Annotated in this window: 56 protein-coding genes (2 of these 56 cut by a window edge); 14 read left to right on the top strand and 42 right to left on the bottom strand. The window is 32.2% G+C overall.

Going from position 1 to position 57,671, the window contains the following annotated elements; translation table 11 throughout:
* Positions 1–25 carry the beginning of a DUF1573 domain-containing protein gene (locus V6624_RS03280; protein WP_111287481.1) on the bottom strand. The gene continues 356 nt to the left of window position 1, outside the view, so only the first 25 of its 381 coding nucleotides appear in the window; the start codon lies at positions 23–25; the stop codon falls past the left edge of the window.
* Between the two features lie 287 nt (positions 26–312).
* Here V6624_RS03280 and V6624_RS03275 point away from each other — a divergent pair, with 287 nt between their 5' ends.
* Positions 313–2,946, top strand: a complete 2,634-nt coding sequence (locus V6624_RS03275; protein WP_111287479.1) for a valine--tRNA ligase — start codon at positions 313–315, stop codon at positions 2,944–2,946.
* 69 nt (positions 2,947–3,015) lie between these two features.
* Here V6624_RS03275 and V6624_RS03270 read toward each other — a convergent pair whose 3' ends face one another.
* The 5 genes from V6624_RS03270 to V6624_RS03250 form a co-directional block, all read right to left on the bottom strand.
* Positions 3,016–3,711 carry a hypothetical protein gene (locus V6624_RS03270; protein ID WP_239455682.1) on the bottom strand — a complete coding sequence of 232 codons (696 nt, stop codon included), beginning with the start codon at positions 3,709–3,711 and terminating at the stop codon, positions 3,016–3,018.
* Between the two features lie 93 nt (positions 3,712–3,804).
* Complete coding sequence (locus V6624_RS03265; protein WP_111287477.1) at positions 3,805–6,033, bottom strand: TonB-dependent siderophore receptor; 2,229 nt, start codon at positions 6,031–6,033, stop codon at positions 3,805–3,807.
* A 247-nt stretch (positions 6,034–6,280) separates the two neighbouring features.
* The gene (locus tag V6624_RS03260; protein WP_111287475.1) at positions 6,281–7,006 is read right to left on the bottom strand and encodes a DUF4198 domain-containing protein; all 726 of its coding nucleotides are present in this window, start codon (positions 7,004–7,006) and stop codon (positions 6,281–6,283) included.
* A 146-nt stretch (positions 7,007–7,152) separates the two neighbouring features.
* Positions 7,153–9,582, bottom strand: a complete 2,430-nt coding sequence (locus V6624_RS03255) for a TonB-dependent receptor (RefSeq protein ID WP_111287473.1) — start codon at positions 9,580–9,582, stop codon at positions 7,153–7,155.
* A 185-nt stretch (positions 9,583–9,767) separates the two neighbouring features.
* Positions 9,768–12,086, bottom strand: coding sequence for a TonB-dependent receptor (locus V6624_RS03250; RefSeq protein WP_111287471.1), 2,319 nt, complete (start codon positions 12,084–12,086; stop codon positions 9,768–9,770).
* Positions 12,087–12,303: 217 nt separating this feature from the next.
* On the opposite strand from V6624_RS03250, the gene V6624_RS03245 reads away from it, so the two are divergent.
* Positions 12,304–13,464, top strand: a complete 1,161-nt coding sequence (locus V6624_RS03245) for an MFS transporter (RefSeq protein WP_111287469.1) — start codon at positions 12,304–12,306, stop codon at positions 13,462–13,464.
* Between the two features lie 92 nt (positions 13,465–13,556).
* On the opposite strand, the gene V6624_RS03240 is transcribed toward V6624_RS03245, so the two are convergent.
* The 7 genes from V6624_RS03240 to V6624_RS03210 form a co-directional block, all read right to left on the bottom strand.
* Positions 13,557–14,009 carry a hypothetical protein gene (locus V6624_RS03240; protein ID WP_162614967.1) on the bottom strand — a complete coding sequence of 151 codons (453 nt, stop codon included), beginning with the start codon at positions 14,007–14,009 and terminating at the stop codon, positions 13,557–13,559.
* Positions 14,010–14,034: 25 nt separating this feature from the next.
* On the bottom strand, positions 14,035–14,511 hold the full coding sequence (locus tag V6624_RS03235; protein ID WP_111287465.1) for a DUF6265 family protein: 477 nt from the start codon (positions 14,509–14,511) through the stop codon (positions 14,035–14,037).
* A 245-nt stretch (positions 14,512–14,756) separates the two neighbouring features.
* Positions 14,757–17,066 (bottom strand): type IA DNA topoisomerase, encoded by a 2,310-nt coding sequence (locus V6624_RS03230; RefSeq protein ID WP_111287463.1) that lies wholly within the window; start codon positions 17,064–17,066, stop codon positions 14,757–14,759.
* 222 nt (positions 17,067–17,288) lie between these two features.
* Positions 17,289–17,435: a hypothetical protein gene (locus V6624_RS03225; protein ID WP_338840832.1), complete on the bottom strand. Its 147-nt coding sequence runs from the start codon at positions 17,433–17,435 to the stop codon at positions 17,289–17,291.
* Between the two features lie 3 nt (positions 17,436–17,438).
* The gene (locus tag V6624_RS03220; RefSeq protein ID WP_338840830.1) at positions 17,439–17,906 is read right to left on the bottom strand and encodes a DUF6934 family protein; all 468 of its coding nucleotides are present in this window, start codon (positions 17,904–17,906) and stop codon (positions 17,439–17,441) included.
* Between the two features lie 209 nt (positions 17,907–18,115).
* On the bottom strand, positions 18,116–18,247 hold the full coding sequence (locus tag V6624_RS03215; protein ID WP_338840828.1) for a hypothetical protein: 132 nt from the start codon (positions 18,245–18,247) through the stop codon (positions 18,116–18,118).
* Between the two features lie 92 nt (positions 18,248–18,339).
* On the bottom strand, positions 18,340–19,272 hold the full coding sequence (locus V6624_RS03210) for a hypothetical protein (protein ID WP_338840827.1): 933 nt from the start codon (positions 19,270–19,272) through the stop codon (positions 18,340–18,342).
* 214 nt (positions 19,273–19,486) lie between these two features.
* Here V6624_RS03210 and V6624_RS03205 point away from each other — a divergent pair, with 214 nt between their 5' ends.
* A complete protein-coding gene (locus tag V6624_RS03205; RefSeq protein ID WP_338840826.1) occupies positions 19,487–20,941 on the top strand; it encodes a tail fiber domain-containing protein in 1,455 nt (484 codons plus the stop codon).
* 225 nt (positions 20,942–21,166) lie between these two features.
* Here the strand turns inward: V6624_RS03205 and V6624_RS03200 are convergent, their stop codons facing one another.
* A complete protein-coding gene (locus tag V6624_RS03200) occupies positions 21,167–21,529 on the bottom strand; it encodes a hypothetical protein (protein ID WP_111283343.1) in 363 nt (120 codons plus the stop codon).
* An 84-nt stretch (positions 21,530–21,613) separates the two neighbouring features.
* On the opposite strand from V6624_RS03200, the gene V6624_RS03195 reads away from it, so the two are divergent.
* The 5 genes from V6624_RS03195 to V6624_RS03175 all read left to right on the top strand — a co-directional run bounded on the left by V6624_RS03195 (position 21,614) and on the right by V6624_RS03175 (position 26,262).
* Positions 21,614–21,829, top strand: a complete 216-nt coding sequence (locus tag V6624_RS03195; RefSeq protein WP_111283341.1) for a hypothetical protein — start codon at positions 21,614–21,616, stop codon at positions 21,827–21,829.
* Positions 21,830–21,856: 27 nt separating this feature from the next.
* Positions 21,857–23,392 (top strand): tail fiber domain-containing protein, encoded by a 1,536-nt coding sequence (locus tag V6624_RS03190; protein ID WP_338840825.1) that lies wholly within the window; start codon positions 21,857–21,859, stop codon positions 23,390–23,392.
* A gap of 372 nt (positions 23,393–23,764) precedes the next feature.
* Positions 23,765–24,142: a GreA/GreB family elongation factor gene (locus V6624_RS03185; RefSeq protein WP_111283345.1), complete on the top strand. Its 378-nt coding sequence runs from the start codon at positions 23,765–23,767 to the stop codon at positions 24,140–24,142.
* A gap of 172 nt (positions 24,143–24,314) precedes the next feature.
* The gene (locus V6624_RS03180) at positions 24,315–25,286 is read left to right on the top strand and encodes a hypothetical protein (RefSeq protein ID WP_111283337.1); all 972 of its coding nucleotides are present in this window, start codon (positions 24,315–24,317) and stop codon (positions 25,284–25,286) included.
* A gap of 184 nt (positions 25,287–25,470) precedes the next feature.
* The gene (locus V6624_RS03175; protein ID WP_111283335.1) at positions 25,471–26,262 is read left to right on the top strand and encodes a DUF5995 family protein; all 792 of its coding nucleotides are present in this window, start codon (positions 25,471–25,473) and stop codon (positions 26,260–26,262) included.
* Between the two features lie 15 nt (positions 26,263–26,277).
* On the opposite strand, the gene V6624_RS03170 is transcribed toward V6624_RS03175, so the two are convergent.
* From V6624_RS03170 to V6624_RS03150, 5 genes are all read right to left on the bottom strand, one after another.
* Positions 26,278–26,550: a hypothetical protein gene (locus V6624_RS03170; RefSeq protein WP_111283333.1), complete on the bottom strand. Its 273-nt coding sequence runs from the start codon at positions 26,548–26,550 to the stop codon at positions 26,278–26,280.
* Between the two features lies 1 nt (position 26,551).
* Positions 26,552–27,046 carry an SRPBCC family protein gene (locus tag V6624_RS03165; RefSeq protein ID WP_111283331.1) on the bottom strand — a complete coding sequence of 165 codons (495 nt, stop codon included), beginning with the start codon at positions 27,044–27,046 and terminating at the stop codon, positions 26,552–26,554.
* Between the two features lie 582 nt (positions 27,047–27,628).
* Positions 27,629–28,009, bottom strand: coding sequence for a hypothetical protein (locus V6624_RS03160; RefSeq protein ID WP_111283328.1), 381 nt, complete (start codon positions 28,007–28,009; stop codon positions 27,629–27,631).
* 141 nt (positions 28,010–28,150) lie between these two features.
* Positions 28,151–28,585 carry a hypothetical protein gene (locus V6624_RS03155; RefSeq protein WP_162614899.1) on the bottom strand — a complete coding sequence of 145 codons (435 nt, stop codon included), beginning with the start codon at positions 28,583–28,585 and terminating at the stop codon, positions 28,151–28,153.
* A gap of 139 nt (positions 28,586–28,724) precedes the next feature.
* Positions 28,725–28,961, bottom strand: coding sequence for a helix-turn-helix domain-containing protein (locus V6624_RS03150; protein ID WP_111283324.1), 237 nt, complete (start codon positions 28,959–28,961; stop codon positions 28,725–28,727).
* A 112-nt stretch (positions 28,962–29,073) separates the two neighbouring features.
* Here V6624_RS03150 and V6624_RS03145 point away from each other — a divergent pair, with 112 nt between their 5' ends.
* Positions 29,074–29,391: a hypothetical protein gene (locus V6624_RS03145; protein ID WP_111283322.1), complete on the top strand. Its 318-nt coding sequence runs from the start codon at positions 29,074–29,076 to the stop codon at positions 29,389–29,391.
* Positions 29,392–29,498: 107 nt separating this feature from the next.
* On the opposite strand, the gene V6624_RS03140 is transcribed toward V6624_RS03145, so the two are convergent.
* From V6624_RS03140 to V6624_RS03120, 5 genes are all read right to left on the bottom strand, one after another.
* Complete coding sequence (locus V6624_RS03140; RefSeq protein WP_162614898.1) at positions 29,499–30,113, bottom strand: hypothetical protein; 615 nt, start codon at positions 30,111–30,113, stop codon at positions 29,499–29,501.
* A 78-nt stretch (positions 30,114–30,191) separates the two neighbouring features.
* Positions 30,192–30,779, bottom strand: coding sequence for a hypothetical protein (locus V6624_RS03135; protein ID WP_111283318.1), 588 nt, complete (start codon positions 30,777–30,779; stop codon positions 30,192–30,194).
* A gap of 148 nt (positions 30,780–30,927) precedes the next feature.
* Positions 30,928–32,061, bottom strand: a complete 1,134-nt coding sequence (locus tag V6624_RS03130; protein ID WP_111283316.1) for a PD-(D/E)XK nuclease family protein — start codon at positions 32,059–32,061, stop codon at positions 30,928–30,930.
* 109 nt (positions 32,062–32,170) lie between these two features.
* Positions 32,171–32,923 (bottom strand): hypothetical protein, encoded by a 753-nt coding sequence (locus V6624_RS03125; RefSeq protein WP_111283314.1) that lies wholly within the window; start codon positions 32,921–32,923, stop codon positions 32,171–32,173.
* A 15-nt stretch (positions 32,924–32,938) separates the two neighbouring features.
* Positions 32,939–33,487 (bottom strand): hypothetical protein, encoded by a 549-nt coding sequence (locus V6624_RS03120; RefSeq protein ID WP_338840823.1) that lies wholly within the window; start codon positions 33,485–33,487, stop codon positions 32,939–32,941.
* A gap of 314 nt (positions 33,488–33,801) precedes the next feature.
* On the opposite strand from V6624_RS03120, the gene prfA reads away from it, so the two are divergent.
* Positions 33,802–34,878: a peptide chain release factor 1 gene (prfA, locus tag V6624_RS03115; RefSeq protein ID WP_111283310.1), complete on the top strand. Its 1,077-nt coding sequence runs from the start codon at positions 33,802–33,804 to the stop codon at positions 34,876–34,878.
* A 624-nt stretch (positions 34,879–35,502) separates the two neighbouring features.
* Here prfA and V6624_RS03110 read toward each other — a convergent pair.
* The 11 genes from V6624_RS03110 to V6624_RS03060 all read right to left on the bottom strand — a co-directional run bounded on the left by V6624_RS03110 (position 35,503) and on the right by V6624_RS03060 (position 42,074).
* Positions 35,503–35,880, bottom strand: a complete 378-nt coding sequence (locus tag V6624_RS03110; RefSeq protein ID WP_111283308.1) for a hypothetical protein — start codon at positions 35,878–35,880, stop codon at positions 35,503–35,505.
* Between the two features lie 32 nt (positions 35,881–35,912).
* Positions 35,913–36,272, bottom strand: coding sequence for a hypothetical protein (locus V6624_RS03105; RefSeq protein ID WP_111283306.1), 360 nt, complete (start codon positions 36,270–36,272; stop codon positions 35,913–35,915).
* Positions 36,273–36,318: 46 nt separating this feature from the next.
* Positions 36,319–36,603, bottom strand: a complete 285-nt coding sequence (locus V6624_RS03100; protein WP_111283304.1) for a YtxH domain-containing protein — start codon at positions 36,601–36,603, stop codon at positions 36,319–36,321.
* A 58-nt stretch (positions 36,604–36,661) separates the two neighbouring features.
* Positions 36,662–36,814 (bottom strand): lmo0937 family membrane protein, encoded by a 153-nt coding sequence (locus V6624_RS03095; protein ID WP_109192514.1) that lies wholly within the window; start codon positions 36,812–36,814, stop codon positions 36,662–36,664.
* A 36-nt stretch (positions 36,815–36,850) separates the two neighbouring features.
* On the bottom strand, positions 36,851–37,492 hold the full coding sequence (locus tag V6624_RS03090; protein ID WP_111283302.1) for a porin family protein: 642 nt from the start codon (positions 37,490–37,492) through the stop codon (positions 36,851–36,853).
* Between the two features lie 36 nt (positions 37,493–37,528).
* Complete coding sequence (locus tag V6624_RS03085; RefSeq protein ID WP_239455554.1) at positions 37,529–37,990, bottom strand: DUF4142 domain-containing protein; 462 nt, start codon at positions 37,988–37,990, stop codon at positions 37,529–37,531.
* A gap of 242 nt (positions 37,991–38,232) precedes the next feature.
* Positions 38,233–40,017, bottom strand: coding sequence for a CHASE3 domain-containing protein (locus V6624_RS03080; protein ID WP_111283297.1), 1,785 nt, complete (start codon positions 40,015–40,017; stop codon positions 38,233–38,235).
* Between the two features lie 10 nt (positions 40,018–40,027).
* Positions 40,028–40,477 (bottom strand): response regulator, encoded by a 450-nt coding sequence (locus tag V6624_RS03075; protein WP_111283295.1) that lies wholly within the window; start codon positions 40,475–40,477, stop codon positions 40,028–40,030.
* 21 nt (positions 40,478–40,498) lie between these two features.
* Positions 40,499–41,050, bottom strand: a complete 552-nt coding sequence (locus V6624_RS03070) for a helix-turn-helix domain-containing protein (RefSeq protein WP_111283293.1) — start codon at positions 41,048–41,050, stop codon at positions 40,499–40,501.
* A gap of 159 nt (positions 41,051–41,209) precedes the next feature.
* A complete protein-coding gene (locus V6624_RS03065) occupies positions 41,210–41,395 on the bottom strand; it encodes a CsbD family protein (protein ID WP_008462351.1) in 186 nt (61 codons plus the stop codon).
* A 205-nt stretch (positions 41,396–41,600) separates the two neighbouring features.
* On the bottom strand, positions 41,601–42,074 hold the full coding sequence (locus tag V6624_RS03060) for a Dps family protein (protein ID WP_111283291.1): 474 nt from the start codon (positions 42,072–42,074) through the stop codon (positions 41,601–41,603).
* Positions 42,075–42,229: 155 nt separating this feature from the next.
* Here V6624_RS03060 and V6624_RS03055 point away from each other — a divergent pair, with 155 nt between their 5' ends.
* The 3 genes from V6624_RS03055 to V6624_RS03045 all read left to right on the top strand — a co-directional run bounded on the left by V6624_RS03055 (position 42,230) and on the right by V6624_RS03045 (position 46,501).
* Positions 42,230–44,413 (top strand): DUF5723 family protein, encoded by a 2,184-nt coding sequence (locus V6624_RS03055; protein ID WP_338840818.1) that lies wholly within the window; start codon positions 42,230–42,232, stop codon positions 44,411–44,413.
* Positions 44,414–44,524: 111 nt separating this feature from the next.
* On the top strand, positions 44,525–45,346 hold the full coding sequence (gene pyrF, locus V6624_RS03050) for an orotidine-5'-phosphate decarboxylase (RefSeq protein ID WP_338840817.1): 822 nt from the start codon (positions 44,525–44,527) through the stop codon (positions 45,344–45,346).
* A 354-nt stretch (positions 45,347–45,700) separates the two neighbouring features.
* Positions 45,701–46,501: a helical backbone metal receptor gene (locus V6624_RS03045; RefSeq protein WP_338840816.1), complete on the top strand. Its 801-nt coding sequence runs from the start codon at positions 45,701–45,703 to the stop codon at positions 46,499–46,501.
* 1,026 nt (positions 46,502–47,527) lie between these two features.
* On the opposite strand, the gene purU is transcribed toward V6624_RS03045, so the two are convergent.
* The 7 genes from purU to V6624_RS03010 all read right to left on the bottom strand — a co-directional run bounded on the left by purU (position 47,528) and on the right by V6624_RS03010 (position 54,200).
* Positions 47,528–48,382, bottom strand: a complete 855-nt coding sequence (gene purU / locus V6624_RS03040; RefSeq protein ID WP_111283283.1) for a formyltetrahydrofolate deformylase — start codon at positions 48,380–48,382, stop codon at positions 47,528–47,530.
* A 117-nt stretch (positions 48,383–48,499) separates the two neighbouring features.
* On the bottom strand, positions 48,500–49,219 hold the full coding sequence (locus V6624_RS03035; RefSeq protein ID WP_111283281.1) for a DUF4197 domain-containing protein: 720 nt from the start codon (positions 49,217–49,219) through the stop codon (positions 48,500–48,502).
* A gap of 171 nt (positions 49,220–49,390) precedes the next feature.
* Entirely contained in the window at positions 49,391–49,813 is a 423-nt protein-coding gene (locus V6624_RS03030; RefSeq protein ID WP_111283279.1) for a cytochrome c oxidase assembly factor Coa1 family protein, read from the bottom strand.
* Between the two features lie 129 nt (positions 49,814–49,942).
* On the bottom strand, positions 49,943–50,821 hold the full coding sequence (locus V6624_RS03025; protein WP_162614896.1) for a hypothetical protein: 879 nt from the start codon (positions 50,819–50,821) through the stop codon (positions 49,943–49,945).
* A 155-nt stretch (positions 50,822–50,976) separates the two neighbouring features.
* A complete protein-coding gene (locus V6624_RS03020) occupies positions 50,977–51,846 on the bottom strand; it encodes a hypothetical protein (RefSeq protein ID WP_111283275.1) in 870 nt (289 codons plus the stop codon).
* Between the two features lie 257 nt (positions 51,847–52,103).
* The gene (locus V6624_RS03015) at positions 52,104–52,445 is read right to left on the bottom strand and encodes a hypothetical protein (protein ID WP_111283273.1); all 342 of its coding nucleotides are present in this window, start codon (positions 52,443–52,445) and stop codon (positions 52,104–52,106) included.
* Positions 52,446–52,637: 192 nt separating this feature from the next.
* On the bottom strand, positions 52,638–54,200 hold the full coding sequence (locus V6624_RS03010) for a L,D-transpeptidase family protein (protein ID WP_338840815.1): 1,563 nt from the start codon (positions 54,198–54,200) through the stop codon (positions 52,638–52,640).
* 294 nt (positions 54,201–54,494) lie between these two features.
* On the opposite strand from V6624_RS03010, the gene V6624_RS03005 reads away from it, so the two are divergent.
* Positions 54,495–57,671, top strand: partial view of a methylmalonyl-CoA mutase family protein gene (locus tag V6624_RS03005; protein WP_338840814.1) — the 5' portion only. Its footprint extends 264 nt past the window's final position; 3,177 of the gene's 3,441 nt are visible here — the first part of the coding sequence; its start codon is at positions 54,495–54,497; the stop codon falls past the right edge of the window.

Raw genomic sequence — 57,671 nt, 5'->3', positions numbered from 1 at the left:
CAATAAAAGAGGCTGCATTTTTCATATGAATCTTTTTTTAATTGTAAGTAAATATACATTCTTTTAATTAACACACAAATTATTATTTCTCTTTTTATAGTCTACTTAATTATTTACTTTTGCTGTCAGTTATAAATACAAAAATTGAACCATTTTTTTGTTTAACTGTTTAATCGTTTATTTGTTTAATCGTTGAGATTGATTTATAAATGATTTTTTTAAACAGAAAATGAGAAAACAATTCAATTCGAAATTCGATGATCAAAACCGATTAAACGGTTAAACAAATTAACGATTAAACAACCCTAGTAAATGACAATTCCAGCACAATTTGACGCTAAGACGATTGAGAGTAAATGGTATGATTACTGGATGAAAAACAATTATTTTCATTCAGAACCAGATCATAGAACACCGTACACCATTGTAATCCCGCCGCCAAACGTCACTGGAGTCCTTCACATGGGACATATGTTGAATAACACGATTCAGGATGTTTTAATTCGTAGAGCACGTCTTAAAGGATTCAACGCTTGTTGGGTTCCAGGAACAGATCACGCTTCTATTGCAACTGAAGCAAAAGTTGTAGCGAAGTTAAAAGCAGAGGGAATCAATAAAAACGATTTGACCCGCGAAGAATTCCTAAAACATGCTTGGGAATGGACAGATAAATATGGTGGAACAATCTTAGAGCAACTTAAGAAATTAGGAGCTTCTTGCGATTGGGAACGCACTAAATTTACTATGGATCCAGATATGTCTGCTTCTGTAATTAAATCGTTTGTAGATTTATACAACAAAGGATTGATCTACAGAGGATACCGTATGGTAAACTGGGATCCAGAAGCTAAAACGACTTTATCTGACGAAGAAGTTATTTATGAAGAACAACAAGGAAAATTATTTTTCTTAAAATATAAAATCGAGGGAACTGAGGAATTTTTGACCATTGCCACAACTCGTCCAGAAACTATTTTTGGAGATACTGCAATCTGTATTAATCCGAACGATGAGCGTTTTACACATTTAAAAGGTAAAAAAGCGATTGTTCCAATCTGTGGTAGAGTAATTCCAATTATCGAAGACGAATATGTAGATGTTGAATTCGGAACAGGATGTTTGAAAGTAACGCCTGCACACGATATGAACGATAAAACTCTTGGAGAAAAACACAACCTTAAAATCGTTGATATTTTTAATGAAGATGCAACTTTAAACAGCTTCGGATTACATTATCAAGGAAAAGATCGTTTTGTAGTTCGTACAGAAATTGCAAAAGAACTAGAAGAAATTGGCGCTTTAGCAAAAACAGAAATTCACTTAAATAAAGTTGGAACTTCTGAAAGAACAAAAGCGGTAATCGAACCAAGATTATCTGACCAATGGTTCTTGAAAATGGAAGAATTGGTAAAACCAGCAATTAAGTCAGTTTTAGAAACAGGAGATATTAAATTACATCCAAAACGTTTTGAAAACATTTATGCGCATTGGTTAAACAACATTCGCGATTGGAATATTTCTCGTCAATTATGGTGGGGACAACAAATTCCAGCATATTATTATGGAGACGGAAAAGAAGATTTCGTAGTTGCAGAAAATATCGAAGATGCATTAGCGTTAGCAAAAGAAAAAACCAACAATCAACAACTAACAACCGACAACTTAAAACAAGATGTTGATGCATTAGATACTTGGTTCTCATCTTGGTTATGGCCAATGTCAGTTTTTGGCGGAATTATGGATCCAGAAAGTCCAGATTTTAAATATTACTATCCAACAAATGATTTGGTTACAGGTCCAGATATTTTATTCTTTTGGGTTGCCAGAATGATTATTGCAGGTTATGAATATGCGGGCGAAAAACCATTTACAAATGTATATTTGACTGGTTTAGTTCGTGATAAACAACGCCGTAAAATGTCTAAATCATTAGGAAATTCTCCTGATCCTTTAGATTTAATTGATGCTTTTGGTGCTGATGGTGTTCGTGTAGGATTGCTTTTAAGCGCTTCTGCAGGAAACGATATTATGTTTGATGAAGAATTGTGTAATCAAGGAAAAGCGTTCTCTAATAAGATTTGGAATGCCTTTAAACTGATTAAAGGTTGGGAAGTTTCAGAAACTATCGCACAGCCAGAATCATCAAAAGTAGCGATAGAATGGTACGAAGCGAAATTACAGCAGACTTTAGTTGAAATTGAAGATAATTTTGAGAAATACAGAATTTCAGATGCTCTTATGGCAATTTATAAATTGGTTTGGGATGATTTCTGTTCTTGGTTCCTTGAAATGATCAAACCGGCTTACCAACAACCAATTGATAAAGCAACGTTTGATAAAGCGATCGAAATGCTAGAAAACAACTTGAAGTTATTGCATCCGTTTATGCCTTTCTTGACAGAGGAAATTTGGCAATTAATTGCTAAAAGAACTCCGGAAGAAGCTTTAATCGTTTCAACTTGGCCAGAATTGAAGCCTTTTGATGCAAAATTGATTTCAGATTTTGAAAACTCAATTGAAGTAATTTCTGGAATTAGAACGATTCGTAAAGACAAAAATATTCCGTTTAAAGATGCAATCGAATTAAAAGGAATCAACAGCGAAAATGTTTCAGCTTATTTTGATTCAATCATTACGAAATTAGGAAACGTTTCTGCTTTCGAATATGTTTCTGAGAAAGTAGACGGCGCATTGTCTTTCCGTGTAAAATCAAATGAATACTTCATTCCAATTACAGGAAATATCGATGTTGAAGCTGAAATTGCAAAACTGACAGAAGAATTAAATTATACAAAAGGATTCTTAAAATCTGTTGAAGCAAAGCTTTCTAACGAGAAATTCGTAAACGGAGCTCCTGAAAAAGTTTTAAATATAGAGAAACAAAAACAAGCAGATGCTCTAGCAAAAATTGCTACAATCGAGCAGAGTTTGGCTGGTTTGAAATAAGAAATCAAACTTAGTTTATAAATAATATTAAACCTTAAACCCGACAGTTTTTTGAAAGCTGTCGGGTTTTTATATTTCGTAAAAATTATCTTTTATATAGAAAACGGTATCTATAAATTGAAGAATGCCATTTTCGGTCAATACATTTTCGTCGTGAAGATCTTCAAGAATAATTCCTAAGTCAGGATTACAGTAGTCATTATTTTTGGTATTTAAAAATCCGTTTACAAGCATAAAATTTTTTACAACTTCTAGATCTGTTGGCTCAGTTGCTTTAACAAAAGGTTGTTCAACAACTGCATATATGATATCTTCGGTTTTGAAAAAGCCTAATAAATTGTATGCTGTGTCTGGGAAAAAGAAATTGTTTAATAATAGATTATTGAAATAATCTATCCAAGAGTTATAATAAATAGAATCATTAAGTTTGATTACATGTTTCCCGTCTTTTAAATAGACCTTTTGTTCTGCTCCTTCAGAAACATAATTATCAAGATTGATATCTAAAATCCAAAGACTGTTTAATTCTATAAACTTTTCTAAGGTCTCTTTTTCTTGTTTTTTGAAATGCTTGAATTCTTTAGCCATTGTGCCTGCGCTTTGGCTTCTTCTAAGGTAACTGGCTGCTGCTTGGATAATTGTTCCATGCTTAACTTTGCTCTTTCCTGAAATGATAAGTTGTAATTCATATTTCATAATGTTGAATACAAAAATAGCATATTTTTTCAAAAACCAAAATAAAAGTAAGTTTTGTATTACTTTCATTTATCTTGTTTAAAATAAAAATCCCAAGATTTTTCTATTTCCACAGAAACAGAAAATCTTGGGATAAATCAAAAAAACTTCTAATTCAATATTTTAGAACTTGTAACGCACGCTTGTCATGAACTGACGAGGAGCGATTGGGTTCACACTGTAATTTTCGTGAACGGTATAATTTAATTCGTTCGTAATGTTTGATAATTTGCAAAGAATAGAGAACTTATTCCAAGTATATCCAGCCGAAGCATCGATTGTAACATAACCATCAATCGGAATTTCTCTGTGGTAGATACCGTCAGGATATTTTACAAGATCAGTGCTATATTGATCATTCCATCCGCCTAAACGATCACCAATGTAATTTCCTATTGCTCCAACAGATAATCCTTTTAATATACCTTCTGGTACTGTGTAAAAGAAACTTAAGTTTGCTGTATTTGCTGGAGTTCTTACAAGACGGTCACCTTCTATAAAACTTCCGTTTAAACCAGAAGTTTTTGTATAACGCATATCGTTGTAGCTGTATCCTGCAATAATGCTAAGTCCTTCAATAGGTCTTGCTGTAACGTCAACTTCTACCCCTTTGCTTTTAGTTTCACCACTTAAAACTTTTACGTTTGTATCTGAATTAGGACTTCCGTCAGCTTTAAATTCAGCAGTTTGAGCCAGATTACTGTTTGTAATTTGATAAACAGTAACATTTGTGCTTAATAATCCTTTTAAGAAATCAGTTTTAATACCAGCTTCATATTGATCAATAATAGATGGTTCAATTGGTTTTAAATCTGCTGTAGTTCCTGTGTTTGGAGTAAACGAAGTAGAGTAGCTACCAAATATAGAAACGTCTTTTCTTGGTTGGTATATCAATCCAAATTTTGGTGAAAATGCATTGTCTAATTTTTTAGCACCTACTGTAGGAACTGCATTTTCAGGCTTAACTGTTTGTACATTATTAGCATAAGTTTCTTTGTAAGTTGTAACTTCTGCTTCTTGCCATGACCAACGTACACCTGCTAATACTTTTAACTTCTCTGTAATAGAGATTAAATCTTGAAAATAGGCACCAAAACGATTCGTCTCAGTTTTTGCAATTTGAGTGGCTCTCGCATCAGGAATATCATTTCTTTGCGTTGACGGATCAAAGTTGAAAAGATTAATTGTATCATAATTTGCTGGAGTAAAAGCAAAAGTATAAGCTGTTGCAAACGAGTTTTCCCAGTCTGCACCTGTAAAAATTTGATGTTTTACAGATCCTGTATTAAAGTTTCCTTGAAGACTTAATTGATCTCCTAGTATTTGTTCTGAGTTGTCGTTTTGAACTAAAGGTCTTGTCCAGTCTCCATTCTCTTTTACTGTAGATAATTGTGCGGTAGATTTTGAAGCTCTGTCATAGTTCTGAAAAGAACTATTGAAATTAAGTTTCCAGTTTTTATCGAAATCATGATTTAATAATACAGATGCACTAGAAGATTTAGTTGTACCATTAGACCAAAGCGATCCGTAGAAAGCATTTCGAGGTAAATCAAGAATTTGAGTTCCTACGATTCCAGTTCCGAAATCTGGTGTCCAATCTGCACTTAAATAATCTCCTTGTAATGTAATTTGAGTTTTTGGATTAATTACAAAAAGTAAAGACGGATTTACATATACACGTTTGTTTTTTACAACATCTCTAAAACTTTCTGAGTTTTCGTAAGAACCGTTAATTCTAAATGCGATTGATTTATTAAGTCCTCCATAAAAATCAAATGATGGTTTATAATAAGCATAACTTCCAATCTGCATTGAGATTTCGCCTCCGCTTTTGAATTGAGGAGTTTTAGTAACTAAATTAAGAACTCCTCCTGGAGCCACATTTCCAAATAATAAAGCCGAACCTCCTTTTAAGAATTCTACTTTATCTAAACCAGAAACATCTGGAATTGATCCTGCGTTGTAACGAAATCCGTTTTTGAACATATTATTTGAAGACATGTCATAACCTCTTGAGTAAAAAGATTCTGTAGCTCCACCACGAGCAGAACTTACATAAACACCATTAGCATTTTTAAGAACTTCACTTAATCTAATAGCTTGCTGCTGTTCGATAACTTCAGAACCAATAACTTGTATACTTTGAGGATTATCCATTGGTTTTAATCCAGAGCGAACTGCTGTAACTGGTTTTGGTTCTTTATTTTTAGTAACAACTACTTCATTTAAAATTTCTCCTTTTTTATTCTTAACTGTATCGGTTACTGAAGAAGTAGATTCGGTGTTTGAAAAATCTTGACCATAAGAGGCAAAACTTAATAATCCTAATGCAAATAGTAAATTATATTTCATGTTGTTTATTTAGATTCAATAAAAATAGATCGCCGCAAATATACAATTGCATGAATGTGTTAAGGAAATTTATGGGGCGTTTTCTTACTTAAACCTTTCTTATTGTTTTCTTAAGATTTGCTTAAGAATTTTCTAATATTATTTTAATTTAGTATAAATAGCAACAAAAAAAACCTTGCCATTAGCAAGGTTTTTTAAATTGAAATTAAATCTAAGAATGAAGTTTTTACGAAAATTATTTTACTAATTATTTTACTGTAATTTGGTAAGTAGCCATTTTCCAGATTTCATCGTATTTTTTTCCGTTATGTTCGCCAGATGATTTATCTGTGTGAGCATATTCTACCATATAGTTTCCAGACCAGATTGGTGTAAAAGAGAATTCTCCTTTATCGTTTGTCCATAATTCTTTTTCCCATCCGTTTGGTGCAATTACTTTAATTTTTGTTTCTTTTGCAATAGCTCCGTCATAAGAGGCAACACCAGTAATTTTAGTATCTTTTTTTGCAGCATCTGCATTTTCTGAGAAAACAGCAATTTTGTTTGTATTAGAAGCAATATTGTTTCCAGCAGCTTTATTTCCAACTACAACATTTGCACTAGAGTTATAATCTAATTTCATTGTTCCGTAAACATCTCCAACTGTATGGTGCATCACAATAGTGTAAACTCCGTCTTCGTCTGGTGTAAAGAACGCTTGATATTTATTTTCTAAAGCTTTTGAAGTCAGTTTTGTTTCTTTTTTTGAAGGAGAAATTACAACCAAAGTAAAATCTTTTAAATCAGAAAACCATTTATCAGCTTTTGTAATATCGTTATCAGAGAATTCTCCAAAATAAACAGAGATTTCCTGAGCTTTTCCTTTTGTTCCTGTTGCTTTGGTTTCGATCCATAGTGCATGGGCAAAAAGCTGAGGTGCAGCAAAAAGCATTAGAAATAAAAAGCTTAATGTTTTTAAAATATTTGATTTCATAAGATCAAGTTTAAATTATTAGAATGATATTTTTTACAAACATAACGCTTATTTAGAATAATTAAAAATAAAACAACTAAAAAAAGCCTCGAATCTTTCTATATTTTGAAAGGCTCCGAGGCTTCTTATGAGATTTTGGTTAAATCTTAGAATTTGTAAGCAAAAGTAGCTACAACATTTCTAGGCTTTTGCGGATTTACGGTTGACCATCCTCCATTAAAATAATCTTTGTTGGTAATATTATTTACATTTAAACTTAAACGATATTTAGTGGAGTTATAGAAAACAGAACCATTGATTACAGTATATTCTGGAAGAATAAATTTACCGGTTACGTCACTATCTAGAATGGCATTATCGCTGGCATAATTTCCTCCAAAACCAATTCCAAAATTCTCTAAAGCACCTTCATTAAACTTATAAGTTGCCCAAAGATTTACTAGATTTTTTGGACCCGCCCAAAATGGTCTTTTTCCTTGATCTAGCCAAACATTACCTTCATCACCTTTTGTAATTTTACTATCATTGTAACTGTATCCCGCAATAATGCTTAGACCTTTTAGAGGTGCGGCATTCAAATCAAATTCAAATCCTTTGCTTCTTGCTTCACCGCCTTGAGCACTGTACATTGGGTTGCTGGTAACTAAATTAGCAACATTAATATCGTAGTAACTCATTGTCGCGGTTAGTTTATCTGAAAATAAGTTTCCTTTTACTCCAAATTCTAACTGATTAGCATGTTCTGGTTCAAAAGTCTGTGATCCAATGAAATTGCCATCGTTGTCGTAAATTGCTGATGGAGCGATATTTCTGAATCCATTCATATAATTTGCAAAAACGGACAATTGATCTTCAATTGGCTGATAAACGACTCCAAATTTTGGAGAAAATGCAGTCTGTGTATAATTGTCATCGTCAGTTTTTATGTTTCCTTCAGTGTCAAAATAGTCAACACGTAGGCTTGCCATTACTAATAATTTATTGTTAATGTTCAATACATCAGAAGCATAAGCACTATAAGTTGCATCTTTTGAGTTATAATTTGTTGCAGGTACTGTAGATAATAGTTGGTCTACTGAAGTTTGTGTTAAGAAGTATGGATTATCAGCATCTAATTGTCTTACTTCTCCCTGAGCGGTAACATTGTAAAGATGACCATATCCTGATCCGCCAAACATAACATTTCTATCAAAATAATCTAAACCAACAACAAGACGATTTCTCATATTCCCAATTTTAAAATCTCCAATAAAATTTTGTTGAATATCTGTGGTTGCTGTTTGCGATTGTTCTTTTGTGATCCATAAAGCAAAATCACGATTTCCGTCTTCATTGTCGTATATATAAGAGTAATAGCCTCTCGATTTTGAAGAGCTTCTTGAGAATACCGTTTGTGAAGTCCATTGATCTGAAATTTTATAATTCATCTGACCTTGTAAACTGTATCTCGGATTTTTTATGGGTAAATCATTACTGTAAAAAGATAAATCTGTATTGTAATTTAAATCGGCAAGATTAGCAAATTGTAAAGGAGTGTCTCTTCCTAAAAACAACATCGATGGCGTAGTTTTCTCTTCGGCCATAAATTCAGTATTAATTAAGAAAGATAATTTTTCGTTTACTTTATAGGAAAGGGCAGGAGCTACAAATATTGAAGTTCTAAATCCTGCATCCTGAAAACTGTTTTCAGTCTGATAAGCCGCATTAATTCTGAAAGCTACATTATCAGTATCATCCAATGGCGTGTTGATATCTGCGGTAACTCTATTTAGTCCAAAACTACCAGCAAGATAAGATACTTCGCCTCCAAAACCACTATATGGCTTTTTTGTAACAGTATTAATCAATCCTCCGTAACTAACAAGACTACTTCCAAACAATGTTCCAGATGGACCTTTAATTACTTCAACTCTTTCAATATTTGCTGGGTCTAAACTTCCACTTGTTAATCCTGGCAATCCGTTTACAAGATTTGCCTGCACTTCAAAACCGCGTAAAGAATAATAAGATCCTCCGTCGCCTCCACGTCCTGTAGATTCCCATAATTTTTGAATTCCAGGTACATTTTTTAAAGCATCTTCATAATTTGTAATGGCTTGCTCTTTCATTAACTCTGATGAGACAATGTTATATACCTGCGGATTTTCTATATTTTTAAGAGGCATTTTAGAAACGTAAGTACTTTGTTTCGGGAAAGCTTTTCCTCTATTGTTGGTAATGATAACTTCTTTTAATTGTTTGTTTGAAACGGTCAATTGCAAATTAAGCGAAGTAGTTTCGGTAGCCGCAACTTTCACTTGTTGTTCTAGAGTTTCGTAACCAGTTAATGAAACTTCTAAAGTATACGTATTAGGTTTAACACGGTTAAATTCGAAAACTCCCTCTTCATTACTAATTGTTCCGTATTTTGAATTTTTAAGAATAATATTTACGCCTACAGCAAATTCACCATCAGAGGTTGTTATAATTCCTTTTATTTTTCCGAAGTTTTGCTGCGCAAAGAGATTGCTGCAAAATAAAAATAGCATACAGAATATGGTACTTATCTGTTTGATGCTACGATTTGAATAGTTCATGGTAATTTTTTTTTGGATTAATTTTGGTTATTTTATTTAGAACAAATAAAAACAAGGCAAAAATATAAATTATAATTTCTTGAACAACGAAAGAGCGAATGTTTATGTAAACTATAAATGCTTGATTTTTATCTTTTAAAAGATAAAGCCATTCGTTTTCGAATGGCTTTATCTGGAATAGAAAATTAAATTCTTATTGTTAAGTTAACTAAGAAGTTTGCGGGAGTTTGAGCCATTCCGTAAGAATCCCAATATTTTGTGTTTGTCAGGTTGTTAAATTTAACCCCAAGTCTCCATACTGGTCTGTCATAAAATACAGTGGCACTATAAATCGAATAAGAAGGAGCATAAAAGCTTTCGTCTTCAAATTTATATTGTTTGTCTACATAATTTCCTCCAAAGCCAAAGCCTAAATTTTTTAATGTGTTTTGAAATTTGTAGGAAACCCAAAAATTCAACACATTTTCTGGTGCACCGCTGGCTTTATTGCCTTCAATGGAAGCGTCGGACGATTTAACGATACGGTTATCATTGTAAGCATAACCAGCCGTCAAGTTTAAACCGTTTATCGGATTGGCAATAAATTCAAAATCAATTCCTTTACTTACTTGTTTTCCATCCTGAATATTATATCCGTCAGGATTTGTTCTTGTAGCATTATCAATTGTAATGTTGTAGTAGCTAAGTGTTGTGCTTAATTTTTTATTGAATGCTTCTACTTTTACACCACCTTCATATTGATTAGCATAAATTGGCTTTAAAATTAATATTGACCCGTCTGGCTGATTTACTGGCCCAGAATTTTGAAAACCATTCATGTAATTTCCAAATAAAGAAACCTGTTCTTTAACCAGTTCATAAACCAAACCTAATTTTGGAGACAAAGCAGTTTGGTTGTAGCCCTCTGTATCTTCGATTTTTTTCTGAACAAAATTATCCAGACGAAGACTTAACATTGCCGATAAGCGATCTGTAAAACTAACTACATCTGAAGCGTAGACACTGAAAGTCTGTTCATTTGGAACACCAAATTGCATTTCCTTCAATTTTGGGTCTACATCGCTTTTTCGAATTGGTTCGAAATCTGTTGTTACATCAATTTCATCTAATACTTGTGTTGTAGCATATTTAAATGTTCCTTTTGTAAATCTGTAATTAATACCAGCTAAGAGTTTATGTTTGATGCTTCCTGTTGAAAATTCACCATTAATATTTTCTTGAAAATTGGTGAAGTTATTATGAATTGGGCCAAAACGAGATACCATTCTTTGAACTTCTGTTGGCGATTTCCATGCAGTGTAGTATTGATAACTATGATCGACACGTTCGTCTACTAGTGAGAACAATGTTGTAGATTTCCAGTTGCCAGAAATTTTATATTCTGCCTGAGCAAATATTTTAGGAGAAGTCGTTTTAGCATCAAGATCATCTGCAAATAAGCTTGTTTTGTAATCTACTTTTAGATCTGTTGGGTTGGTAAGTCCAGCCGCGTAAGAACGTCCGTAAGTTGGACGGGTATTATTGGTGTTGAAAATCTCTGTGTCTAAACTCAGCGTTAATCTATCGGTTGCTTTATAAATAATGCTCGGCGCAAATAAGACTGTTTTATTAAAGCCATAATTTAAGAAGCTGTTTTCTGTATTTGCCGAAGCGTTCATTCTAAACAAAACTTTTTTGTTTTGAGTCAAAGGCATATTAAAATCTACCGCAACACGCTGCAGTCCAAAGCTTCCTCCTGTATAAGATATCTCTGTTTTGCTAGTTTCAAAAGGCTTTTTTGTGACCAAGTTTACAACTCCTCCAAACGAAGAAACAGAAGAACCAAACAAAGTTCCAGAAGGGCCTTTTAGCACCTCAATTCGCTCGGCATTATCAATTGAGATTGAGCTTCGTCCAGAAAGAGTCTCCATTCCGTTTCGTGCGTTTACACCCGTACTGAATCCTCTAAAACTAATTTCAAGTCCACCAGAAGGATATATTTTGGAGATCGCGCCCGTAGCATTTTGCACCGCACTTCTTATGTCAACCGCAATTTGCTCTTGTAATAATTCTTTGTGAATAACATTGTAAACCTGAGGATTCTCCAAGTTCTTTAGTGGCATTCTAGCAACATAATCGGTCTTTTTTGATAAATTGCTTTTCTTGCCATTTACAACCACTTCATTCAATTCCTTATTAGAAACCTTTAATTGTAAATTAGTGGTAATGGTTTCATATTCAGAGACAATTATTTCTCTTTCAAGCGTTTCATAGCCCGATAAAGATACCTGTATAATGTAGGTGCTGGGTTTTACTCTGCTAAAATCAAAACTACCGTCATCATTAGAAACGGTGCCATATTTCGTATTTTTAAGGATAATATTGACACCGGCAGCAGCATCGCCATCAGATGTTGTGATTGTTCCTTTAATTTTTCCGTGGTTTTGTGCAAAGGCAGATAAAAACGAAAATAGTAGACTGATAGAAAATAGAAAACGCGAAGTTTTCAAACTGAGGTAATTCATTGCTATTAAGTAATTGGTTTATAAATAACATTTATTTAGAATAAATAAAAACAGTACAAATGTAAAAATTAAAATAACTTTAACAATTTTTATTTCTGCCCTTTACTAATGAAATTGTTAAATGTTGATCTTAGAGATAATTAAATGAAATTCTTAGTTGATGTTTTACTGAGATAAAGTTTTAAAGCCTTAATTTTGCAGTCTGAAAAATGACTTCATGATTTTACCATTCTTTAAAAAGATTCAAAATACGCCCAGAGGATACCGTATTGCCAATACTGTTTTTTTCTTCCTTTCTGGTTTTGGATATTCTTCGTGGGTTTCGCGAATTCCACGCATACAAGCCCAATTGCATTTATCTGAAGCCGAATTTGGAGCAGTTTTATTTGCTTTTCCGATAGGTTTAATGCTTACAATGCCTTTTACAGGAAAATTATTGAATAAATACAGCAGTCGTTATATAATGCTTCTTGGCGCAGTTATGTTCAATATTGCGCTGTCTTTGCCTGGTTTGGCAGCATTTGTTTGGCAGTTGGTTATCATACTTTTATTCTTTGGAGCTTCTCGTAATATTTTCAATTTATCTATAAACGCACAATCTCTGGAAGTGCAGAAACTATATCCAAAATCGATTATAACACGTTTTCATGCGGTTTGGAGTATTGCCGTTTTTTCGGGAGCTGGTTTAGGTTATGTAATGGTAACACAGCATATCGCGCCTTCACACCACTTATTGGGAGTAAGTATTTTTATGCTTGCGCTAACGGCTTGTTTTTACCCGATGAGTATTCATAATGAGCCTGTTCCGGTGAAAAAGAAGTTCTTCTCAATGCCAGAAAAAAATCTGGTAAAATTTTCTTTGATTTGTTTCGTTTCTATGGCTTGCGAAAACACAATGTACGATTGGAGCGGAATTTATTTTGAAAATATATTAAAAGCTTCTCCAAAATTAACCAGTGCCGCGTTTGTATTTTTTGCTTCGGCAGTAACGTTAGGACGTATTTTTGGTGATTATGGCGTAATGAAATTTGGAACTAAAAAAATCTTGCTTTACAGCGGAATCTTAATAACAGCTGGTTTTGGAGTTTGTTTTATTTTGCCGTATGTTTATCCAACTATTTTCGGTTATGTTTTAATCGGATTTGGGGTTTCTTGCGTGGTTCCGTTAGTGTTTAGCATTGCAGGAAGATCTTCAAAATTAAGCAGCGGTTCTGCTTTAACTTCAATATCAACAATTGGTTATTTAGGATTTTTATTGGTTCCGCCAATGGTTGGTTTTATTTCTGAATATCTAAGTATGAAATGGGCATTCTTAATTATGGCACTTCTAGGAATTCTGATGATTTTTATGGTGAATAAGATCGGGGAGAATGAGTGATTTTTTTAAGTTGCTAAGGTTCTGAGATACTTTCGTAAAGAAGATGCGATTAATAAAATGCACTATTTTTTTAACATTTGAAATTTATATAATCAAAAGGTACATATTTTAGATCCTTTCGATTCTATTTCCTTTTTAAATTCTAAAGGCAATTGTATTTTATTTCTGCACAAATCCTTCATCTCATATTGCTGAGTTTCTTTATTAAAAAGTACTGCCTGAGAAGAAAAGTAATCTGAATTATAGTACCATATATCAGCATTTTTATCAACATATAAAACCCAATAGTGATAAGCGCTAAAAGTTTCATTTAAGCTTTGTTGAAACAGTATTTTATTTTTACTGTTTCTTATGGCAAATATTTTTGATCCGTCTTTTAATTCTTTAATCAAAATATTTCGATCCTTTCCAGGAATAGTGTAAATTCCATCGTCATACAAAAAACCTGATTTAATGCTTTTATAGCTTAATTGATAATTGTTGCAAGACACAAAAAGAAGAATTAAAATAATATTAATCATTATTCTAATTCTTCTTTTTGTCATTTTATTTTTTACAAAAAACATTTAACTACTTCTTCGTCATCACAAACTTCTCAGAACTCGGTTTTCCATTCAAATTCCCAGAAATCTCTGCGGTTAAAGTATTATTGGCACCTTTAGTATAAGTAATTTTTTGAGGATAATCGTGTTTCGGATTCTCGAAAACCAATTTTTGATCTGTTTCAGAAGTAGAAGGGAAGAAAACTGGTTTATCTTCGTTTTGACCTTTTACAGTTGCTTTGTAAGTCAGCGTTTCGCCTAATTGCGCCAAAACAATAGTTTCAAAATGCAGAGTGTCTTTTCCTTTAATAAAATAAGAAGAAGCGCTGAAAGTACTGTCGTTTAATTTTTGCCAGTTTTCAGATAAAATGCCTTCTGGAGTTTTATTTTCCCAATTCCCGATTAACCAGTCGGCTTTTTTGATTTTGTCTTTTTCAACGGTTTCTTTTTTCTGGCAAGAAACGAAAGCTATGATAAGGGCGATAAGAGTAATTTTCTGAAACATATTTATTAGATTTTGGGTTTGGTAATATTGCTACTAAAGTATGAAAATTTTTTTAGCCACGAATTCACGAATTTATATCGAAATGCAGTAATGATGGTTTGCGATGAATTTTACAAATTTTATATATTTAAAATCTGTGCTAATCTGCTCAAATCTGTGTGAAATAAATTAATGCTTTCGTGGAATTCGCGACAAATAAAACATCCAGTATATCAATAAAAATTCGTGAATTCGTGGCAAAAAAATCAAACGCTAGCACTCAAAATCGAATAAACCAATTCCTTAGTAGGTTTTTGGTCTTTTAATTTAGCTCGAACTTCATCAAAAGTCACTTTGAAATCGCAACCCGATTTGTACTCAGCGCAGCCATAAGCAGTTTTGCCTTTCAGAATCGTTCCTTTTTTACATTTCGGACAAACTAATGCATCTGAACTCTCTTTTGATTCGGCTTTTTTATCTGTTTTCTTTGGCTCTAATTTCAGTTTGTAGTTTTCTTCAAAACGAAGTAAACCTTCAACAGTTCCAGAATCGGTTTTGAAACCTTTAATGTTTACTGTCGAACCTTTCTGAACCAATCGTAAATATTGGCTTTCCGTGATTTTTTTATCATGAAAAACAAAAGGCAGCACAAAATCACAGCCCGATTTGTATTCACTGCATCCAAAAGCCGATTTTCCTTTCAGTATATTTCCTTTTTGGCATTTCGGACAAGTTTCTGCCGAAATTCCAGAGGCTTTCTTTTTCTCTTTTTCTGCTTTTACAACTGGTTTCTGAACCGTTGCAGCATGTGAAATATTGGCGTGTTTGGTTTCGCTTCGTACTTCATAAACCAAAGCTTCAACCATACGTTTCATGTTTCTAATAAACGCCGCGGCGGTGAAAGTTCCTTTCTCGATATCTTTCAGCTGTTTTTCCCAAGTTCCGGTAAGTTCGGCTGATTTTACCAATTCGTTTTGAATCGTATCAATCAATTGAATACCCGTTAAAGTGGGTAAAACCTGTTTTTTATTTCGAACAATATATTGGCGTTTGAAAAGCGTTTCGATAATATTCGCACGTGTTGACGGACGCCCGATTCCGTTTTCCTTCATCAATTCGCGTAAATCTTCGTCGTCAACTTGTTTTCCAGCCGTTTCCATCGCACGCAGTAAAGTCGCTTCGGTAAACTGATTGGGTGGTTTGGTTTCTTTTTGAAGAAACGAAGGCTCATGCGGACCTTTTTCGCCCACAGTAAAACTTGGCAATAAATCGGGTTCTTTTTCTTTCGCATTCGGATCTTCAAAAACAACGCGGAAACCTTTTTTCAAGATTTCTTTCCCTGTCGCTTTAAAAGTTACATCGGCGGCTTTTCCAATAACTGTTGTGTTGGCAACGAGACAATCATCATAAAAAACAGCAATAAAACGTCTGGTAATAATATCGTAAACCTGCTGCTGATTGTGTGGCAGATTGTTTTGAACTCCGGTTGGAATAATCGCATGGTGATCGGTTACTTTTTTATCGTTGAAAACCTTTGGAGATTTCTTGATTTTTTTTCCTAAAATTGGCTGAGTCAATTCAGCATAATTGGTTAATTTTTGCAGAATTCCCGTCACTTTCGGATAAATATCACCAGGTAAAAAAGTCGTATCAACTCTGGGATATGTAATGACTTTCTGCTCGTATAAAGTCTGTGCAATCTTCAATGTTTCTTCTGCCGAAAATCCAAATTTTTGATTGCAATACACTTGTAAACCAGTTAAGTCGAAAAGTTTTGGTGCGTATTCGTTTCCATTCTTTTTATCAACAGAAACAATTTCGAAATCACTTTCTTTGACTTTTGCAGCAACAATTTCTCCATCTTCTTTGTTTAGAAAACGACCTTCTTCATAACTAAAAAGCGTTTCTCTGTACAATGTCTGTAATTCCCAATAGGGTTGAGGTTTGAAGTTTTCGATTTCTCTAAAACGATCTACAACCATCGCCAATGTTGGTGTCTGCACACGGCCGATAGACAGAACCTGTTTGTAACCGCCATGCTTTACGGTATATAAACGCGTTGCATTCATACCTAAAAGCCAATCTCCAATTGCTCTGGAAAACCCGGCGTAGAATAAATTATCATAATTAGAAGAGGGTTTTAAGTTTTCAAAACCTTCTTTAATCGCTTCAGTTGTAAGTGACGAGATCCATAAACGCTGAATTTCTCCTTTATAATGCGCTTCGTTCATCACCCAGCGCTGAATCAATTCTCCTTCTTGTCCAGCATCCCCGCAGTTTATAACCACTTCGGCTTTGTCAAAAAGACTTTTTATAATTTTAAACTGTTTCTGGATTCCCGAATTCTGAACGACTTTAGTTTCGAACTTTTCAGGAAGCATCGGCAAATTGTTCAAATCCCAACTTTTCCAGTGTGGTTTGTAATCGTTAGGTTCTTTTAAGGTGCATAAATGTCCGAAAGTATAGGTTACTGCATAACCATTGCCTTCGTAATATCCATCGTGCTTGGTATTGGCACCTAAAACAGATGCAATTTCACGTGCTACACTTGGTTTCTCAGCAATACATACCTTCATTTTTTCTTTTCTAGTTGGACGAGCGAAATTAGGGAATTTTTATAAGAAAGGTACAAAGGTTCAAAGGAACAAAGGAACAAAGTTTTTATGTTGGTTGTTAAGTTGTTGTTTTTCTGATATTTATGGTTTGTGTGTTTTGTGTCTTCCTGAGCGAAGTCGAAGGATATGCAAAACTTAAAAATTGATTTGTTTTTAAGTTTTGGGATTGAAGCTTTAAAATAATTATAAACTTAATTTAAAGTTGTGTTTATTAATTTCATCCAGCTTATCAGATTTGATTTTTATATCTTTTATTTTATCTAACTTGGGATCAACTTTTACTTTAGTATCTATTTTGGTTTGTTTTTGAATATTTGTATTTGTTTTCATAATTTATTTTCTTTTAATAAAAAATCCAAAAAAATCCACATTTGATTGAAAAGGAATATTAAATATATTTCCACTTTCATCCTCTTCTGCACCAAAGATATAAAATGTTTCTGATAATTCTTTCAAATTGAGAGATATGACTCTTCTGTATAATCTTGTTCTACTTTTAGTACTTCCTTTAAAAAAGATTATTCTATTAGGGTATCTTTCTGAAAAAATATATGCAGATTTAGCTACTGTAGCCAGTATTTTATTTCGATCCCCATTATCGCTTACAATTAAATCGTCAATAAAATATTCTTTTTGTATTGGATCAAAAATTAAATCTCCGAAAGCTAAATTATAGATGGTTTCATTTTTTGTTTCTTTATAAACTATGCCTTTATCAGTCTCCCCATTAATCCCTTTACTTTTAAATCTGAATAATGTAACATCTCTATTTGTTAGTAAATCATATTTTTGGAAATTCATCCTTCAAAAAATTAATTTTGCGAAAATACAATTTTATTTATAAAAATATACTTACAAAAAAACAAAACCAATAATACTACTGATTTTGTCATTTTTTTAGTTTAAAAAAGGTACAAAGGTATTTTGTTCAATTTCTGAATTCTCATTTTATCTCCTATTGAGCTTCCCCAAACTTCGCGAGAAGGATAAGTGCATAAAAACCAATTGAATTAATAATACTCAACCGTATAATCTGCTGTTGCTGGAACAGGGCCATTATTTTCATACACCATATGCCAGCTTAGAGGATATCCGTCATTATCATATTGGTGCGTATAGGTTGATGTACCATAAATGGTCATATTATTAGGCGTTATTCCAGTATGCTTGTAATTTGCTATTCAGTTTCTGCATTCTAGATAATAAATGCTTTTGTATAATTTTTTTACCAATATTAAAATTTCCAGCAATTTAGGACATTCGGTTTGTCATATTCATAACTTAGGAATAATTGCTGCTCATCAAAAATTTGCGCTACTCTGATTTTTTCGTTTAATATAATTTGATTAATTATTTTTTTTGTTGAAAGCGAATAAATCCAGATTTGATTGTCTTTTACCAGATATAATTTTTCTTCATTTTGAGAAACAATGAATCTATCAAAACTGAAATCAAATTCGATTGTCATTTTTTTAGAAAAATCCGTTTGAGAATAAATTTCAATTTGATTTATAGGAATAATTCTTTCATGCGTATTTGCCGTGGCTTCGATTATTTTACCCAAATGAAGATATAATTGATCAGATTCACTTTTAAAAGCTTTACAAAAAATAGGAGTTTTTAAAACTTCTTTAGTTTTGTTTGTTGTTAAATCATATTGTTGTACACTTCCAATTTTTGGACAAAAGATCAAAAAGCTAGTTTCGTTTTCTTTAAAAATACCACCACAAGTTTTTAGTTTTTTCTTAATTCCTTTTTCTTCTATATAATTATAAATAGAAAGAAAATCGGAATTAAAATTCATTAAAAGAAGAATGTCTTTATCATTTGAAGAAATGTAGTCAGCATATTTCTGAATGCCTTTTTCAAATTTTTTGATTATGGAAAAATCTTCTCTGTTAATCTGAAAAATTTTATTGTCGGAAACGGCAAACACATCTTTTTTATTTGAATTAAAATATAAACATCTAACCGAATTTTTTATTGGCGTAGCATTTGTTTCTTTTCCATCATTAAATGAAATCTGTCTTAATTTCATTGATGGGTAGCTAGATCCCCAGCCATCAGAAACATAGAATTTTGTTTTATCAAAAGGATCAACAGTTGGCGTGATTCCTCCAAAAACACCATTTTTTAATTCTACTGTCCAGATTTCTTCAAATTTCATAACTAGGAAATTTTATAAATAATATTTTTCTTAATGCAAAAGTAGGAAAATTAGTTTTTATTTTGTTTAATATAAAATAAGAAAATAATTACATAAACTTTAATAAGTAAGAATTGTATTATATATTTGCGTTGATTTTAAAAATTGAAATTTTCTATTCTAGAAGTTTCAATAATTGAAAGTTAATTATCAAGTTTTAATAAATAATTATAAAATGAAGAAGATTGTATGCTTGCTGTTCTTAATCCAAAGCGGGTTAATGATGGCACAAACAGAAACTGTTGTTACAGTAAACGGAAAAAAAGTACAAGTTGTACCAAATGCAGGAACTGCAGATAATGGTTTAACTGCAGATAATGGTAAAATTCAATTAGGTGGCGATTTAACAAAACCAACTACTTTAACCACAACGGCTGTTAATACCTTAAAAATTGCAGGATTGCAAACGGGAACTACGACCGATTACTTATTAACTACAGATGTAAATGGTGTAGTGAAGCAAATTGCCAATAACGCCTGGAGTATAAATGGAAACAGAGGTACAAATTATCTTAAGAATGGTATTGGTACATTAGACGATCAAAATTTGGTGTTTTTAAGAAAAAATGAAGTGTCTGGTATGATTGGTGTATCAAATACTTCGTTTGGACTTGGTTCTTCAGGAGGAATGTTTAGAAGCGATAGAGGATATAATGTTGCAATTGGAGTAAATGCGGCTGGTGCTAATGCAGAAAATAGTGTAGCAGTGGGTTACGAAGCATTAAAAAGCTCTCTGTCAAAAAACAATGTTGCTGTTGGTTATCAATCTCTTTTGAATGATAAAAATACAGCTGATAACGTAGCAATTGGTTCTGAATCTCTAAAAAATCACCTTACAGGAGATGCTAATACAGCTGTTGGATCTTTTGCTCTTAATAATAATCAAATTGGAATTAGGAATACTGCAATTGGAGCATCGGCTCTTAAAGATCTTAAAAACGGTAATTTTAACACTGTATTAAATAGCGCATTAGGTTCATTGCAATCTGGTGATTTCAATATTGCTTTGGGATTTGGCGCTGGTAGTGGATATGGTAATGCTAATGATAATGGTAATACTCCGTCAGGAAGTCTCGTAACTTCTAATGGTTCAGTTTTTATTGGTTCATCGGCAGGGCCTTTAGCTGATAATAGTAATAATGAGATTGTAATTGGTACAAATGCTTTAGGAAGAGGGTCAAACACCGTTCAAATTGGAAATTCAAATATGACAAGTATTGGCGGTGCAGTAAACTGGTCGATTGGGTCAGATGTTCGTTTGAAAAAAGATATTGCAACAAGTACTTATGGTTTAAACTTTATAAATAAATTACGTCCAGTAACTTACAAAATGAAAACTGGAACTACAGCTTTGCAATCAGGATTTATTGCTCAGGAAGTAGAAACTGCAGCTAATAGTATTGGTTATGAGTTTAATGGTATTGTAAAACCACAAAGCGACAGCGATTTTTATAGTTTACGTTATTCAGAGTTTGTAGTACCGTTGGTAAAAGCAGTACAAGAGCAGCAAAAACTTATAGAAGATCAGCAAACGCAAATAAACGAACAGCAAAAACTTTTAGGAGCAAAAGAAGCTAAAATTCTAGAAATCGAGAATCGATTACTAAAACTCGAACAAAAATTGAAATAATTTTACAAAAAAAGGAAGCGAAAGCTTCCTTTTTTTATTTATAACAGTCAAACAGCGACACTTTAAATTCCATCTTCATTCTTATACTTTTGTGAGTATACTATTAATAGTCTATTCACAATTCACAGTTCACTCTTCACTTTTCCCTTTTTACTATTTACTCTTCACTAATTACTCTTCACTATTTACAATTCATAATTCACAATTCACAATTCATAACTCACTTTATAGATTACTATTTTCAATTTGCGCTTCCAAATAGGATATTACTTTTTTCTGAATCTCTATTGTTTCTTTTCTCGATTCGGCAAGTTCCTTATAATTAACTTCAATTTCAAGATTTGGGTTTGGCAAATTTGTATTTTCTAAATTCTTCAGCATAGGTCCGTCTCTTTTTATCAACCATTCGCAACTATATTGGGGATATTTTTCAACTATTTTTAAGATCCATTTCGTCTGAATATCTGTATCATTTGCTATGGCACGAGATAAAACTCCTTTACTAGCACCAATTATGCTTTCTAATTTTGTTATAGTAATATTCTCATTTACAGTTAAATACTTTATATTCTCGAGAATGATATTCATTTTTGTAGGAAATTTTCTTCAAAATATTTTGAAGGTTGAAAATTATCTTCTATATTTGTTTTCATTTTTGAAACAGACAAAACAATGAGTAAAAGTAAAACAAAAATTTATAAATCGTATGATTCTAATGTTTTAGAAGCACTGTTTTTAAAGTACAATGTTTCAAAATATTATATCCGCCAATGTGTAAATGGAGCTGTAAAAGGACTCAAGGCAGACGATATCAAAAAAGATTACATAAAAATGGAAAAATTAAACAGAGATACGGTTTCGAACCTTATTAAAAAGACATTAGAATAAACATAAATAACATACAATACAATGAAAATGAAGAAGATTGCATGCTTGCTATTCTTAATCCAGAGCGGATTAATGATGGCACAAACCGAAACGTTTGTTACGGTAAACGGTAAAAAAGTAAAAATGAACCCCAAATCGTTAAACACTGCTAATAATGGTGTAACAGCAGTTAATGATACCATTCAATTTGGTGGAGATTTAATAAAACCAACAACTCTAACCACAACTTCCGTTAATACCTTAAAAATTGCAGGATTGCAAACGGGAGCAACTACCGATTATTTATTGACTACTGATGCAAATGGTGTAGTAAAGCAAATTGCTAATACAGCTTGGAGCATAAAGGGGAACAAAGGGACAAATCCTGCAACAGATTTTATAGGAACCTCTGATAATAAAGATTTGGTTTTTAGAATTAACGGCTATACAAGCGGTTTGTTAGGAACAAATAATACAGCATTTGGATATGCTTCAATGAATCCTACAAAAGTTACAGGTGCAGCAAACACGGCAATGGGTAGGGCGGCGTTGCAAAAACTTACTTCTGGTGTGAATAATGTTGCATTTGGAGATTTAGCATTAAACGCTAATTTAGATGGTTATGATAATGTCGCAGTAGGTGTTTCATCAATGTATAATAATGTTAATGGGCTTGCAAATGTTGCTGTAGGTTTGAAAGCTTTGTATTCAAATGTTGATGGTTTCCATAACGTAGGTTTAGGTAGTAATTCATTATACAGTAATAAAAGTGGTGTTAGAAATACAGGGATAGGATTGCAAACGCTTTATTCACTTACATCAGGCGATGATAATATTGCTATTGGTCCGAATGCAATTAGTATTACAAAGACTTCTAAAGAGAATATCGGAATTGGAAATTCAGCTTTAAGTAATGTTACAGGAAGTTATAATACAGTAAATGGTCACTGGGCATCGCGATTTGTGCAAACTGGTGATCTTAATACTGTTATGGGTTATGAGAGTGGACTCTATTATGGGACTTTTGAATCAAATTTAATGTTAACTGTAAAATCAATGAATAGCTCAGTATTGTTAGGAGCAAATACAAGACCATTAGCAGATAATGGTACCAATGAAATAGTGATTGGTACGAATGCTATTGGTAGAGGTTCAAATACAGTGATGATTGGTGATTCTAAAATAACATCTATTGGAGGTTACACCGCTTGGTCAAATTATTCAGATTCTCGTTTAAAAAAGGATATTGCAACAAGTACTTATGGTTTAAACTTTATTAATAAACTGCGACCAGTAACTTATAAAATGAAAACTGGAACTACAGACTTGCAATCGGGATTTATTGCGCAGGAAGTAGAAACGGCTGCTAATAGTATTGGTTATAAATTTAGCGGTATTGTAAAACCACAAAACGACAGTGATTATTACAGTTTACGTTACTCAGAATTTGTGGTGCCTTTGGTAAAAGCAGTACAAGAACAGCAAAAGCTTATAGAAGATCAGCAAAAACTACTTGGTGCTAAAGATGCTAAGATTTTAGAAATTGAGAAGAGATTATTATTACTAGAACAAAAAATGAAATAGTTTTACAATAGAAAGGAAGCGAAAGCTTCCTTTTTTTATAATTTTTGCATATTGTAAGAAAAAGGCTTATCTTGCCAAAAGATTAGAATCGATACAATAATGGTCACTGCAAATTTTTATTTAATAAACAGCTGTCTAATGTGCTTAATGTGCACGTTATTGTATTTGCATGACGATACTTTCTTAAAAAGCTCCAAAGAGTTTATTACTTTGGCCCTGTCACAACTCTAGACAGGGATATTCTATATACAGTTTTTATTTATTTAATCTCATTTTTATTCAGGATGTGATATCATTGAATAGCCGTTTTTGCGTGCTGTTCTCTGAAGAGTTGTGTCATGTTCACGAAAAGATGAAGCAAACAAGAAAGTAATGTCACAAAATATAATTTTAACAACAGGAACATACGATTTAATTAAAGATCACGTAAGAAGAAAAAAAGTAACCATACAAGAAGAAGAACTTTTATTGAGCCAGCTAAAACATGCTACTCAAGTATTGAGAAAAGATCTTCCTGAAGATATTGTTTCGATAAACCGAAAAGTTACATACAAAGATCACATTAATAATGAGGAAAAAACAATCCTTTTAGTGGGTCCAGAAAAAGCAAAAGTCAGCAAAAACAAAATCTCTGTACTTTCTGATGAAGGAATTGCAATGGTTGGTTACAAGGAGGGCGATATTATTGAATGGCCTGCCAAAAAAGGGAATTTAAAACTAGAAATTTTAAAAGTAGTAGAAGTCGCTTAATATTTCTTAAGCCTTAAGTTAGTAAAAAAGCATCCTGTAAGTTATTTTCTTGCAGGATGTTTTTTATTGAAACAGTTTTAAAATACAGAAAAAGTCCAGTTGGTTTGTAATTATATTTTTATATTTTTGGGTGTATAACTATCCAATCATCAATTAACAAATCAGCCACTTTATGAGTAACTCTACCCCAAAAACAACTTTACCTAAATATTATAATATCGCCGCATTAGCCGCATTCATTTATGCAGGTTTAATGCTGCTCTTTTCAATTTACAAAGACTTTTTGTATGTTGACCAAACTTGGTTTCATGGCTTAACGGCCAACGGATTTTCAGTTTTCAGCAATTTAATCTGGATAGGAATTCTGTTTGTGTTTAAAATCTTTTTGAGTAAAACACTTCAATACAAAAAAGCAGATTCTTTAATAATTGCCTCTTTAATTTTATTAGCAATTGCAGTTTATTCAGTAGGCGTAATGTTTTTTAAGTCTCTAGCCGTTTATTTTTCTGCTGGAGATGTCAATGCATTAGCTTCTTTTGGTTCAAGTTCATTTTCTAGTGCGATATTGTTAATTCTTGCAAATGTCGCAATAGTAGTGATTAATATTGTTTTAGGAAACCGCATCAGAAAAATTGATGTTGTTTTGCCAGATTACTTTAAAATCTTAGGCTTTTCGTTTATAGCGCTTGGAGTATTTTCTGGACTTCAAATGGCATCAGTGATTAAAAGCGATATTATTGGGTTGTTGCCAAAAGTAGTTTTGGTTGCGGTTTTAGGATATATTTTAAAAGAAGTTTCCAAAATGAATCCCGCTGATTTGCCGTCGGAGCCTGAGCGTAAGATTGCTAAAAATTTCTCGCAAAATAAACCTGAAAAAGCAGAGAAAATAAACGTTTCAAGTAAAACGAAAGAAGTTCCTGTACAGCCAGAGCCAATTCCAAATTTCGATATTAACGAACAGGAAAATAAAGAAACGATACTTTCTTATTTTGAGAACCTATCAAATGATGAAATCAACCGACTGGGAGTTGTAGTTGCAAAAAACTATAATCAGGACTTGACAGCCGATCAGACAAAGAATCTTATTTTGCATTATATCACAGATAGAAAACTATACGATCATAATCGATTTGCACCGAAATAGTATTTTGTTAGCGTCAGCGCTAATTAAATCAGGTTTTAAAAAAAATCCCGTAAGAAGTTTTCTTGCGGGATTTTTTGCTGAAATTGCAAAAAGAAATAACAAAATAATCACCTCAAAATGACGTTCATTGAAAGCTTAAAATAATTAAATTAGTTCTTCTCAATTTAATCATAACCAATTATACATGAGTATGAAACAAGCAGGAACTATAGACGAAGTAATTTTGTTATTGGATGAAATAATAGAAAAATCAAAAATAGACCAGAGCAATTTGGGTTTATTTGCCATTCTATATCGCGAAGTTACGCTAAGAGTAAAAGAAGGTATTCATACTGGTTCTTTCCAGAATGGCGAACGAATGGAAAAACTGGATGTTATTTTTGCTAATAGATATTTAAAAGCCTATTATCAATATCAAGCCAAAGAAAAACCGTCTGAATGTTGGGCATTTGCCTTTGAACAATCCGAAAAGTTCTGGCCAATAGTGTTGCAGCATTTACTGCTCGGAATCAATGCACATATTAATCTCGATTTAGGAATTGCCTCGGCGGAAGTCAGTACAGTCGAAGACATCGAAGATTTAAAAGCCGATTTTGATAAAATAAACTTTATTTTGAGCAATCTCGTTGGCGGTGTCGAAAAATGCTTAATTAAAATTTGGCCAACACTTACGTGGATTCTAAAATTTACAGGCAAAATAGACAACTTCTTTATCGATTTCAGTATGGAAACCGCAAGAAACGGCGCATGGAAATTTGCCAACGAATTTGTAGCAGTTCCAGAAGATGGAAGAGAAGCCTGCACGCAATTAAGAGATAAAAGAATAACAGAAATCGCCAGATTGGTTTCAAACCCAGGATATTTTGTTAGTGCCGTTTTCAAATTCATTCGTTTATTCGAAAGAGGAACTGTTGCTCAAAAAATAATCGATATGCAGATTATGGAAGAAAAAAATATGGAGTGTGTTGTGGCGTGATTTTGGAAAAATAAACTATTTCATTCCAGTTTCGAGATAATCTTCAAAACCTCCGTTGTATATTTTTTCGACCCATTTTTTAAAATCTGCGGTATTTTCAATTAGATACGTTTTAGTATATTCTTTGTCAATGTTTTCAATGATTTTGATCGTTTCTCCTTTTTTAATCCTTTCGTTTATTCTGTAAAGATTATTTGCGCAGAATTTAAAAACCGACAAAGTATCGTATTCGCTAGAATTATTGAGATATAAAATCTCTGTTTCAGCATTGTAAAAATTATATCCCATTTTAATTATTAATCATCGGATTCAAATTCTCATCTTTATTGCGCAAATCCAATCCGCCTTCGTAAACCGATTTCAGATTGGTCAAATAAAAGTGCCAACCGTTGGAACAGCCCAGCCTAATGTATTTTTTCGAATTATCATCTGTCGGAATATTATGTTGATGAAGTTCAACAATTGTATAGCCATTTTCTTCGCTCAATTTAATATCAACCAGACACGTTCCTTCAAACGTAAACTGCAATTGGTCTTTTCCGTTGGCAGAAGTGATTTTTCCTTTCATAGCGTCATCATACAAATACCAAAGCCATTCATAAGCATTTCCCTCCGAAACGTTTTGATCTTTACTAATTGATTTCTCATTAGCATCAAAAAAAGATACTTTTTCTAGAAACCATTTTTCCAGTTCGTTCGCAATTGTCCAAGCATTGTAAATGTCACTGAGTTGTGCTTTAACGGCTATTTTTTTGGTGAAAGAAGTCCAATCGAAGTTTTCCATGGTTTAGTTTTTTTCTAATTTTTCTAAATTATTTCAGCTTGCTAAAACCTGTTTTTTAGAATCGTTCGTCAAGGCGATTACCAATGCAAATCCGCGCTATCGATTTTTTTGATATAACCAAATATATAAAATTCTTACTAACACTGATTTAATGAGGATTGCTTTTTGTAGTTTGTTTCTCCATTAGTTTCTCCATACAGTTTGTCATTTCGATCCCGAGGCTTCGGGAGAGAAATCTCCGCAAGTAGCTTCGCAAAGATTTTCTATATTGTAACCACATAGTTTTGTCATTTCGATCCCGAGGCTTCGGGAGAGAAATCTCCACAAGTAGCTCCGCAAAGGTTTTCCACATTGTAACCACACAGTATTGTCATTTCGATCCCGAGGCTTCGGGAGAGAAATCTTCGCAAGTAGCTCCGCAACGATTTTCCACAAAGTATTGTCATTTCGAGGAACGAGAAATCTCCTCAAGTAGCTCCGCAAAGGTTTTCCACATTGTAACCACACAGTATTTGTCATTTCGAGGAACGAGAAATCACACTAGAAATTCCGCAAAGGATACTTTGTCAATCTTTGTCGATACTAAATAATTTCTTCAAGTTTATAAACTTCTCCCCATCTATTTAGTAAGCGACTATCATAAATGTTAAAGGGAATAATTGAACTATCTTTTTCGGTAGATAATCCAGTAAATGTCCAAAACAAATCTTCAAACTTACAAACCAAATATCCTCTATCATTAAATGAGTAGTTTCCGATAATCTTATAATTTTGTAAATGTTTAATGTCATGCTCATCCACAGGACGAAAGGCATCAACGACCTTTTTTGTTAGCTCAACTTTACCATTCTTAAAGAACTCTAGTTGATTTTGGTAGATTACACAAAAAAACAAACCACCTGCGTGAAGATCAGTATTTGCAATTAAACTTGACTGATACTTTTTATTAATTTCTATTTTCATTAGTACGTTTAATAAGTGTATTCAATTTGTAAAGATTGTGTGCACTAGCGAAACGCTCGCGCTCGCGTCAAACTTTCTAAATTTTGAACAAGCGTAAATCGTTTATAGTCGAAGTTGAATTTTACTATGTAGCAAAGAAATTCACATACATCTATGACCTACTAAATATCTACTTTGAAAGCTAATTTTTAAACGATAAAAATCAATTTCCATTAATCTGTTAAAAACAGTATCGGAGATATTGTTATCATAATTTGAAGTATCAAAATGGAGGTTTAATTTATGTTCCCGATTAAACGAATCGCGAAGTTTAACTATCTTATCTCTTTCTTTGAATTTTAGTTTCTCAAAAGATTTTTCATATTCAAGTAAAATTCCATTTCTACCTTCAGTTTTGCTTTTGTATATTTTCTCTTTTTCTATAAAATTTTGAATATAGGCATCTATATCTCTTGCATTCATCTTTAATTCATCTCGATATTTTACGAGCTGTTTGTACATAAGTTTTTGTTCTTCATCATTTTCTTTGCATGATGAAAACATTATAATAAATACAACGATGATTATTTTTTTCAATTGGAGAGTTTAATTAAAAATTTATAGATCTATGTGTGTTTGCAAATTTATTCGATTCAGTTTTGTCATTTCGACATAAGGAGAAATCTTCGCAAGTAGCTCCGCAAAGATTAATTTGCAATTTGAGTCTTTTTCGTGATTACAAATCCTTAATTAATTCACTTGGATGAATTTTTAAAGCTTGTGCAATTTTAAACAAAGTGCTTACTTTCATTTCTTGCGAGCCTTTTATATATTTTCTTAGACTTTCAACATCCATTTCTGCATCATGAGCAACCTCTCGTCGCTTGAATTTCTTTTCTTCAATTATATCTTTAATCTTGATTCCTAGGTCTTTTACAACTTCTGGAATTTCACTTTTTCTTTCTCTTTTCATAGAAATGAAATTACAAGTAATCGATTGTTTTTAAGTGAATGTAAGAAAGGGGTTGTATGTTACTGATTTTTTATATATTTGTTTAAAATTGTAAATTAAATCTTATATAAAAATGAAAATCCAAAATAAAGAAAGAGCCGAAGAATTGCTAGGAATAATAAATAAAGGAAAATACTTCACTACGCTAAAACCAGAACCAAAAGAAACCAACTCATTTACAATACCGCTAAAAGTATCTTCTTATAACGAATTAAATCTAATGGTTTCAGATTTGCTCAAAGCAAGTATTATTTTGCTTAATCCTGATGCGCAAAGTTTGTCGAGTTTTACAAAAGACAATAATGTCAATGTAATGACTTTGCTTGAAATTGCCTTGCAGTTATTGCCAGAAGATGAAATGGAGTTGTTGGATGATGTTTATAAGGTTTAGTTATATTTTCTATTTTTAGTAAAAATTGTACAAGCTGAGGCAATCCAATCCCTAAAGTTTTCAGAATTGTGGAGTTGGTCTGGTTGAATACTTTGTGTAGCAGGGAATCATGGTTTAGAAAATTCAATTTTATCATTAATTAGATCTATTTTTCCTTCATATGTGGTATTTCTTAAGATAAGTTTTGGCAAGCCATTCATTGAATATCCATTTTTAAAATATTTTTTGAGGGATAAATATAAGACTACATTTTCAGGATTTACATCTTCGATATTTTTAGGAAAATTTTCTATTGATTTATTTTCAGATATATAACAAACATAATTTACAAATTTTGATTCTGAGGCGTGCCCATTCCCAGAATTAAAATTTTGAAATTTAAAGAAACCTGAGGTACTTGCTTTTTCAATTTTTATAAGAGGTACAAAGATTTCTTTTGGAAGTTTATCTGATATTTCTTGATAGCTTGAAAATGGAGTTGGAGATCGTAGACTAAACTTTAAAATTATATCATCAGATTTTATTCTATTCTTTTCCTGATAAAATGTATAGAAAGAAAATATAATAAAAATGGAACATACAAATAACAAAATCTTACCTTTTCCATTTAGTTTTTTATTGTTTTTTCCTTTTTTAATATCATAAAATGTTGGAATTGCCCCAATTATGAGACTTAATGTAATATTTATAATTTCCTTATAGTCAAATAAAAACTCTGTCATGTATTGTGTTTTTATGATTTGTATTATGTTCTGCTGTTTTGGGCGCGGATGCAAATCTACTCTAACGGGATAAATTCATCAAATTGAGTCAGCAATTTTATTTATTCTGGCAAAGCAATCTTTCTCTGTTTTTAAAGATAAAACGTAGAGCGAAAATCCTATCAAAATTGAAAGAATGGAAAGAGCAGTAAAAACAATGGTAAAATGAAAATAAATCTCAAAAAGAATATTAGTCAAACCACTAAACATAAACCCTCCCGCAAGATTCCAACGCATTAAGTACAGTTGTGTATGCCTCTCAATAAATTGATCGTGAAGCACCCTCTTTTTTTCGAATATTTTAATTTCTTTTTCAAAGCTAATTTCAAAAGGCGGTTTATTATTTTCATGGTCATAAGACGAGAATAGCTTTTTCTTTAACCAAATTTCTAGTTTAGTATATTCAAAAATAAAATACATTATTGAAAATACTAAATGTCCAATTGTAAAAGCAATGATAGTTGAACTAATTGCCCAATATGGAATTGTCTTTATGTATTTAAAAGTACTTGCTGTGTTAAATAAATAATCAAGATATGCTAGGTCGATAACAACTATAAAACCTGTTAAGAAATATATAAATAAATCTCTTGAAAGATGACTAAATATTTTACTTAATTCTGCCATAATGGGTTGTTGGATAATTTATTTGTTTAGATAGATTTATATTATGCTTCTGATATTGAATTTATTGAATATGTGTTGCTATCACGAGCAATCTACTTGTGCTTATTTTATGTTAATCAGTAAGATGCGTGCGTTAAATATGATGTAATTACATTTCTAAACCTTTTGTTTTTGATAAAATGTTTTCTATTTCTATTTTAAAAATATTCCTCATTTCACCATTTTGAATTGCAATCATAGCATCTTTATTCCAAGAATTATATTTAGGAAAATCATTCCAGACCCAGTTTTTATTATTCCCTTTAAATCGTCCTTTTAATATTTCGAATGTTTCATCTTTTCGATCGTCTCGATTTATATGTGTCAATCCAATAATTGAATTTCTCAATCCGCGAGCTTCAAATTCCAAGGCTATTTTAAAAAATTTCCATTCTGGATTTGTAATTTGAAATCCTGCCCAAGATGTATTAACTCTGTCGTATTCTTCAGATTCATTGACTAGATTAAGTTCTTTGCATAAATCATTTAACTGCGCTAACAAAATTTTATTAATCAAATGATTTTTGACATCATTTAATCTTTCTCCAATTGTAAAAGTCGCTTCAATATTGTCGTTTTGACTTAAAAGTTCAATGATTTCATTATTCATTTTAGAAAGTGAAGTATTATTTGTTAAATATTTTAAGTGATTGATGTATTGTATTAAAGTTTCTCTTATAACTGGATTTTTAGCGGAAATCTCTACACATCTTTCTAACCAGTTTATTATAGTATGGCTATACGAAACTGTTGTGTAATTAGAATCTTGTGCACTATTTTCAGAGGCTTCATCTCCAAATAATGTTAAGTAAAAGAGTTTATAATTTGCGAAGTTATTTTTTGCATATGTTTCATATCTCTTTAATTGTTTTTTTTGATCATTAGCATAAATTTTATTTTCGATTATAAGACATTGATTACTGTTCTTAATTAGAATATCAATTCTTCCTAGCTCTCCAGTTGAAAATTCAGGAATTACTTTTATGTCTTCGAGGGAAAAATGATAATCTTCAGATAATAAATTTTCTCTTTTTAAAACTTTAAGAAATGCTATTAAAAATTTATTACCAAAACTATGAGATGAATTATTGCTTAAAAGCTCTGTTAAAATTGCTGAATGTGTTACTTCGTAATGATTAACCCCACAAATTCTAAAAATATTAAATCTCTCTTCTGATGATAAGTCAGAAATCTCCTTTTGATATTTATTTATGATTTTTATTTTATCTAATAGTTGTAGCATTTTCTTCTATTATGAAATTGTTTTTTTAAGATGCTTAAAGGAATGAGACATTTGCGATATTGAGGAAGAGAGCTCTTGTTTAGTATAAATGTAATTTTAGCTCGATAATTTAAAATCTTTTAAGTTTTTCTTCCTTTTCAATTTTTCTTCTATCATCTTCCATCATTTGCATGTTTTCCATATTGAACTTGATTTTTTTATTTTCTCTTATGTAAATGTCGAAATCGAATATTTCTATTCTATCATTAATTACAGTTTCACAATATTTATTGATTTTAAAATCAAAAGTTAACATTGCTCGGATTTTATTTTCCTCAGAAGCAAAAAAATACTGAGATAATGAATTATGATATTTTTTTAATTTTGGATCTTTACAATTATTTGGAGTTTTCTTTTCTTCTGACTTAAATCCCTTTCCTTTATATTTTTCAAGAATAATATCAGTATAATTTTTATTTAAGCTTGCCCTTATAAAATATAATTTATCGTTATAGAATTTTAGTAAAACATTTTTAATAACAATATTATCAGTTTCATAACTAGGGATAAATATTACTTCTGTAGAATCATTTACTGAGGCAACTTCTAAATTATACCAACTTTTTACATTATTATAGTCTGGTTTTAATCTATAAGGAAGTGTTCCTCCTGAGTATTTTTCATTAAGATCTTCATAATTAACTACTTTATTTTGATATTCATTTAAGTCTTCTATTATTGTCATATATGACGAATATGAAGGTAATATCGATTCTAGATCAGATGTTTTTGTAGAATTTATTTCAAAGTCGCCAATTCTCGTCGGGCAATCTTGTGCATTTAAATTGATTCCAATTAAAATTATGAATAGAAAATATTTCATAAATCTTTTTTTAAATTATTTAATCTCCTTCAACATTGTAAGCAATTCAGGAATTTTCCCTACTTGTGTTTCTGTCCAGAAATAATTTTCATAATCTGTAATACCATTATCTTTAAGATATATTGACATTCTTCTTAAAGCATTTTGAATTTTAAAACTAAACATTATTTCTTTTGAATTAAAAATGTATGTTGTTGATTGGTTTTTTTCGGTTTTATCTTTCAGATTTGGAATAACATATTGTTCAATAAACAATATAAATTCGTCGACTTCATTTAAATCAATCCATGAAGATTTGAAATCATTATTTCCGTGGTATTTTAGAGTCATATCCACTTGTAATGATTTTATTTTTCTGTTGGATTTTAAATCAATTACTTCAATTGGAAAGAAAGAAACTATTTCATCAAGTCCGGACTTAAATTCTGCTTTTGTATTCCAATCTTTATTTACTTGGGTGATTTCTGCATTTTCAATAAACTTACGTGTTTCAGAACCATTTCCCTGAGAATAATTTTGCATTATTACAAAGAGTAACAAGAATATGCTAAACAGTTTTTTCATTTTTTTAGTTGTGGTTGTTAGTTAGTTTTCAAAACTAAGAACATAAAAGCTAAATACATTACGGAAAACCGTAAAGTGTTTTATGAAAAACAAAGCCCTAGCCCTGATAGAAGCGGCATCCTTTTTAGGCAAACGAAAAAGAACTTATTAAACCTTAAACTTTCCGCCTAAAAAGATATAGCGGATAGCAGGAAATAGCTCCTAAAAATCATTACAATTCCACTAAATATTCAACTTAAATTCCCTAAAAAATGAACACTAGAATTTTCGATAAAAATTTTGTAATTTTGCCGTCCAATAAAAGGAATTAGAAAATGTTAGATAGACTTCAATATGTAAAGCAGCGTTTCGATGAGATTTCGGATTTGATTATTCAGCCGGATGTTATTTCTGATCAAAAACGTTATAAGCAGCTTAACCAAGAATATAAAGGGATAAAAGCGCTTGTTGAAAAGAGAGAAGAGTACATCATAATTTTAGCAAACATCGAAGAAGCAAACGAAATTATTGCTGACGGAAGCGATGCTGAAATGGTGGAAATGGCCAAAATGCAATTGGATGAAGCAAAAGAACGTCTGCCAGAATTGGAGGAGGAAATCAAATTTATGCTTATTCCTAAAGATCCTGAAGATGCGAAAAACGTAATGGTGGAGATCCGCGCCGGAACGGGTGGGGACGAAGCGAGTATTTTTGCTGGTGACTTGTTTAGAATGTACACGAAATATTGCGAATCTATGGGATGGAGATCATCTGTTGTAGATATGAACGAGGGTACTTCTGGAGGTTTCAAAGAGGTTATTTTTGAGGTTACTGGAGAAGATGTATACGGAACTTTGAAGTTTGAAGCGGGTGTTCACCGTGTACAGCGTGTTCCGCAGACAGAAACTCAAGGACGTGTGCATACATCGGCTGCAACGGTTATGGTTTTGCCAGAAGCTGAGGAGTTTGATGTTCAGGTAGATATGAACGATGTTCGTGTAGATTTCTTCTGTTCGTCTGGACCTGGAGGACAATCGGTAAATACTACGAAATCGGCTGTACGTTTAACGCACATTCCAACAGGTTTGGTGGCGCAATGTCAGGATGAGAAATCGCAGCACAAGAATAAAGATAAAGCTTTAATGGTATTACGTTCTCGTTTGTACGAAATGGAATTGGCTAAAAAGCAGGAAGAAGATGCTAAAAAACGAAGTTCTCAGGTAAGTTCTGGAGACCGTTCGGCAAAAATCCGTACGTATAACTATGCGCAAGGTCGTGTAACCGATCACCGTATTGGTTTAACGCTTTACGATCTAGGAAATATCATGAATGGTGATATTCAGAAAATCGTTTCTGAGCTTCAGTTGGTTAATAATATGGAGAAATTGAAGGAAGCTTCGGAAGTTTACTAACGTAAACTTCTTAGATGCTAAGATACTAAGTTGCTAAGGTTCTAAGTTTTTTCTCTTTGAACATATTTTTTGAGATGCTAAGACTCTGAGATGCTAAGGTTCTAAGTTTTCTCTTTGAGCATAAAAATAAATATATTTAAGCCGAACTTTGTTCGGCTTTTTTTGTGTAAAAAAATACCAAAGATTGGAAAAAGCTTAGAATCTTAGCAACTTAGTACCTTAGCATCTCAAAAAAAAAATATAGCCAGCGAGTTTCAACCGCTGGAATGCAATATATTGTTATCGTACATAGGTTCAGAGGTACAAAGATGCAAAGGTTCAGAGGTTTTTCTCTGACGTTATAAAATAAAAAAGCTGAACTAAAAGTTCAGCTTTTTTTTACTATTTAGATAAAGAGAGAAAACTTAGAACCTTAGCATCTTAGAATCTCAGTATCTTAAAAAAAATATATCGAAGGTCTTATCTTCATTAACCGTTTCCCCAATAACGTATAATGAAAGTTAGATACCTAGAAATAATCGTGTGTATTCAAAACATTTATATAGATTCGAGTAAACGTAGACACCATTTTTTATTACTATTTCGCTTAGCTTTTCCATAATAATTAAATTTAAGTTTGACAAATTACTCTCTAGACGGTTCGTATTGTGATGATTCTTCTTCGTTTTCAGAAGAATCATGATGAGGTTTCGAAACCAAGTTTGTTACAATAAGCTGAACGATTGAACCTAAAACACCTTTAAACATCGAGTCGCCTTTTCCGACGATGAATCTTTTTGCCAGATAACCAATTCCGATACTAATTGCCGATTGTGCCAAATGGCTTTTAAAACCAACAGTTTCGTTGATTTCTTCAACTGTATTTCGAATTAGGTTAATAGGCTTTAGATTTTCCTTAATGTCCTCTATATGGTCTTTTATGGCGCACCATTCGGTATCTTGGCGAATTTCTACTTCCTTAATTTTTTGATTTAATTGATCAATAGTGTAAATAGCCTCCATAACTAGTCTTTTTATAGGTATTAATAATCAAATCAGTTTTGTGTTTCTTTTAGAATACTTGAAATAATGGTATTACCAATAGGCGTTTTTATCAATTTATGATGTGATTTTACCACAACGATTACGACAATCAAATAGAATAGCGCCATGATAAAAAAGCCATAGTAATACTCTCCAAGTTCTTTTCCAATCCATAAGCTGATCCCTATATTTAGAAACAAAGTGAAAAATGCAACAACAATACCGATTGCAATCTTTGATGCTAATGATGAAACACCATCAGCCACTGAACATACTGTTTTCAGTTTTAATAATTCTAAACTTGTTTTCGCGTAGTTTTCAGCTTTTTCGTAAAGATTTAAATCTTCGTTTGTTGTTGCATTTGGTTCCATGAGATAAGGTTTTATGGTTTGAAAATTTCACTATTTAATACAGGGATTAATAGTTTGATTTTACTGTTTTAACATCGTCTTTTAGGGTATTGTAATCCTCTTTAACTTGGTTAAGTTTAGATTTTCCTTCTTCGATAATTTCTTTACCGTTTGAAGTGATTGTGTTTACAATGCCATCAAGTTTAGATTTTAGATTATCTGAGTAATCTTTCGATTTATCTTTGATTTTTTTTCTTGTGTTAGAACCTTTGTCTGGTGCAAATAAAACACCTATGAATGCTCCCGCCGCTGCGGCTCCTAAAATTCCTAAAATTGTGCTACTAGTTTTCATAATGAATAATTTATGGATTAATATTTAATAATTTGTTGATTTAATAATAGTGTGATTTTTAAATTTCTCGACCTTTAATTAGTCGAAGCAATACTGCGATAATGGCAATTACTAACAGAATATGGATAATGCTTCCGAAACTGTAAACAAAGAACCCTAAAGCCCAGAGAATTACCAGAATCACTGCGATTGTATATAATAAGTTAGACATGGTTTTTATTTTAGTGGTTAATAATCAATTTCTTGTTTAGTTTAACTTGTAAGAAAGATATAATGAAAGGTTGCTGTTTTTTGCATCTGGAAATGTAAAAGTTGTTCCCGCAACAGTTCTTTCTTTCCCAACAGTAGTTAAACCGTAATTGTAACGTAATCCGATGCTGATTGGGTTAAAATCGACTCCAACACCAGCAGAAAGACCTGCGTCAAATCTAGCTAGATCGTCGGCATCAATTTCTTCGTCAAAATCAAAAGTTCCGTCCCCGCTTACTTTAGAACTTACTAAGTAGGAAGCATAACCACCGGCGTGAATGTTAAAGTTTTTGGTTACATTTACTCTCACTAAAAGCGGTACTTCGATATAATTCAGTCTAAATTTTGTATTCCCCGATGCAAAAGCGTTGTTATATTCTAATTCTGAACCTTTTGTGGTAAATAAAATCTCTGGCTGAATAGCTACAAAGTCTGAAATAGGAAGAGTAGCATAAACCCCGGCATTAAATCCGTATAAAACATTTTCATCGTCGGCTTCACTTTGATATAAATTCGACATATTAAATCCCCCCTTTACACCAAACTCGGTGTTCACATTATTGTCCTGAGCGTGCAGCATTCCAAATGAAGCTGATAAAAAAAGTGTTAAGGCGCATAAAAAATTGGCTTGTAATTTCATAGTAAAAAATTTAGTTAATAGATAGATAATAGGCGTTTATTCATTTTGTTTTTTTACTCTTTCGGTTTCCCTTAAAAGCTTGTATTCTTCAGGTAAATATCTAAGAACGAGTTCCAGTGTTTCTTTGTCGTTTGTTTCTCTGGAAATTTTCTCAAGTAACTCAATCTGGTCACAAATCGCATCTGTCATTGCGTCAAGATAGATATTGTTAAATTCGTTTCTGTTTGCGTCAAGTATATTGTATAAATCTCTTTTGTGCGTGGCGTTGATTTCAGTAATGACAATGAGCTTAGATGTGGCCATCTTGGTTACTTCTTCTAGTAATTGGCTTTGCTGAATTTCTATTCTTTTTGCCAATTCCTTAACGATAACATCTGAACTTTTTTGTTGTGCAATTTGACTTTTAGAAATAATAGATTTACTAACATTCGCCGTTGAAATAAAAAAGAAAACTTCTGTCTCTTCTCTGTCATTTTTTGCAAAAGCTTGATTCTTCAAAGTATTTTCAATCGGATTAATTTTTCTGCAAGATGCGATGCATAGTATTAAAAGGAATGAAAAAAGAACTTTAAAAATTGAAGCTTTTAATGGGGGGATTGCTTTCATTGTTACTTCCTAAAGTATTACATTACAAAGATGGCAACGAATGAAAGATTTTACTTTACAGCATAAAAAATAAACGTTATATAATTCCCATAATGGATTTATATAACGTTTTTTATGTAGTTTTTTAATGAAGTTTAATCAGGAAGAAACACTGTAAACACTGAGCCTTTGCCCAAAGTGCTGTCTGCAGTAATATGACCTTTATGGTTCTCGACAATCTTTTTACAAATCGCTAATCCAATTCCAGTTCCAGGATAATCTGTTTTAGAATGAAGACGCTGAAACAGAATAAAAATAGTTTCTTTAAACTGAGGATCAAACCCCATTCCGTTATCGGTAAATGTAATTTTATGAAACTTCTTTATCGACTGTTCTAATATTTTTGGATAATCGGCAGAAATTACTTTTTCACTTGAAATTATAATCTCCGGTTCAAGATTGGGCTGACTGTATTTTAATGAATTTCCAATTAAATTGATAAAAAGCTGTTCAATTTGATATGGAATAACGGAAAGCTTCGGAAGCTTATTTGTTTTAATAACGGCTTTCTTTTCTTCAATTATCTCAGCTAATTCTGATTCGGCATTATCCAAAAGTTCGTTAAGATTAACTTTAATGAATTCTTTCTTTGTGGTATTGGTTCTCGAAAATAAAAGAAGATCATCGATTAAAACGCGCATTCTTTTTGCCGAAGTTTCGATTTTGCTAATATAATTTTTAGCACTTTCAGACATAACAGCTTTGTCGGCATCTGAAACTCTCGAAATGAAAGTCTGGATTTTTCGAAGCGGTTCCTGCAAATCGTGACTAGCCACATGGTTGAAAGAAGCCAATTCTTTATTGCTTTTTTCCAGTTCTTTATTTCGTTCCTGAAGTTCAATATTAAGAAGATGCTCGTCTGTAATGTCAAAATTAATTCCGAGCAAAATTTTACTTCCTTGTTGGTCTGTTAATAATTTACCGATGGTTTTAAAATAACGAACCTCAAAATCTGGACGTACAATTTTATAATAAACAAACGGAAGGTTTTTCTTTTCTACAATTCCGTCTATTGCTTTAGCAACAGATTCTTTGTCGTCTGGGTGAACGTATTTTAAAAGTGTTGCTCTATTTGGCGCAAAAGATTTTGGCTCAAGGCCTAACAAACGAAATTGATTGTCTGAAAAATCGATTTTATCAGAATCCAAATCCCATTGCCAAGTGCTGAATTTACCAATATTTTCAGATTCAGAAATTAAACCGCTTGAGATTAAAAGTTTTTTATTGAATACTTTCAATCGTTCAAAATCACGGCTGATTTGGCGGTAAGCCAATAAAATAAAACTCAATGCAACTAAGAATAAAGAAATCGAAAAAAGCGGACTTAACGAGATTTCGTCATCGTAAATTTTAAGTCTTTTTTTGAGATATTCTTTTTCAATATCATTCATTTCGTCTACCTTAAAACGGATATTTTCCATTAGGATTCTTCCGCCAAACATATGATTGTCGAGTTTTCTTTTGTCGTATGTTTTTGGATCGCTGTATTTTAAACAGTTTTCAAAAGAAACAAAACGTTGTGTAATGAGTTTGAAAAGTTTCTGAAGATTTTTCTGCTGTGGTTCATTGTCAGCAGTTAATTTTTTTAAGGTAATAAAGGACGTATTTACCTTGTCGCGAGAATAAATATAAGGCGTTAAAAAACGGGCATTGCGAGTGATGATGTACCCTCGCTGGCCCGTTTCTGCATCTTTAATAGCCGACATTAATCGTTCGAGCTGGATGTTGATTTCGTATGTATGCATAACCAGTTTACTCGATTCGTTCAAGTCCTGATTATGTTTGTAAGCAATTGAAGAAAGAAATAACAGAATGAAAACTGCGATTACAAAAATAACTCTCAATGAGTTTGAAGAATTAAAATTTGGTATCCATTTCATTGGTATGCTCTTATTTTAGTCGCAGCAAGAAATTATCACGGTTTAACCCAGAGGTATGATAGTGCCAGTTTACGGTCACGACTTCATTAATTATTTTTTTAAGCGTATTGAAATCGCTCGGTTTTTTAATGTAAATATTTGCACCCTGGATAAATGTATCTTCAATGTCTTCTTCAGAAGAAGAAGTAGAATAGATGGCAATGATTATATCTTTTAAATGATCCGTTTTTTTGATTTCAATCAAACATTCTTTACCTGTTTTTTTAGGCATGTTCAAATCTAGAAACAAAATATCTGGAAGTTTATTGTCTTGGTTCATTAAATGATCCATCAACTGCATTCCATCATGAACGAAATTTACATTTGTCTGTATTTTGATCTCTTCAAAAGCGTCTTTAAAAAAAAGACGGTCATCTTCATCATCATCGGCAAGTAAAATGTGTAATGCGTTTTTTTGCATTTGAATTTGGTATTTGGGTTTTTATTTTAAATTTTCTCTTCGTTTCTTAATAATCCTCTGAAAAGCAGAAGGAGTAATTCCAGTCGTGTTTTTAAACTGCGTACTTAAATGCGCAACACTTGAGTAATTTAGTAAAAAAGCAATTTCTGTCAAACTCATTTCATTGATAATAATCAATTGTTTTGCTCTTTCAATTTTCTGTAAAATAATAAAGTTTTCAATAGAAGAATAAGTTACTTCTGAGAAAACATTTGATAAATAGCCATAACTGTGATTTAGCTTTTCTGCCAAAAACACAGAACTTTTGTAATTATTGTTGTCGTCCATAAATACAAGCTCGATAATCGCGTCTTTTATTTTTTGGACTAATACACTTTTTTGATTCTCAACTACTTCAAAACCGCATGGAGCCAATTTAGTTTTTAAATTTTCCAATGCTTCGGCATCAAGATTGTCTTCAATCTCAATTTCTCCAAATCCTAGAGTCGTAAAATTTACGTTGTTTTCTTCTAAGTTTTGTTTTAAATATAGAGAGCAAATAGTGTTGATGTCGAACTTTATAAATAGTTTCATTTTATGGAAATTTGGTTAAAGATACTTATTTTATTTGGTGTTTTTGCTTTTAAATGATAGAGAATTACACGGAAATGTGATTTTAAAATAAATTTTTCAAAAAAATACCGTCTAATATTTTTTCACTAGACGGTATTTCCCTGATTGAGTTTCAAGGATTTACAATTCTGACAGGATTTGATGAAATTCCTCTTTTGTTTTTCCCAGTTTTTGCTGAAGTCTTCCATACATTTCGTCTTCTTTTCCTTCAGCAAACATCAAATCGTCATCTGTTAATTCAGCATATTTTTGCTTCAACTTTCCTTTCAACTCGTTCCAGTTTCCTTTTATTTCAGTAGTATTCATAATCGTTTTTCTTTGTATTTGTTATATTGTAAAATTGCAAATTATCAGTCAGCTTTGTGTTACATTAATTTTTATGACTGTTGCATAATTTTCATTTCAATTAAAAATTAAGAATTAAGAATTAAAGATTAAGAATTAAAGATTAAGAATTAAAGATTAACAATTAAAGATTAACAATTAACAATTAACAATTAACAATTAACAATTAAACCTGATATCTTCTGAGAATCCAAGCCATTTTTTCGTGTTCTTGCAGTAAGCCAGTCACAAAATCAGCAGATCCAATGTCGTTAGTTTCGTTTTCAAAAACAGGAATATAGCCTCTAAATTCGGTTACCAATTGCTCATGGTTTTCTAAAAGTTCTGATAACATATTTTTTTGAGAAGCATATTCTTTTGGAGATTCTTTCAATGTCGAATTATCAATAAACTCTTTCATTGTTCCAATTGTTTTTTCTCCCAATTGATTGATGCGTTCCGCAACTTCATCAATATTAGCTTCCAGAATACGATATTGCTCTTCAAACAATTTATGCAGTTCCATGAAGCTATTTCCAGAAATATTCCAGTGAAATTTTCTGGTTTTTACATACAATGTCATTTCGTTTGATAAAATCGTGGCTAAAATTGAGGCACTCTTTTTTAAATTTTTCGGTGTAATTCCAATATGTGGGATCATAATTATCTGTGTATTAAGTTGTTCTCAAATATACCTTTGCGAGCTCTTTTTTTTCTTACATAATTCATCAAAGAAGTTACATGAATTCAATGTTTTCTTAACTGTTTTAGCATTTAATTGTTGTAGTTTTGCGCGCAACTAAAACTAAATTTTTAATGAGAAAACATTTACCAATTTTATTTTTTTTAATTATTTCTTTTACCGCCAAGGCACAATCTTATTTAGGTTATTTTCATGATAACTATGCGGGAGTTCAAAGCGTTTTATTCAATCCAGCTTCTATTGCAGATTCACGTTTTAAAACAGATATTAATTTGTTTTCGATTAGTGGTGCGGTAGAAAATGACTTGTATGGCGTTAAATTATTTGATGTTTACAAAGACGGATACGATTTTGAAAGCCAGTCAAAAGTATCTCCAAAAAATGCTAACAACGGATTGGCAAATTTTGATATTATGGGACCGTCTTTTATGTTTAATATTGCGCCAAAACATTCTTTGGCTGTTTTTACAAGAGCAAGATCTGTTTCTAACATCAAAAAAATTAACGGTTATCTTATAGATCAGGTAAAAGATGGATTAGATCAGTCTGAAAATTTTAATTACAATTTAGGAAATCCAAACGGAGCATCTCATTCTTGGGGCGAACTTGGAATTTCGTATGCTGCTGTTTTATTTCAAAAAGACCAACACTTTTTAAAAGGAGGTTTAACTGCCAAATATCTTCAAGGTGGTGTAAATGCCTATGTGCATGGAAATAATGTTAACGTTTCTTATGTTGAAAACACTGTAAATCCAAAACAAGGAGCTTTGATCTCAAATGGTGAAGTTACTGTTGGAGGAAGTCAAGATTGGGAAAAAAATGACGATTACGAATTTGATGCAAATTCACGCGGATTTGGTTTTGATTTTGGATTGGTGTACGAATGGAGACCAGATTATGATCAATACGATCTTAGTAGAGCAAAACCAGCTGATAATAATTTTAGAGATTTAAATAAATATAAATTACGTTTCGGTTTATCTGTAACGGATATTGGATCTATCAATTATAAAAACTCAAAAGTTGATACTTATAATGTAAACGGAGTTGTTACACAGCAAATGATTGATGATGCGGAAGATTTATACGATTTCTTAAATGAGCATTATACTAAAATTTCAACTTCAAAAGGAGTAAAAACAAATTTGCCAACTGCTATTCGCGCAGATGCAGATTGGAATATGTACAACAAATTCTATTTAAATCTTAACGGAGATATTAATCTGGTTTCGGATAGTAAATTAAATGGTTACGGAATTGCTGACCGAGTTACATTGACACCGCGTTACGAAAGCAGATGGTTTAGTTTTTATTTGCCAATGACATATATGGAATACAGCGGAATGCAAGCTGGAGCAGGTTTACGTGCGGGAGTTTTCTTCATAGGTTCTGGTTCAATTTTGAGCAATTTGGTGTCTAAAGAATCAAAAGGTGCTGATTTTCACCTTGGAATGAAAATTCCAGTTTATGAAAAACAATTTAAAGATACAGACGGAGATGGTGTAATTGATAAAGAAGATGCTTGTAGAAAAGTTGCTGGTCCAGCTGAAAATGGCGGTTGCCCTTGGTCAGACACAGATAAAGACGGTGTTTTTGATAAAGATGATGCTTGTATTGATGTTGCAGGACCAAAAGAAAATAAAGGTTGTCCTTGGAAAGATAGTGACGGAGATACTTTATTAGATAATGTAGATGCGTGTCCAACTGTTGCAGGTCCTGTTGAAAATAAAGGTTGCCCATGGCCAGATACTGACGGAGACGGAGTTTTGGATAAAGACGATGCATGTCCGAAAGAAGCAGGTTCAGCAGAAAATAAAGGATGTCCAGATTTAGATGCAGATAAAGACGGCGTTTTAGACAAAGATGATGCATGCCCAACAGTTGCTGGTCCAGCAGAAAATAAAGGCTGTCCAAAAGTGACTAAAGAAACTTTAGCGCAGTTAAAAGTAGAAGCAAGATCTATTTTCTTTACAACTGGAAAAGCGACTTTAAGCGATGCTAAAAAAGGAGAAACTTCAGGAAGATTAGACGCAATCAAAGAAATTTTAAAGAACTATCCAAACGCTAAATTTGCTGTTAACGGACATACAGATAATGTTGGAAATGCAAAAGCAAACCAAAAATTATCTGAAGCTAGAGCAAAAGCAGTAATGGATCTTTTGATTGAAAAAGGTGTAAATCCTGCGAATTTAACTTCTAATGGTTACGGTTCGTCAAAACCTGTAAAATCAAATAAAACAGCTGCAGGAAGAGCAGAAAACAGAAGAACTGAAATTGTTTATTTAGGCAATTTATAAGCTCTGCTGAATATAAAAGTAAAAAGCCATTCTTAATTGAGTGGCTTTTTTTATTTTTGCATACTTTTTAAAAAGAATTAATTCTTTGAATAGAAGAACTAAAAATACAATATGACAACACAACAACTACACGAACAAATTCTTCAAAAAAAATCATTTTTATGCGTTGGTTTAGATCCAGATCTTGCTAAAATGCCACAGCATCTATTAGAAACCGAAGATCCGATTTTCGAATTCAATAAAGCAATAATTGACGCTACTCATGATTTAACTGTAGGATACAAACCAAATACTGCTTTTTTTGAAGCTTATGGAATAAAAGGATGGATGTCTTTGCAGAAAACAATCAATTACATCAACGAAAATTATCCTGAAATTTTCACAATTGCTGATGCTAAACGTGGCGATATTGGAAATACTTCTAGCATGTATGCAAAAGCTTTTTTTGAAGATTTGAATTTTGATAGTGTAACTGTTGCTCCATATATGGGAAAAGATTCTGTTGAGCCTTTCCTTGCATTTGAAAACAAACACACAATCATGTTGGCTTTAACTTCGAATGAAGGAGCTTTCGATTTTCAGACTTTAAATACCAACGGAAAAGAATTGTACAAACAAGTTCTAGAAACTTCTAAAACTTGGAAAAACAGCGAAAACTTAATGTACGTTGTTGGTGCTACAAAAGCAGAATATTTTACTGAAATTAGAAAAATTGTTCCAGATAGTTTCTTGTTAGTTCCTGGAATTGGCGCTCAAGGCGGAAGTTTATCTGAAGTGTGCAAATATGGAATGAACGATAAAATTGGTCTTTTGGTCAATTCAGCAAGAGCCATTATCTACGCCTCAAAAGGAACCGATTTTGCTGAAAAGGCGAGAGAAGAGGCTTTGAAAGTGCAGAAAGAAATGGCTGAGATTATTGGTTCTAAGTTTTAGGTTTAAAGTAATTTTGAACATAATTTTTTACCGCAAAGCGCACAAAGAAATTATATGCAGTTTTGTAAAAGTTTTTTAAGTTCTCAAAGTAGGGTGTAAGCTTTACTTTTTTTTTAAAGTTAACTTTGAGTGTAATTTTAACGCAAAGTGTGCTAAGGTTTTTCGCAAAGTGCACAAAGAAATTATATACAGTGTTTTAAAAGTTTTTTTTAAGTTCTCAAAGAGGAAATTTTATTTTAAGCTTTGAGAACTTTAAAAAATCTTAAACTCAACACCAAGCATAAACTTCTGCGAACTTTGCGAAAAAACTTTGCGCGCTTTGCGTTAAATTCCACACTCCAACAAACCTCAAACATGAAACAAATAAAAGACCAGCTTGGCAAAGTTCATGCTTTTGAAACTGCTCCAAAGCGTATTATTTCGCTAGTTCCATCACAAACCGAATTATTATATGATTTAGGTTTGGAAGAAAAAATCATCGGAATAACGAAGTTCTGTGTACATCCGTTTCATTTTAAATCGACTAAAAAGATTGTTGGCGGAACAAAGAAAATTCACTTCGAAAAAATAAAACTTCTTGAACCAGATATTATTATTTGCAATAAAGAAGAAAATACGCAAGAGATTGTAGAACAATTAAGTACAATCTGTCCAGTTTGGGTTACGAATATTGTTTCTATCGAAGACAATTTCCAGATGATTTCAGATTTCGGACAATTATTCAATTGTAGAACTGAAGCGCAAAAGTGGAACAACAAATTGGCTTTCGCCTTGAGCGATTTCAAAAATTATATAAAAGATATAAAAGAAAAGAAAGCCGCTTATTTCATTTGGAAAGATCCTTACATGGTTGCAGGAAATGATACTTATATAAATGAATTGCTAAAACTGAATCATTTTAAAAATATCTACGAAGACAAAGGCCGCTATCCTGAAATTGAATTAAAGAAAATGCGTTTAGAAGGCGATCCAGATCTTGTTTTTCTTTCTTCGGAACCATATCCGTTTAAAGAAGAAGATGCTTTCGAAATTGGAAGATTTACACATCACGCCAAAACAATTTTTGTTGATGGAGAAATGTTTTCTTGGCATGGTAGCCGATTGATTAAAGCTTTCGAGTATTTTAAATTACTTCATGAAAGATTAAAGAATTAGGTTTCTTTTGTTTCAAATTTCAGGTTTCAAGTTTGTTGGAAGATTAACCGCAAAGAGCGCTAAGATTTACGCAAAGTTCGCAAAGTTTTTTACACAAAGCTTTGCGAACTTTGCGTTTTATGTAAGTTTGGTATATTAAAAACTTGCGTGCTTTGCGGTTAAATTATGTTCAAAGAATGGCCAACGTGAAACAAGGAAAACGTGAAACATGAAACAATTTAATACAAAAAAAGAATGCCGGCATCTCGAAGACGTCGGCATTATTTAACTAACCAAAACCAAAATAATAAATAACCAGTTTATTACATTACAAAGGTCAGACATATATCGATGTTATGCTGTTAAGATCTTGTTATTACTTTGTTGGATATAAGTTAATGTTCAAAAGATTGTGTTTTTTTAACTCCAAAGAGCGTTAAGTTTTAGGCTAAGTTTGCAAAGTTTTTTATACAGAGCTTTGTGAACTTTACGTTTTATACAAACCCTCTTGAGTAAAAAAACTTTACAATTTTTGCGGTTAAATTAACCGTAAAGTAAGACAGCTTGAAACCTGAAACTTGAAACAAAATAAACCAAACTTTCACAAAAAAAGAATGCCGGCATCTCGAAGACGCCGGCATCATTTAACTAACCAAAACCAAAATAATAAATAACCAGTTTATTACATTACAAAGGTCAGACATATATAGATGTTATGCTGTTAAGGTTTTGTTATTACTTTGTTGACCATAAGTTAAGATTTTTAAATCGCTGTTTTGAGCTTTTAGTAGTGTTAAATAATTTTTTATTATTAAAATTTAATGACAATCAATTTTGTTTATGAATATGATAAAGATTGTTTTGTGTGTTTGCTAAAGTGTTAAAAATCAGTATCATGAAATTAGTCGAAAAATTAACAATTGCTGTTTTTTTTAGCTTCTAAGTTATTGATTTATAAGTGTTTTTTTGTGCAGTATAAAAAGTAAACCCGACAGATTTTTAAAACCTGTCGGGTTTGTTATGTCTTAAGAATAGAACTTAGAACCTTTAAGAAAAAACCACTGTCTTATTACTATAAACCATCGTTTTTCTTTCTGCATGCAGTTTAATGGCTCTAGCTAAAACGATACGCTCCAAATCACGTCCTTTCATGATGAAATCTTCTACGGAGTGAATATGAGAAACTCTCGCAATATCTTGTTCGATAATTGGACCTTCGTCTAATTCTTCTGTTACGTAATGACTTGTTGCACCAATGATTTTTACACCGCGTTTAAAAGCCGAATGATACGGTTTTGCACCTGGAAAAGCAGGTAAAAACGAGTGGTGAATATTGATGATTTTATTTTCGTAAAGCGAAATCAGTTTTGGGGTAACAATTTGCATGTAACGCGCCAAAACGATAAAATTGATTTTATATCTTTTTAATAATTCAATTTGTCTTGCTTCGCCTTCTTCTTTGTTTTCTTTTGTGAAAGGAACAAAATGAAACGGAATATCAAAACGTTCTGCAATAGATCTCAAATCATTGTGATTGCTAATAATTACCGGAATTTCCACATTCAATTCACCTGCGCTGTATCTTCCTAAAATGTCAAATAAACAGTGATCGTACTTAGAAACGAACAATGCCAATTTTGGTTTTTGTTCCTGATTGTACAGATCCCAAGACATGCCAAATTTAGATGCTAGCGTTTTATCAAAATCTTCTTTAAAGCTTTCAATTGTAATATCACTACCTTCAAATTCGCATTCTAGTCGCATAAAAAATACATTTTGCTCTACATCAACATGCTGGTCAATATAAGTAATATTTCCGCCTACTTTAGCAATAAAAGTAGTCACTGAAGCAATAATATTCTTTTGATCTTTACAGTGAATGAGTATGGTAATTTTTTGCATTTCGGTCTTTTTAGTTTAATCGGTTAATCGTTAGATTTGTTTAATCGCAATCTCTTCAGTTTTAAAAAAAAAACTTTGATTCTTTGCAACTCTGTTCTTTAGAACCTTTAGAAAAAATTATTTCCCATCCTGCATAGCAAAAACGCTTTTCAACAAAGGCGTTGTTCTTGCAGAAATATTATTTCGGATTTCTTTTTCTTCTACGGCAATCATTTTAAAAACGCCAGATAAAGCTTGGTTTGTTGTATAATCAGTTAAATCTGGATTTACTTTTTTCACTAATGGAATAGTGTTGTATTTTGTTATAATTTTTGTCCATACAGCGTCAGCTCCAACTTTTTCGAATGAGCTTTTAATTACAGGATTAAATTTTCCGTACAAAGCAGTTGTTGTGCTTCCTTGTAAATAAGTTGTTGCAGCGCTGTCATTTCCTAAAAGAATATTTTTAGCATCTGTAAACGACATATTTTTTACAGCCGAAACGAAAATTGGAGTTGCTTCTTTTACAGCATCTTCAGCGGCGCGGTTCAGCATTTTAATTCCCTCGTCTGCAAGCGAACTTAAACCTACTTTTCTTAAAGTTGCATCAACTTTTTGTAATTCTTCAGGCAATAGAATTTTTACGGCTTCATTTTTATAAAAACCATCTACCGCGGTTAATTTACTCACTTGTTCTGTAATTCCTTTATTCAAAGCTTCTTTTAATCCAGAAGCAATATCAACAGTTCCTGTGCCTGGAATCTGAGAGGCTATTTGAGGCAATTGATTTAAGGTCTGTTGTACCTGTGCACAAGACGTTAGAGAAAATGTAACGGCTAATAATAAAATCTTTTTCATTTTGGGGTTTTTATTTAAGTTTCAAAAATACTACTTATTCAAAAACAAAGCCACAAATTTATTAAGTGTGAAGAAAGATTTTGTTTGATAATTAACAACAATTTATTATTCGTTATTATAGCCTTAAAATATTAGAAAAGAATAAAAAATGGTAGGTCAAAATTGCAAATTCTATTTTTTAAGAAGGTCAATTTTTTCATTTGTTTTTTCAATATAAACAGACATTTCGCTGTATTTCCATTTTCCTCTTTTTTCGCCTACAACAAAGAGCGTTCCTTTGCCTTTCGGCCCTTTTATTGGAATTTGTACATCGCAGGTTCTAACATCGTTAGTAGAAGTAATATTTCCAGAAACCATTCCGTCAGTTTCTATAGGAGATCCTAGTTTTTCAACCACGATTTTATTGTTTTGTACGGCTGTTATCGATTCTTTATAAGCATCAGAATCTTTTATTATGGAAGTGACTTCAAAGAAAATTCCAGCTATAAATAAGGCAAATAAAACTAAAAGACTTAAACATCCTGTAGGAACAAACCATTTCCAGTTTCTATTCCACCAGCTTTTTCTTTGTATTAACTCATTTGAATCTTCCATAAATTGGTTTTAGGTTAAAAGATAAAGCTAAAATAAGAATAAATTTTATTGATATTCAGTGTTTTATGGTAAAAAAAATCACCTTATAGAATTTTCTATAAGGTGATTTTTTAAAATTGTTATTAAGTCTTAACGATTACTAAAAGCAATTTCTTCTAAAGCTTTTGGATTACTAATAGCTTTGGTAACTTCTTGTTTTTTCATTCCATCATTATCTCCTGTTCCAGTGCTTAAAGTAAGTTCTTTTGGCATTATTGGTTTTTTGTTGAAGATTGTTGCAAATAAAAGTGCTCCTTGCATATAACCGCCATCGTTTAAAAGGTGTAAGGTGTTTTCACCATAGCGAAGATTGTCTTTATTGGCTACTAAATAGTTATAACTATTTTTGCCGTTATAAGCATCATTTACAGCATCACCAACTCTTAACAAACCAGCATTTTTTGTTGCTTTAGCCACTTCGCCTGCATTATTACGCATGATGGCATAAAGCTCTTTGTAGTCAGAATCAGTAAACGGAGCTGGAGACATTCCTTCGTAAATATAAATAGCTGCATCTGGGCTGTTCTTGTGTATTTTTTCTACAATCATTTCCACGTTAGCTTTATATTTATCTGGTTCTCCACCAGCAACTGGTGTTGATTCCTGAATGACTACATAATCGTAATAATTTCCATCTTTATCGACTTTGGCAAAATTTTGTTCTGCTTCTTTTTTATGATCATCATAAATTTTATCAATTGAAACTCCCATTGTAACCAATTGATCAATATTCATAGGTTGATTATTTGCCTTGCAGATTTCTCCAAATAAAATTGGAGCACTTACGAAAAACTCTGTATGGCTATTTCCAATAAATAAAATTCTTGGGCTACCTTCAGCTTTTGGTGCTTTTGGTCTTTCGGCTGTTTCTTCTGTAGTAGTTTGACTTTCTGCCGTAGCCGATTTGTCTTTGCAAGAAGTAAAAAGAATTGCTGCAATACCTAAAAGTAAAATGTGTTTTTTCATCATGATTTAATTAAAAAGATTTGCAAATTTCTTCTTAATTAAAAAAAAAGAAAAGCCTCAAAAAGTTTTAAAACTAACACTTTAAGACAAAAAATAATGTTGAAATTTTAATTGAGTTTAGGTTAAAAAATAAATCGTAAAAGATTTTTTTAGATAATTTATCTATTACTAAAAGCAATTTCTTCTAAAGCTTTCGGGTTACTGATTGCTTTCGTAACCTCTTGTTTTCTCATATTATCATTATCTCCCGTTCCTGTGCTCAAAATAAGTTTTTTAGGGATAATTGGTTTTTCATCAAAGATCGTAGCATATAATAAAACAGCTTGTAAAAAACCGCCATCATTTATAAGATACAGGGTATTTTTGCCATCACGAAGATTATCTTTGTTATTTGTTAAATATATATAACCATTTTTACCTTGATATGCATCTTTAACAGCATCGCCAACTTTTAGCAATCCTGCATTTTTAATAAATGCTGCAGCTAAAATGGCATTTTTTCGTAGTTCTTTATAATAACTATCGTATTCTGAATTTTTATAAGATAAGGGAGGAATATTTTGATAGACATAGATTGCAGCATCTGGACTATTTTTATGGATTTTTTCTGCAAATAATTTCAAATTATCTCTATACATCGAAAGATTTGTTAATGCAATTGGAGTGGATTCCTGAAGAATTACATAATCATAATAATTTCCGTCTTTATCTATGTTGGAAAAATTTTGGTTAGCTTCTGTTTTATTTGTGTAATAAACCTTATCAAGAGAAACTCCCATTGTTATTAATTGCTGCACATTTACATTTTTATTATTTGCATTGCATAACTCTTGAAATAACGTTGGGATGCTTACATAATATTCTGTGTGACTATTTCCTATAAACAATATACGCGGAGGGCCTACAGCTTTTGGCGCTTTTGGTTTGATAATTTCACCAGAAGTAATTGAATTCATTGATGTATGATTATTACACGAAACGAGAAGAATAGATATAATAATACTTAAATATGTAATCTGTTTTTTCATTGAACTTTTGTTAAAAAAAGATTTTGCAAATCTCTTTTTAACGTATTATCCTATTAGCCCCAAAAGGGTTTTTAAATAGCAGTTTAGGACAAAAAAAATCACCTTATAATAGTATATAAGATGATTTTAAATTTTGAGCTTAAATAAATGCACAATCAATAGCATTTGTTTTTAGGATGTAGGGTTTCTCCTTGCTTTGATGACTTTTCGTTTTATTTTTAGCATGTAAATTTAGATTTAAGGGACAAAAAAGGCGTCTAAACGTACTGTAAACAGTATAAATTGGGATTATAAATTGGATTAATCTGCTTTAGATTGGCTAATATATTCTGAGTGCAATCTTTGCCGCCAATTGTCAAATAAAATAAAGATTTTGAAATGTAAGACGGCCTTAGTGGAAGCGATCGCCAGCCAAGTGCTATATTTTTAAGAAAATGTTTTAATGCATATTTATACGTTTTTTCGTCAGGACGAATAAAATAAATAGTATAACTTTTAATTTTTGTCATCAGATTTGGAAACATAACAAATCTTCCGCCTTGTTGTATCAATAAATTTATTTCAAATAATGATAAACCTTCTATATTTTCTGTTTTCATGATCTATTGTTTTTTTACTTAATTATTAGTGGTAGTATTATGATGCAAAGTTGCGACAGAAGTTAAAATATAAAAGGACCTAAAAGTTTAAAAATTAATAATTTAAGACATTTTTTTAGTTGTAGATATAACTAAAAAAGAGAGAATCTGCCAGAAATTGACAAATTCTCTCTAAAATTTATTAGAATTATATTATTGAGCTACAACTGCAGTTTCTGTTATTTGTTTATCGTTTTCATAAACATCTTGGAAGAAACCAATTTCACCATTTTCATTTACTAAAGATGTAAAATAAGTAATATAAATTGGTACTTTTTTAGACAGTTTAAAACTGCTTTCTACTTTTCCTTCCATCGCTTTATCGATTTTTTCTTTAGTCCATTCTGGATAATCTTTCAACATGGCAACAGCCAATTCTTTAGCCATTTTTACATTAATACAACCGTGGCTGAAAGTTCTTTTTTCAAAATCAAACAAAGTTTTAGATGGCGTATCGTGCATATAAATATCATCTGGATTTGGAAACATAAATTTCACCAATCCTAAAGAATTATCTGGACCTGGTTTTTGTCTTACTTGTCCGTTAACCATTTCCATGTTTTTCTCTGCTAGATAATTTGGATCTGCCGCGATTTTAGATTTCAACTCATTTTGCACAATACTTTGAGGTACTGTCCAATAAGGGCTGAAAACGATTCGGTCAATTTCTCCATTAAAAATGGTTGTTTTTGTTAAAGGCGCTCCAACAAATACAGGCGAAGTCAATTGAACTTTTCCATTTTTAACATAAATCATTTCATAAGAAGGAACGTTTACCAAAACATATTCATCGCTGGCAGCAATCTGAGCAGCAATAGCTCGGCATCTTTCCATATTAAGTTTTAAAGTCGCAACTTTATCCTCAAGCGGAATATTCATTTCATTGATGTGTTCTTCTGCCAAAATATAATTTGGTTTAAAACCATTACGAACTTTATATTTCATTACAGCGTCCATCAATTCACGATCGTAAACATCGCTTTTAGAATCTGTTTTTAAATCGCCTAACAAATACAAACGAGTTCTAACTTGTGCAATAGTGCTAGAAACTGCATCTGGACGCAACTCTTTATAAGGAGATTCTGCCGGAACAATAGGTTTATATTTGCTTGATTTTTCTAATCTTTTGTATTTTTTTAGAGCATCTTGCAATTTGTAATATTGGTCAAATTCTACTTTTTCATTTGTTGCAGCTACTGTTGTTTCTTGTTCTTCTAACGTGCTGTAGTTTAAAAAGTCTTTTAGCATATCATTATAAGATAGCTTTTTCTTGTCGGAATTACTTTTTTTAGCGTATACAACATACAATGAACTTAAAAGCATATCGGCATCAGTTTGAGAAAGAGTGCTTTTATCTGATGAAGAACTAAATAATTGGTCAATTTCTTTTTGATATGGAATTACCAAATCATTTGTTTTTTTTGCTTTTTCATACAAAGCAGATCCAAACTCACTGATTTCGTTTTCATCAAACCAAATAGTTCCAAGAGTTCTGTTTTTGTACAAAGACATGACATCAGACTTATATTTTTTCAAATCCGAATACCTTTTAAAGAAGTCGTTTGAAATTTCGTTTACATCATCTGAATCATTGTGGTAAACAATTGTGTTGTTTGAAGTTTTTGTATATGTAGTATTAGTGCTTTCAAATTTACTAAAAGAAAATACAAAAAAACTCAAACCTAAAATTACGGTGAATGAATAAAATGTTCTCATTTTTTTAATTTTTACGTTATTACTTTTCAAGGGAAGTTGTTGGTAAAAATTTGGGGCTTTTCTACAATGCTAAATTACTATCAGTGTACTCAAAACATGTTTCCTGATTTTATTTAAATGTTGCGAAATTGCCATGTCTTTAAGCTTTCTTTAACTTATATCAATTAGTAGCAAGAATTGTTACCTTTATATTGAAGAAAAAATATTTTCTTTTTTATTAACATAATGTTATTTGACTGATCAAATATTAAAATAATTTGTACATTGGTCGCTTAAAATTATCATATTCATAAAATGGAACAACAAATACCATATATTCCTAAAAATAAAGTAAGAATTGTTACCGCTGCTTCGCTTTTTGACGGACATGATGCAGCCATAAATATTATGCGCCGTATTATCCAGTCAACTGGAGTTGAAGTTATTCACCTTGGACACGACAGAAGTGTTGAAGAAGTAGTTAATACAGCCATTCAAGAAGATGCCAATGCTATTGCAATGACTTCGTATCAAGGCGGACACAACGAATACTTTAAATATATGTATGATTTGCTTCGCGAAAAAGGAGCGGGGCATATTAAAATCTTCGGAGGCGGAGGCGGTGTAATTCTTCCAAGTGAAATCGAAGAATTGCATGAATATGGTATTACACGAATTTATTCTCCAGATGACGGACGTTCTTTAGGACTTCAAGGAATGATTAATGATTTAGTTCAGCGAGCTGATTTCCCAATTGGAGATAAACTAAACGGAGAAATCGATCATATCGAAAATAAAATTCCAACGGCAATTGCACGTTTGATTTCTGCGGCCGAAAATTTCCCAGAAATTGCAAAACCTGTTTTTGATAAAATTCACGAAAGCAATACAACTTCTAAAATTCCAGTTTTAGGAATTACAGGAACGGGCGGTGCCGGAAAATCTTCTTTGGTAGACGAATTAGTTCGTCGATTTTTAATTGATTTTCCAGAAAAAACAATCGGATTAATTTCTGTCGATCCTTCTAAGAGAAAAACAGGAGGAGCACTTTTAGGAGACAGGATCCGTATGAATGCCATTAATAATCCACGTGTATATATGCGCTCGCTGGCGACACGTCAGTCAAATTTGGCTCTATCTAAATATGTAGCCGAGGCGATTCAGGTTTTAAAAGCAGCAAAATACGATTTGATTATTTTAGAAACTTCAGGAATCGGTCAGTCTGATACGGAGATTATGGATCATTCAGACGTTTCTTTATACGTAATGACACCAGAATTTGGAGCGGCAACACAATTGGAGAAAATCGACATGCTTGATTTTGCTGATTTAGTGGCTTTAAACAAATTTGATAAAAGAGGCGCGCTTGATGCTTTGCGCGATGTAAAAAAACAATATCAGCGCAATCATAATTTATGGGAAAAGAATCCTGATGAAATGCCCGTTTTCGGAACGATTGCTTCGCAGTTTAATGATCCGGGAATGAACACGCTTTATAAAGCGATTATGGATAAAGTGGTAGAAAAAACGGCTTCAGATTTGAAATCGACTTTTGAAATCACAAAAGAAATGAGCGAGAAAATCTTCGTGATTCCGCCACACAGAACGCGTTATTTATCTGAAATTGCAGAGAATAATAGATCTTATGATGAAATCGCACTTTCGCAGCAAAAAGTAGCACAGAAATTATACGGAATTTTCAAAACGATAGAATCGGTTTCTGGAAAAGTGCCGCAAATCAATAAAGCAGGAATCGATGATTCGACTGTTTTACCAAGCGCAGCGCAGCCACATGACGAAAACAGAATCTTTTTAAATCTTTTACTGAATCAATTCGATAAAGTAAAAATGGACTTAGATCCGTACAATTGGGAAATTATCCTGAACTGGGATGATAAAGTAGCGAAATACAAAAATCCAGTTTATTCGTTTAAAGTTCGTGATAAAGAAATTAAGATTGCAACACATTCCGAGAGTTTATCGCATTTACAGATTCCGAAAATTGCTTTGCCTAAATATGAAGGCTGGGGCGATATTTTGCGTTGGAATTTACAGGAAAATGTTCCTGGCGAATTTCCGTTTGCTTCGGGATTATATCCGTTTAAACGTGAAGGCGAAGATCCGTCAAGAATGTTTGCGGGCGAGGGCGGACCAGAAAGAACCAACAAACGTTTTCATTATGTAAGTGCGGGAATGCCTGCAAAACGTCTTTCTACGGCTTTTGACAGCGTTACTTTATACGGAAACGATCCAGATTTGCGTCCTGATATTTACGGGAAAATTGGAAATGCGGGAGTTTCAATCTGCTGTTTAGACGATGCCAAAAAACTATATTCAGGTTTCGATTTGGTTCATGCTTTAACTTCGGTAAGTATGACAATTAATGGACCTGCGCCAATGCTGTTAGGTTTCTTTATGAACGCGGCAATCGATCAGCAATGTGAGATTTACATCAAAGCCAACGAATTAGAAAAAGAAGTTGAAGCAAAAATCAACAAACTATATAAAGAAAAAGGAATCGAAAGACCGAAATACCAAGGTGAACTTCCTGCTGGAAACAACGGTTTAGGATTAATGCTTTTGGGCGTTACAGGAGATCAGGTTTTACCTTTGGAAGTTTATAACGAAATAAAAATAAAAACGTTAGCTCAAGTTCGTGGAACGGTTCAGGCCGATATTTTAAAAGAAGATCAGGCGCAGAATACTTGTATTTTCTCAACCGAATTTGCTTTGCGATTAATGGGCGACGTTCAGGAATATTTTATTACTAAAAACGTTCGTAATTTCTATTCGGTTTCGATTTCAGGATATCATATTGCCGAGGCAGGAGCAAACCCAATTACGCAATTGGCATTTACGCTTTCAAATGGTTTCACTTACGTGGAATATTATTTGAGTCGCGGAATGAACATCAACGATTTTGGGCCGAATTTATCATTCTTTTTCTCAAACGGAGTAGATCCAGAATATTCGGTTATTGGGCGTGTGGCGCGTAAAATTTGGGCAAAAGCCATGAAAAACAAATACGGAGCCAACGAAAGAGCACAAATGCTGAAATATCATATTCAAACATCGGGTCGTTCTTTACACGCGCAGGAAATTGATTTCAACGATATTAGAACAACTTTACAAGCTTTATACGCCATTTATGATAACTGTAATTCATTGCACACCAATGCTTACGACGAAGCGATTACAACGCCAACAGAAGAATCTGTGCGTCGTGCCATGGCGATTCAGTTGATTATTAATAAAGAATTAGGTTTGGCGAAAAACGAAAACCCAATTCAGGGTTCATTCATCATCGAAGAATTGACTGATTTAGTCGAAGCAGCAGTTTTACAAGAATTCGACAGAATTACAGAAAGAGGCGGAGTTTTGGGCGCAATGGAAACAATGTACCAAAGATCTAAAATTCAGGAAGAAAGTTTGTATTACGAAACCTTAAAACACAACGGTGATTTCCCAATTGTGGGTGTAAATACATTCCTG

It is taken from the genome of Flavobacterium ginsenosidimutans (genome assembly GCF_037478105.1).
In the GTDB taxonomy this organism is placed as follows: Bacteria; Bacteroidota; Bacteroidia; order Flavobacteriales; family Flavobacteriaceae; genus Flavobacterium; species Flavobacterium ginsenosidimutans.
Note: the sequence above shows the minus strand (reverse complement) of the source record. Positions and strands in the feature narration are given on the sequence as shown.

What these genes read in the sequence shown, in the direction of transcription:
- V6624_RS03275 (WP_111287479.1), top strand. Translation starts at nt 313, where the DNA reads ATGACAATTCCAGCACAATTTGACGCTAAGACGATTGAGAGTAAATGG.
- V6624_RS03270 (WP_239455682.1), bottom strand. Translation starts at nt 3,711, where the DNA reads ATGAAAGTAATACAAAACTTACTTTTATTTTGGTTTTTGAAAAAATAT.
- V6624_RS03265 (WP_111287477.1), bottom strand. Translation starts at nt 6,033, where the DNA reads ATGAAATATAATTTACTATTTGCATTAGGATTATTAAGTTTTGCCTCT.
- V6624_RS03260 (WP_111287475.1), bottom strand. Translation starts at nt 7,006, where the DNA reads ATGAAATCAAATATTTTAAAAACATTAAGCTTTTTATTTCTAATGCTT.
- V6624_RS03255 (WP_111287473.1), bottom strand. Translation starts at nt 9,582, where the DNA reads ATGAACTATTCAAATCGTAGCATCAAACAGATAAGTACCATATTCTGT.
- V6624_RS03250 (WP_111287471.1), bottom strand. Translation starts at nt 12,086, where the DNA reads ATGAATTACCTCAGTTTGAAAACTTCGCGTTTTCTATTTTCTATCAGT.
- V6624_RS03245 (WP_111287469.1), top strand. Translation starts at nt 12,304, where the DNA reads ATGATTTTACCATTCTTTAAAAAGATTCAAAATACGCCCAGAGGATAC.
- V6624_RS03240 (WP_162614967.1), bottom strand. Translation starts at nt 14,009, where the DNA reads ATGACAAAAAGAAGAATTAGAATAATGATTAATATTATTTTAATTCTT.
- V6624_RS03235 (WP_111287465.1), bottom strand. Translation starts at nt 14,511, where the DNA reads ATGTTTCAGAAAATTACTCTTATCGCCCTTATCATAGCTTTCGTTTCT.
- V6624_RS03230 (WP_111287463.1), bottom strand. Translation starts at nt 17,066, where the DNA reads ATGAAGGTATGTATTGCTGAGAAACCAAGTGTAGCACGTGAAATTGCA.
- V6624_RS03225 (WP_338840832.1), bottom strand. Translation starts at nt 17,435, where the DNA reads ATGAAAACAAATACAAATATTCAAAAACAAACCAAAATAGATACTAAA.
- V6624_RS03220 (WP_338840830.1), bottom strand. Translation starts at nt 17,906, where the DNA reads ATGAATTTCCAAAAATATGATTTACTAACAAATAGAGATGTTACATTA.
- V6624_RS03215 (WP_338840828.1), bottom strand. Translation starts at nt 18,247, where the DNA reads ATGACCATTTATGGTACATCAACCTATACGCACCAATATGATAATGAC.
- V6624_RS03210 (WP_338840827.1), bottom strand. Translation starts at nt 19,272, where the DNA reads ATGAAATTTGAAGAAATCTGGACAGTAGAATTAAAAAATGGTGTTTTT.
- V6624_RS03205 (WP_338840826.1), top strand. Translation starts at nt 19,487, where the DNA reads ATGAAGAAGATTGTATGCTTGCTGTTCTTAATCCAAAGCGGGTTAATG.
- V6624_RS03200 (WP_111283343.1), bottom strand. Translation starts at nt 21,529, where the DNA reads ATGAATATCATTCTCGAGAATATAAAGTATTTAACTGTAAATGAGAAT.
- V6624_RS03195 (WP_111283341.1), top strand. Translation starts at nt 21,614, where the DNA reads ATGAGTAAAAGTAAAACAAAAATTTATAAATCGTATGATTCTAATGTT.
- V6624_RS03190 (WP_338840825.1), top strand. Translation starts at nt 21,857, where the DNA reads ATGAAGAAGATTGCATGCTTGCTATTCTTAATCCAGAGCGGATTAATG.
- V6624_RS03185 (WP_111283345.1), top strand. Translation starts at nt 23,765, where the DNA reads ATGTCACAAAATATAATTTTAACAACAGGAACATACGATTTAATTAAA.
- V6624_RS03180 (WP_111283337.1), top strand. Translation starts at nt 24,315, where the DNA reads ATGAGTAACTCTACCCCAAAAACAACTTTACCTAAATATTATAATATC.
- V6624_RS03175 (WP_111283335.1), top strand. Translation starts at nt 25,471, where the DNA reads ATGAGTATGAAACAAGCAGGAACTATAGACGAAGTAATTTTGTTATTG.
- V6624_RS03170 (WP_111283333.1), bottom strand. Translation starts at nt 26,550, where the DNA reads ATGGGATATAATTTTTACAATGCTGAAACAGAGATTTTATATCTCAAT.
- V6624_RS03165 (WP_111283331.1), bottom strand. Translation starts at nt 27,046, where the DNA reads ATGGAAAACTTCGATTGGACTTCTTTCACCAAAAAAATAGCCGTTAAA.
- V6624_RS03160 (WP_111283328.1), bottom strand. Translation starts at nt 28,009, where the DNA reads ATGAAAATAGAAATTAATAAAAAGTATCAGTCAAGTTTAATTGCAAAT.
- V6624_RS03150 (WP_111283324.1), bottom strand. Translation starts at nt 28,961, where the DNA reads ATGAAAAGAGAAAGAAAAAGTGAAATTCCAGAAGTTGTAAAAGACCTA.
- V6624_RS03145 (WP_111283322.1), top strand. Translation starts at nt 29,074, where the DNA reads ATGAAAATCCAAAATAAAGAAAGAGCCGAAGAATTGCTAGGAATAATA.
- V6624_RS03140 (WP_162614898.1), bottom strand. Translation starts at nt 30,113, where the DNA reads ATGACAGAGTTTTTATTTGACTATAAGGAAATTATAAATATTACATTA.
- V6624_RS03135 (WP_111283318.1), bottom strand. Translation starts at nt 30,779, where the DNA reads ATGGCAGAATTAAGTAAAATATTTAGTCATCTTTCAAGAGATTTATTT.
- V6624_RS03130 (WP_111283316.1), bottom strand. Translation starts at nt 32,061, where the DNA reads ATGCTACAACTATTAGATAAAATAAAAATCATAAATAAATATCAAAAG.
- V6624_RS03125 (WP_111283314.1), bottom strand. Translation starts at nt 32,923, where the DNA reads ATGAAATATTTTCTATTCATAATTTTAATTGGAATCAATTTAAATGCA.
- V6624_RS03120 (WP_338840823.1), bottom strand. Translation starts at nt 33,487, where the DNA reads ATGAAAAAACTGTTTAGCATATTCTTGTTACTCTTTGTAATAATGCAA.
- prfA (WP_111283310.1), top strand. Translation starts at nt 33,802, where the DNA reads ATGTTAGATAGACTTCAATATGTAAAGCAGCGTTTCGATGAGATTTCG.
- V6624_RS03110 (WP_111283308.1), bottom strand. Translation starts at nt 35,880, where the DNA reads ATGGAGGCTATTTACACTATTGATCAATTAAATCAAAAAATTAAGGAA.
- V6624_RS03105 (WP_111283306.1), bottom strand. Translation starts at nt 36,272, where the DNA reads ATGGAACCAAATGCAACAACAAACGAAGATTTAAATCTTTACGAAAAA.
- V6624_RS03100 (WP_111283304.1), bottom strand. Translation starts at nt 36,603, where the DNA reads ATGAAAACTAGTAGCACAATTTTAGGAATTTTAGGAGCCGCAGCGGCG.
- V6624_RS03095 (WP_109192514.1), bottom strand. Translation starts at nt 36,814, where the DNA reads ATGTCTAACTTATTATATACAATCGCAGTGATTCTGGTAATTCTCTGG.
- V6624_RS03090 (WP_111283302.1), bottom strand. Translation starts at nt 37,492, where the DNA reads ATGAAATTACAAGCCAATTTTTTATGCGCCTTAACACTTTTTTTATCA.
- V6624_RS03080 (WP_111283297.1), bottom strand. Translation starts at nt 40,017, where the DNA reads ATGAAATGGATACCAAATTTTAATTCTTCAAACTCATTGAGAGTTATT.
- V6624_RS03075 (WP_111283295.1), bottom strand. Translation starts at nt 40,477, where the DNA reads ATGCAAAAAAACGCATTACACATTTTACTTGCCGATGATGATGAAGAT.
- V6624_RS03070 (WP_111283293.1), bottom strand. Translation starts at nt 41,050, where the DNA reads ATGAAACTATTTATAAAGTTCGACATCAACACTATTTGCTCTCTATAT.
- V6624_RS03065 (WP_008462351.1), bottom strand. Translation starts at nt 41,395, where the DNA reads ATGAATACTACTGAAATAAAAGGAAACTGGAACGAGTTGAAAGGAAAG.
- V6624_RS03060 (WP_111283291.1), bottom strand. Translation starts at nt 42,074, where the DNA reads ATGATCCCACATATTGGAATTACACCGAAAAATTTAAAAAAGAGTGCC.
- V6624_RS03055 (WP_338840818.1), top strand. Translation starts at nt 42,230, where the DNA reads ATGAGAAAACATTTACCAATTTTATTTTTTTTAATTATTTCTTTTACC.
- pyrF (WP_338840817.1), top strand. Translation starts at nt 44,525, where the DNA reads ATGACAACACAACAACTACACGAACAAATTCTTCAAAAAAAATCATTT.
- V6624_RS03045 (WP_338840816.1), top strand. Translation starts at nt 45,701, where the DNA reads ATGAAACAAATAAAAGACCAGCTTGGCAAAGTTCATGCTTTTGAAACT.
- purU (WP_111283283.1), bottom strand. Translation starts at nt 48,382, where the DNA reads ATGCAAAAAATTACCATACTCATTCACTGTAAAGATCAAAAGAATATT.
- V6624_RS03035 (WP_111283281.1), bottom strand. Translation starts at nt 49,219, where the DNA reads ATGAAAAAGATTTTATTATTAGCCGTTACATTTTCTCTAACGTCTTGT.
- V6624_RS03030 (WP_111283279.1), bottom strand. Translation starts at nt 49,813, where the DNA reads ATGGAAGATTCAAATGAGTTAATACAAAGAAAAAGCTGGTGGAATAGA.
- V6624_RS03025 (WP_162614896.1), bottom strand. Translation starts at nt 50,821, where the DNA reads ATGATGAAAAAACACATTTTACTTTTAGGTATTGCAGCAATTCTTTTT.
- V6624_RS03020 (WP_111283275.1), bottom strand. Translation starts at nt 51,846, where the DNA reads ATGAAAAAACAGATTACATATTTAAGTATTATTATATCTATTCTTCTC.
- V6624_RS03015 (WP_111283273.1), bottom strand. Translation starts at nt 52,445, where the DNA reads ATGAAAACAGAAAATATAGAAGGTTTATCATTATTTGAAATAAATTTA.
- V6624_RS03010 (WP_338840815.1), bottom strand. Translation starts at nt 54,200, where the DNA reads ATGAGAACATTTTATTCATTCACCGTAATTTTAGGTTTGAGTTTTTTT.